Origin of the sequence: Antrihabitans stalactiti (assembly GCF_012932915.1) — a bacterium.
GTDB classification, from domain to species: Bacteria; Actinomycetota; Actinomycetes; order Mycobacteriales; family Mycobacteriaceae; genus Antrihabitans; species Antrihabitans stalactiti.
The window spans coordinates 112,058-169,211 of record NZ_VCQU01000013.1 but is presented as its reverse complement, the minus strand read 5'-3'; the positions used below and the strand labels follow the sequence as shown (position 1 = coordinate 169,211).

General features: G+C 63.8%; 55 protein-coding genes, 1 tRNA gene and 2 pseudogenes (2 of these 58 cut by a window edge). 19 read left to right on the top strand and 39 right to left on the bottom strand.

The genetic code is table 11. The features are described 5' to 3' along the window. From atpD to argS, 22 genes and pseudogenes are all read right to left on the bottom strand, one after another. Positions 1–267, bottom strand: the start of a protein-coding gene (gene atpD, locus FGL95_RS28745; protein ID WP_169593839.1) for a F0F1 ATP synthase subunit beta. It extends 1,179 nt beyond the left edge of the window; only the first 267 of its 1,446 coding nucleotides appear in the window; its start codon is at positions 265–267; the stop codon falls past the left edge of the window. Then, positions 268–1,191 carry a F0F1 ATP synthase subunit gamma gene (locus tag FGL95_RS28740; protein ID WP_169593838.1) on the bottom strand — a complete coding sequence of 308 codons (924 nt, stop codon included), beginning with the start codon at positions 1,189–1,191 and terminating at the stop codon, positions 268–270. Positions 1,192–1,205: 14 nt separating this feature from the next. Then, positions 1,206–2,861: a F0F1 ATP synthase subunit alpha gene (atpA, locus tag FGL95_RS28735; protein WP_169593835.1), complete on the bottom strand. Its 1,656-nt coding sequence runs from the start codon at positions 2,859–2,861 to the stop codon at positions 1,206–1,208. A 69-nt stretch (positions 2,862–2,930) separates the two neighbouring features. Further along, a pseudogene (locus tag FGL95_RS28730) lies at positions 2,931–4,246 on the bottom strand (F0F1 ATP synthase subunit B/delta). 6 nt (positions 4,247–4,252) lie between these two features. Next, on the bottom strand, positions 4,253–4,732 hold the full coding sequence (locus FGL95_RS28725) for a F0F1 ATP synthase subunit B (RefSeq protein WP_169593833.1): 480 nt from the start codon (positions 4,730–4,732) through the stop codon (positions 4,253–4,255). Between the two features lie 9 nt (positions 4,733–4,741). Beyond that, complete coding sequence (locus FGL95_RS28720; protein ID WP_169593831.1) at positions 4,742–4,996, bottom strand: F0F1 ATP synthase subunit C; 255 nt, start codon at positions 4,994–4,996, stop codon at positions 4,742–4,744. Between the two features lie 65 nt (positions 4,997–5,061). Continuing rightward, positions 5,062–5,811 (bottom strand): F0F1 ATP synthase subunit A, encoded by a 750-nt coding sequence (gene atpB / locus FGL95_RS28715; protein WP_169593829.1) that lies wholly within the window; start codon positions 5,809–5,811, stop codon positions 5,062–5,064. Next, the gene (locus FGL95_RS28710; RefSeq protein ID WP_240963366.1) at positions 5,808–6,251 is read right to left on the bottom strand and encodes a hypothetical protein; all 444 of its coding nucleotides are present in this window, start codon (positions 6,249–6,251) and stop codon (positions 5,808–5,810) included. The genes atpB and FGL95_RS28710 overlap by 4 nt, the downstream gene beginning before the upstream one ends. A gap of 11 nt (positions 6,252–6,262) precedes the next feature. After that, complete coding sequence (locus FGL95_RS28705; protein WP_169593827.1) at positions 6,263–6,469, bottom strand: AtpZ/AtpI family protein; 207 nt, start codon at positions 6,467–6,469, stop codon at positions 6,263–6,265. 223 nt (positions 6,470–6,692) lie between these two features. Then, positions 6,693–7,787 carry a glycosyltransferase family 4 protein gene (locus FGL95_RS28700; RefSeq protein WP_240963381.1) on the bottom strand — a complete coding sequence of 365 codons (1,095 nt, stop codon included), beginning with the start codon at positions 7,785–7,787 and terminating at the stop codon, positions 6,693–6,695. An 83-nt stretch (positions 7,788–7,870) separates the two neighbouring features. Beyond that, entirely contained in the window at positions 7,871–9,169 is a 1,299-nt protein-coding gene (locus FGL95_RS28695) for a serine hydroxymethyltransferase (RefSeq protein WP_169593823.1), read from the bottom strand. Beyond that, positions 9,166–9,828 carry an L-threonylcarbamoyladenylate synthase gene (locus tag FGL95_RS28690; protein WP_169593821.1) on the bottom strand — a complete coding sequence of 221 codons (663 nt, stop codon included), beginning with the start codon at positions 9,826–9,828 and terminating at the stop codon, positions 9,166–9,168. The genes FGL95_RS28695 and FGL95_RS28690 overlap by 4 nt, the downstream gene beginning before the upstream one ends. Continuing rightward, on the bottom strand, positions 9,825–10,709 hold the full coding sequence (gene prmC / locus FGL95_RS28685; RefSeq protein WP_169593819.1) for a peptide chain release factor N(5)-glutamine methyltransferase: 885 nt from the start codon (positions 10,707–10,709) through the stop codon (positions 9,825–9,827). The genes FGL95_RS28690 and prmC overlap by 4 nt, the downstream gene beginning before the upstream one ends. A 25-nt stretch (positions 10,710–10,734) precedes the next feature. Next, a complete protein-coding gene (gene prfA, locus FGL95_RS28680; RefSeq protein WP_169593817.1) occupies positions 10,735–11,814 on the bottom strand; it encodes a peptide chain release factor 1 in 1,080 nt (359 codons plus the stop codon). 78 nt (positions 11,815–11,892) lie between these two features. Beyond that, complete coding sequence (gene rpmE, locus FGL95_RS28675; protein WP_169593815.1) at positions 11,893–12,132, bottom strand: 50S ribosomal protein L31; 240 nt, start codon at positions 12,130–12,132, stop codon at positions 11,893–11,895. Between the two features lie 204 nt (positions 12,133–12,336). Beyond that, positions 12,337–13,593 (bottom strand): DUF7373 family lipoprotein, encoded by a 1,257-nt coding sequence (locus FGL95_RS28670; protein ID WP_169593813.1) that lies wholly within the window; start codon positions 13,591–13,593, stop codon positions 12,337–12,339. Between the two features lie 74 nt (positions 13,594–13,667). Continuing rightward, complete coding sequence (gene rho / locus FGL95_RS28665; RefSeq protein ID WP_169593811.1) at positions 13,668–15,884, bottom strand: transcription termination factor Rho; 2,217 nt, start codon at positions 15,882–15,884, stop codon at positions 13,668–13,670. A gap of 279 nt (positions 15,885–16,163) precedes the next feature. Beyond that, positions 16,164–17,096: a homoserine kinase gene (gene thrB / locus FGL95_RS28660; RefSeq protein WP_169593809.1), complete on the bottom strand. Its 933-nt coding sequence runs from the start codon at positions 17,094–17,096 to the stop codon at positions 16,164–16,166. A 23-nt stretch (positions 17,097–17,119) separates the two neighbouring features. Further along, a complete protein-coding gene (gene thrC, locus FGL95_RS28655; protein WP_169593807.1) occupies positions 17,120–18,205 on the bottom strand; it encodes a threonine synthase in 1,086 nt (361 codons plus the stop codon). Next, complete coding sequence (locus FGL95_RS28650; RefSeq protein WP_338080074.1) at positions 18,202–19,521, bottom strand: homoserine dehydrogenase; 1,320 nt, start codon at positions 19,519–19,521, stop codon at positions 18,202–18,204. Before FGL95_RS28650 ends, thrC begins: the two co-directional genes overlap by 4 nt. Before the next feature lie 5 nt (positions 19,522–19,526). Next, positions 19,527–20,948 (bottom strand): diaminopimelate decarboxylase, encoded by a 1,422-nt coding sequence (lysA, locus tag FGL95_RS28645; RefSeq protein WP_169593805.1) that lies wholly within the window; start codon positions 20,946–20,948, stop codon positions 19,527–19,529. 78 nt (positions 20,949–21,026) lie between these two features. Then, entirely contained in the window at positions 21,027–22,679 is a 1,653-nt protein-coding gene (gene argS, locus FGL95_RS28640; RefSeq protein ID WP_169593803.1) for an arginine--tRNA ligase, read from the bottom strand. A gap of 181 nt (positions 22,680–22,860) precedes the next feature. Between argS and FGL95_RS28635 the strand changes: the two genes are divergently transcribed. From FGL95_RS28635 to FGL95_RS28610, 6 genes are all read left to right on the top strand, one after another. Next, a complete protein-coding gene (locus FGL95_RS28635; protein ID WP_169593801.1) occupies positions 22,861–23,796 on the top strand; it encodes a DUF3105 domain-containing protein in 936 nt (311 codons plus the stop codon). Beyond that, positions 23,789–24,514, top strand: coding sequence for a DUF305 domain-containing protein (locus FGL95_RS28630; protein ID WP_169593799.1), 726 nt, complete (start codon positions 23,789–23,791; stop codon positions 24,512–24,514). The genes FGL95_RS28635 and FGL95_RS28630 overlap by 8 nt, the downstream gene beginning before the upstream one ends. A gap of 84 nt (positions 24,515–24,598) precedes the next feature. Continuing rightward, positions 24,599–24,671 (top strand) — tRNA-Arg (locus tag FGL95_RS28625). A gap of 83 nt (positions 24,672–24,754) precedes the next feature. Beyond that, positions 24,755–25,912 carry a DUF7373 family lipoprotein gene (locus FGL95_RS28620; RefSeq protein WP_169593797.1) on the top strand — a complete coding sequence of 386 codons (1,158 nt, stop codon included), beginning with the start codon at positions 24,755–24,757 and terminating at the stop codon, positions 25,910–25,912. 37 nt (positions 25,913–25,949) lie between these two features. Continuing rightward, positions 25,950–27,203, top strand: coding sequence for a DUF7373 family lipoprotein (locus FGL95_RS28615; protein ID WP_169593794.1), 1,254 nt, complete (start codon positions 25,950–25,952; stop codon positions 27,201–27,203). Between the two features lie 31 nt (positions 27,204–27,234). Continuing rightward, positions 27,235–28,836 (top strand): protein kinase domain-containing protein, encoded by a 1,602-nt coding sequence (locus FGL95_RS28610; RefSeq protein ID WP_169593792.1) that lies wholly within the window; start codon positions 27,235–27,237, stop codon positions 28,834–28,836. A 3-nt stretch (positions 28,837–28,839) separates the two neighbouring features. On the opposite strand, the gene FGL95_RS28605 is transcribed toward FGL95_RS28610, so the two are convergent. The 4 genes from FGL95_RS28605 to FGL95_RS32560 are packed head-to-tail and all read right to left on the bottom strand — an operon-like array spanning position 28,840 to position 31,881. Beyond that, entirely contained in the window at positions 28,840–29,919 is a 1,080-nt protein-coding gene (locus FGL95_RS28605; protein ID WP_169593790.1) for a sulfate/molybdate ABC transporter ATP-binding protein, read from the bottom strand. Next, positions 29,916–30,722 carry an ABC transporter permease gene (locus FGL95_RS28600; protein ID WP_169593788.1) on the bottom strand — a complete coding sequence of 269 codons (807 nt, stop codon included), beginning with the start codon at positions 30,720–30,722 and terminating at the stop codon, positions 29,916–29,918. Before FGL95_RS28600 ends, FGL95_RS28605 begins: the two co-directional genes overlap by 4 nt. Next, positions 30,719–31,477 (bottom strand): molybdate ABC transporter substrate-binding protein, encoded by a 759-nt coding sequence (gene modA, locus FGL95_RS28595; RefSeq protein ID WP_169593547.1) that lies wholly within the window; start codon positions 31,475–31,477, stop codon positions 30,719–30,721. The genes FGL95_RS28600 and modA overlap by 4 nt, the downstream gene beginning before the upstream one ends. Next, the gene (locus FGL95_RS32560; RefSeq protein WP_169593785.1) at positions 31,474–31,881 is read right to left on the bottom strand and encodes a TOBE domain-containing protein; all 408 of its coding nucleotides are present in this window, start codon (positions 31,879–31,881) and stop codon (positions 31,474–31,476) included. The genes modA and FGL95_RS32560 overlap by 4 nt, the downstream gene beginning before the upstream one ends. A gap of 124 nt (positions 31,882–32,005) precedes the next feature. On the opposite strand from FGL95_RS32560, the gene FGL95_RS28585 reads away from it, so the two are divergent. Beyond that, positions 32,006–32,728 (top strand): haloacid dehalogenase type II, encoded by a 723-nt coding sequence (locus tag FGL95_RS28585; protein WP_338080070.1) that lies wholly within the window; start codon positions 32,006–32,008, stop codon positions 32,726–32,728. Here FGL95_RS28585 and FGL95_RS28580 read toward each other — a convergent pair. The 4 genes and pseudogenes from FGL95_RS28580 to FGL95_RS28565 form a co-directional block, all read right to left on the bottom strand. Further along, positions 32,711–33,442: pseudogene (locus tag FGL95_RS28580) on the bottom strand (3'(2'),5'-bisphosphate nucleotidase CysQ); the annotation flags it as partial. The gene FGL95_RS28585 and the pseudogene FGL95_RS28580 sit on opposite strands and share 18 nt — an antisense overlap. After that, positions 33,439–35,286 carry an adenylyl-sulfate kinase gene (gene cysC, locus FGL95_RS28575; protein ID WP_169593779.1) on the bottom strand — a complete coding sequence of 616 codons (1,848 nt, stop codon included), beginning with the start codon at positions 35,284–35,286 and terminating at the stop codon, positions 33,439–33,441. The pseudogene FGL95_RS28580 and the gene cysC, both read right to left, overlap by 4 nt. Next, positions 35,286–36,197 carry a sulfate adenylyltransferase subunit CysD gene (gene cysD, locus FGL95_RS28570; RefSeq protein WP_169593777.1) on the bottom strand — a complete coding sequence of 304 codons (912 nt, stop codon included), beginning with the start codon at positions 36,195–36,197 and terminating at the stop codon, positions 35,286–35,288. Before cysD ends, cysC begins: the two co-directional genes overlap by 1 nt. Further along, positions 36,194–37,135 carry a helix-turn-helix domain-containing protein gene (locus FGL95_RS28565; protein WP_169593775.1) on the bottom strand — a complete coding sequence of 314 codons (942 nt, stop codon included), beginning with the start codon at positions 37,133–37,135 and terminating at the stop codon, positions 36,194–36,196. The genes cysD and FGL95_RS28565 overlap by 4 nt, the downstream gene beginning before the upstream one ends. A gap of 84 nt (positions 37,136–37,219) precedes the next feature. Between FGL95_RS28565 and FGL95_RS28560 the strand changes: the two genes are divergently transcribed. The 4 genes from FGL95_RS28560 to FGL95_RS28545 all read left to right on the top strand — a co-directional run bounded on the left by FGL95_RS28560 (position 37,220) and on the right by FGL95_RS28545 (position 40,452). Continuing rightward, positions 37,220–38,389 (top strand): hypothetical protein, encoded by a 1,170-nt coding sequence (locus FGL95_RS28560; protein WP_169593773.1) that lies wholly within the window; start codon positions 37,220–37,222, stop codon positions 38,387–38,389. A gap of 3 nt (positions 38,390–38,392) precedes the next feature. After that, a complete protein-coding gene (locus FGL95_RS28555) occupies positions 38,393–39,526 on the top strand; it encodes a sulfotransferase family protein (protein ID WP_169593770.1) in 1,134 nt (377 codons plus the stop codon). A gap of 96 nt (positions 39,527–39,622) precedes the next feature. Continuing rightward, entirely contained in the window at positions 39,623–39,997 is a 375-nt protein-coding gene (locus FGL95_RS28550) for a cupin domain-containing protein (RefSeq protein ID WP_169593769.1), read from the top strand. Next, positions 39,994–40,452, top strand: coding sequence for a MarR family transcriptional regulator (locus FGL95_RS28545; protein WP_169593767.1), 459 nt, complete (start codon positions 39,994–39,996; stop codon positions 40,450–40,452). The genes FGL95_RS28550 and FGL95_RS28545 overlap by 4 nt, the downstream gene beginning before the upstream one ends. On the opposite strand, the gene FGL95_RS28540 is transcribed toward FGL95_RS28545, so the two are convergent. The 4 genes from FGL95_RS28540 to FGL95_RS28525 form a co-directional block, all read right to left on the bottom strand. Beyond that, complete coding sequence (locus FGL95_RS28540) at positions 40,449–41,513, bottom strand: ABC transporter ATP-binding protein (protein WP_169593765.1); 1,065 nt, start codon at positions 41,511–41,513, stop codon at positions 40,449–40,451. The genes FGL95_RS28545 and FGL95_RS28540 overlap by 4 nt on opposite strands. After that, entirely contained in the window at positions 41,510–43,063 is a 1,554-nt protein-coding gene (locus FGL95_RS28535; protein WP_169593763.1) for an ABC transporter permease subunit, read from the bottom strand. Before FGL95_RS28535 ends, FGL95_RS28540 begins: the two co-directional genes overlap by 4 nt. A 2-nt stretch (positions 43,064–43,065) precedes the next feature. After that, positions 43,066–44,088 (bottom strand): iron ABC transporter substrate-binding protein, encoded by a 1,023-nt coding sequence (locus FGL95_RS28530; RefSeq protein ID WP_169593761.1) that lies wholly within the window; start codon positions 44,086–44,088, stop codon positions 43,066–43,068. Between the two features lie 126 nt (positions 44,089–44,214). Further along, positions 44,215–45,615, bottom strand: coding sequence for a metallophosphoesterase family protein (locus FGL95_RS28525; RefSeq protein WP_169593759.1), 1,401 nt, complete (start codon positions 45,613–45,615; stop codon positions 44,215–44,217). A 57-nt stretch (positions 45,616–45,672) separates the two neighbouring features. Between FGL95_RS28525 and FGL95_RS28520 the strand changes: the two genes are divergently transcribed. The 6 genes from FGL95_RS28520 (at position 45,673) to FGL95_RS28495 (ending at position 51,129) form a co-directional block, all read left to right on the top strand. Then, positions 45,673–46,125: a hypothetical protein gene (locus FGL95_RS28520; protein WP_169593757.1), complete on the top strand. Its 453-nt coding sequence runs from the start codon at positions 45,673–45,675 to the stop codon at positions 46,123–46,125. A gap of 70 nt (positions 46,126–46,195) precedes the next feature. Next, positions 46,196–47,341, top strand: coding sequence for a protein kinase domain-containing protein (locus FGL95_RS28515; RefSeq protein WP_169593755.1), 1,146 nt, complete (start codon positions 46,196–46,198; stop codon positions 47,339–47,341). A gap of 88 nt (positions 47,342–47,429) precedes the next feature. Beyond that, a complete protein-coding gene (locus FGL95_RS28510) occupies positions 47,430–48,416 on the top strand; it encodes a hypothetical protein (RefSeq protein WP_169593753.1) in 987 nt (328 codons plus the stop codon). Next, the gene (locus FGL95_RS28505) at positions 48,416–49,411 is read left to right on the top strand and encodes a hypothetical protein (protein WP_169593751.1); all 996 of its coding nucleotides are present in this window, start codon (positions 48,416–48,418) and stop codon (positions 49,409–49,411) included. The genes FGL95_RS28510 and FGL95_RS28505 overlap by 1 nt, the downstream gene beginning before the upstream one ends. Further along, positions 49,408–50,214, top strand: a complete 807-nt coding sequence (locus FGL95_RS28500; protein WP_169593749.1) for a hypothetical protein — start codon at positions 49,408–49,410, stop codon at positions 50,212–50,214. The genes FGL95_RS28505 and FGL95_RS28500 overlap by 4 nt, the downstream gene beginning before the upstream one ends. 15 nt (positions 50,215–50,229) lie before the next feature. Further along, positions 50,230–51,129, top strand: a complete 900-nt coding sequence (locus FGL95_RS28495) for a hypothetical protein (protein ID WP_169593747.1) — start codon at positions 50,230–50,232, stop codon at positions 51,127–51,129. 58 nt (positions 51,130–51,187) lie between these two features. Here the strand turns inward: FGL95_RS28495 and FGL95_RS28490 are convergent, their stop codons facing one another. Further along, entirely contained in the window at positions 51,188–51,622 is a 435-nt protein-coding gene (locus FGL95_RS28490; RefSeq protein ID WP_169593745.1) for a nitroreductase/quinone reductase family protein, read from the bottom strand. A gap of 39 nt (positions 51,623–51,661) precedes the next feature. Further along, positions 51,662–52,156 (bottom strand): MarR family winged helix-turn-helix transcriptional regulator, encoded by a 495-nt coding sequence (locus FGL95_RS28485; protein WP_169593743.1) that lies wholly within the window; start codon positions 52,154–52,156, stop codon positions 51,662–51,664. A gap of 49 nt (positions 52,157–52,205) precedes the next feature. Between FGL95_RS28485 and FGL95_RS28480 the strand changes: the two genes are divergently transcribed. Both FGL95_RS28480 and FGL95_RS28475 read left to right on the top strand, forming a co-directional pair. Continuing rightward, on the top strand, positions 52,206–52,601 hold the full coding sequence (locus tag FGL95_RS28480) for a nuclear transport factor 2 family protein (RefSeq protein ID WP_169593741.1): 396 nt from the start codon (positions 52,206–52,208) through the stop codon (positions 52,599–52,601). A gap of 146 nt (positions 52,602–52,747) precedes the next feature. After that, on the top strand, positions 52,748–53,206 hold the full coding sequence (locus FGL95_RS28475; protein ID WP_169593739.1) for a hypothetical protein: 459 nt from the start codon (positions 52,748–52,750) through the stop codon (positions 53,204–53,206). On the opposite strand, the gene FGL95_RS28470 is transcribed toward FGL95_RS28475, so the two are convergent. The 3 genes in view from FGL95_RS28470 to FGL95_RS28460 are tightly spaced (at most 36 nt apart) and all read right to left on the bottom strand, a layout consistent with a single transcriptional unit that may run on beyond the window. Continuing rightward, positions 53,203–54,087 (bottom strand): LLM class flavin-dependent oxidoreductase, encoded by an 885-nt coding sequence (locus FGL95_RS28470; protein ID WP_169593737.1) that lies wholly within the window; start codon positions 54,085–54,087, stop codon positions 53,203–53,205. The genes FGL95_RS28475 and FGL95_RS28470 overlap by 4 nt on opposite strands. 14 nt (positions 54,088–54,101) lie before the next feature. Further along, positions 54,102–55,457 (bottom strand): bifunctional lysylphosphatidylglycerol flippase/synthetase MprF, encoded by a 1,356-nt coding sequence (locus FGL95_RS28465; RefSeq protein ID WP_169593735.1) that lies wholly within the window; start codon positions 55,455–55,457, stop codon positions 54,102–54,104. Positions 55,458–55,493: 36 nt separating this feature from the next. After that, positions 55,494–57,154, bottom strand: the 3' portion of a protein-coding gene (locus FGL95_RS28460; protein ID WP_169593733.1) for a putative bifunctional diguanylate cyclase/phosphodiesterase. Its footprint extends 448 nt past the window's final position; the window shows 1,661 of its 2,109 coding nt (coding positions 449–2,109); the start codon falls outside the window, past its right edge; the stop codon is at positions 55,494–55,496.

Sequence of the window (57,154 nt, the reverse complement as noted above, 5' to 3'; positions counted from 1 at the left end):
ACCGGTGTCGGTGACCTCTGTGCCACGAACCAAGCCATCGGTCGGCTGCATGGAAATCGTGCGGACCAAGTTGTCGCCGAGGTGCTGAGCAACCTCGAGCGTCAGAGTCTTGGCCATTTCGGGGAATTCGATATCGGCGTGCAGAGCGCTGAACAGCTCCGGAACGGAGCCACGCGGGAACTCGACGTCGACGACCGGGCCAGTCACCCGGACGACGCGACCGGCAGCGGCGCCAGCGTCTTTCTTATCGGTTACGGCGGCAGTCATCTAGTCGTCACTTCCTGTTGCGGCAAGCGCGTCAACGCCACCGACGATTTCACTGATTTCTTGGGTGATCTGAGCCTGGCGAGCACGGTTGGCCTGCAACGTCAGCGCCTTGATCAGGTCGTCCGCGTTGTCCGTCGCTGCCTTCATTGCGCGGCGACGAGCGGCCGACTCCGACGCTGACGATTCGAGCAGCGCCGCATACACGCGGGTTGCGAGGTACCGCGGGAGCAGCGTCTCGAACAGCTCTTGTGCTTCTGGCTCGAACTCGAACTCGGTGCGCTTCGGTTCGTCGGTGTACTCGACGACCAACGGCGCGATCCGGCGAGCCGTTGCCGACTGCGACAGCATGGACTTGAACTCGGTCGAGACGACGTGCAGCTCGTCCACGCCCAGGACCTCTTCGGGCAGCGGATCCTCGTAAGGAACGTCGGTTCCTTCGAGGAACGCCGCTACGAGCACCTGGGCAATTTCGCGAGCATCCTCGTACTTTGGCTGCTCGGAAATTCCGGTCCACGACCTCGTCACTTCACGCTGCCGGAACTTGTAGAAGTTCAGGGCCTTGCGCCCGATCGTGTAGACGACCGGCTCCTTGCCCTCCGAACGCAGAGTCTCGAACAGCTCTTCGGCCTTGCGGATCACGTTGGCGTTGTATCCGCCACACAGACCGCGGTCCGAGGAAACCACCAAAACTCCCGCGCGACGGACGTTTTCACGCTCGACGAGCAACGGATGGTCGAGCGTGGACTCGTCCGCCAGCGTCGTCAGCATGTTGGTCATCTCGTCTGAATACGGCCGAGCCGCCAAGACGCGTGCTTGTGCCTTGGAGATTCGCGATGTCGCGATGAGCTCCTGCGCCTTGGTGATCTTCTTGATCGACCCCGCCGACTTGATCCTTCGGCGCAGGACACGTATTTGTGCGCCCATTTACGATCGCACCCTTACTTGTTGTCCGGAGCGGGCTTGTGGACCGTGACCTTCTCGGTCTCTTCAGCCTCGGGAGCTTCGTCAGCCGGCTCGTCCTTGGAGTCCTCGACAACGACCGAGCTACCGTCGCTGGCCGAGAAGCTCTTCTTGAACTCGTTGATCGCGTCCGCGAGCGCCTCGGCGGCGTCGTCGGACAGCTTCTTCGATTCACGGATCTCGGTCAGGATGTTCTCGTGGCGCGAGCGAACGTGCTCGAGAACTTCCTTCTCGAAGCGGATGACATCGCCGACCGGCACCGAGTCGAGGTGACCCTTCGTGCCGAGGAAGATCGCCACGACCTGGTCTTCGACCGGGTACGGGGTGTACTGCGGCTGCTTGAGCAGCTCGACGAGGCGAGCACCGCGGGCAAGCTGGGCCTTCGACGTCGCGTCGAGATCCGAGGCGAATGCGGCGAATGCTTCGAGTTCGCGGTACTGCGACAGCTCGAGGCGCAGCGAACCGGCAACCTCTTTCATCGCCTTGATCTGCGCAGCGCCACCGACGCGGGAGACCGAGACACCGACGTTGATCGCCGGGCGGACACCCTGGTTGAACAGGTCGGTCTCGAGGAAGCACTGACCGTCGGTGATCGAGATGACGTTGGTCGGGATGAACGCCGAGATGTCGTTGGCCTTCGTCTCGATGATCGGCAGACCGGTCATCGAACCACCGCCGAGCGCGTCGGACAGCTTTGCGCAACGCTCGAGGAGACGGGAGTGCAAGTAGAAGACGTCACCGGGGTACGCCTCGCGGCCCGGCGGGCGGCGCAGCAGCAGCGAGATGGCGCGGTAGGCCTCTGCCTGCTTGCTCAGGTCGTCGAAGATGATCAGAACGTGCTTACCCGCGTACATCCAGTGCTGGCCGATGGCCGAACCGGTGTAGGGCGCGAGCCACTTGAAGCCGGCCGAGTCTGACGCCGGAGCCGCGACGATCGTCGTGTACTCCAGTGCGCCTGCATCTTCCAGTCCCTGCCGGACTGCGGCGATCGTCGAACCCTTCTGACCGATCGCGACGTAGACGCAGCGCACCTGCTGGTTCGGGTCGCCCGACTCCCAGGCCTGCTTCTGGTTGATGATCGTGTCGACGCAGACGGCGGTCTTGCCCGTCTTACGGTCGCCGATGATCAGCTGACGCTGACCGCGGCCGATCGGCGTCTGCGAGTCGATTGCCTTGATGCCGGTCTGCAGCGGCTCGCTGACGCCCTGGCGGTCGACGACCGACGGTGCCTGCAGCTCGAGTGCGCGACGGGTTTCGGGCTCGATGTCGCCGAGGCCGTCGATCGGGTGACCGAGCGGGTCGATGACGCGACCGAGGAAGTTGTCGCCGACGGGGACCGAGAGAACCGTGCCGGTCCGCTTGACCTGCTGGCCTTCCTGGATGTGCTGGTAGTCACCGAGGATGACCGCACCGATGCTGCCCTCGTCGAGGTTCAGCGCGACACCGAGAATGCCACCCGGGAATTCGAGCAATTCTTGGGTCATTGCCGATGGCAGGCCCTCGACGTGCGCAATTCCATCGCCCGTGTCGGATACGACACCGATTTCCTCACGCGACGTGTCGGACGAGAAGGTGGCGACGTACTTTTCGACCGCGCCCTGAATCTCTTCCGGTGAGATTGTCAACTCCGCCATGGCTATCTTTTCCCTGTTCTTGAATAAGCTCTAGCTCGAATGGATTTCGGCTCGTGTAATTTCGTGCGGCTAATCTGGAAGCTGGCTGGCAGCGCCCGCAAGTCGGGACGCGATGGTTCCGTCCACAACCTCGTCGCCGACCGTGATCCGGAGACCACCGAGGACATCGGGATCGATGTCCAGCTGGACCGACATGTTGCGGTCGTAGATCCGCGACAGCACAGCCTCCAGCCGCTCGAGCTGTGCATCGCTCAGCGCGCTCGCTGCCGTGACATGAGCGACCGATTCACCGCGTCGGGCCGCTGCAAGCTCGGCGAGCTGCGGCACGACCTCCTCGATGTTCCGCCCGTGCACCAGTTGGACCGCCTGGCGGAGCAAGCGCTCCGTGTACTGCGATGCCTTGCCTGCGAGGACGTCGTCGAGCAGCTGCACGCGGCCGGCGGCCGGTGCGCTCGAGGTGCCGAGCAACGTCGCAAGCTTCGGGTTGGCATCGAGCGTGCGCCCGAAGCGAAACAGCTCGTCTTCGAGATTGTCGAGCTGACCTGCGCGCTCCGCGTCGACCACCACTGCGAGATTTGCGAAACGCTCTAGCGCATCTGTGAGGTCCCGAGACTTCGACCAGCGCTGCGCGGCTGCAGTACGCACGATGTCGAGCGCCTCCGCGCCGATCTTGCCTGAGAAGAGCGATTCGACGAGCGCGACCTTGGGCGCCTCGTCTTCGGCGTTCCCAGCAATGTGCTTGCGCAGCACTACTTCCGATACCAACAGGTCCGCGACGGCGGCCAGATTGTCAGCGAAATCAAGGAGCTTCGAGTCATCGAGCCCGCCGACGATGTCGTCGAACTTGCTCTGCACTGCTTGCAGCGAGTCCCGACTTGCAGCATGCATTACGAAACTCCCTTCTTGTTGCCAACCATGGCTTCCAGCTCATCGAGCAAACGATCGACACTTTGTTCACGCGCACCCGGCTGTGCCAGATGTCCGCGAACCTTCTCGCCGGCTTCTGCAACCGCGGCAGAACCGAGGTCGTGCTTGAGATGCCGGATCAATTGCTGCCGCTGCAGAGCGATCTGCTCGGCACCGTGCTGCTTGATCCGCTCGACCTCTGCGTCCGCCTGCTCGCGCAGTTGCGCCGCAATCCGCTGAGCGTCGGCGCGAGCATCCTCACGGATACGCGCGGCCTCGTTGCGTGCCTCCGCGACTGCCTCGGCATGGGCCTTTTCGGCTTTGGCCAGCTTGGCGGCAGCCTGCTCGCTTTCGCTGATCTGCGTGTTCACCTCGGCTTGCCGCTTCGCCATCGCTTCACGCACCGGCGGTGCAACGTACTTCACGATCACATAGACGATGACCGCGAAGCCGACAAGCTGTCCGAGAAACAGTCCCACTGCTATCTACCCTCGCCCTGGTTGGTTGGCGAACGACTCTCCGAGAACGCGATTCGTGAGCGTCTCCGAGAGACTGCCGATGCTGGGGCGCAAGGCACCAGCAACCTGGTCGGCCTGAGCGCTCAGCTCCTGGTCCGCCTTCGCCTGGATCGCGTCGGACTCCGCCTTGGCCGTCTTTCGCATTTCGTCGAGAACCTTCTGGCCGTCGCCGCGAGCTTCCTCGCGGATCTTGGCAGCCTCGGTGCGCGCATTCAGCAGCTCACTGCGGTACTTCGCATCTGCATCCGCAAATGCGCGCGCCGCACGGTGGTTGTCGTCTGCCGTCTTCGCCACGAGGTCTGCGCGTGCTTGCAGGACCTCACGGATCGGCGGAACGACGAACTTCCAAATGACACCGAGCACGATCAAGAAGATCGCGAGTTCGACGAAGAAGGTGCCGTTAGGGACAAGGAAGTTGTCCCCTTCAGCGAGATTCTTGCTGTCCATAATCCGGTGCTAACTGGCGCCGGGAGTTGCGAATACGAGGAATGCCATGAAGGCCAGGTTGATGAAGTACATACCCTCGACCAGACCGACCGTGATGAAGAACGGGGTCATGAGTCGCGGCTGTGCCTCGGGCTGACGGGCGATGCCCGCGATGAGCTGGCCACCGGCCAGGCCGTCACCGATACCAGCGCCGATTGCGCCACCGGCCAACATGATGCCGCCGCCGATGAACGCGCCAGCCAGGAGTTGTGGATCCGCTGCCATTTTCCTTCACTTCCTTTTTCTTTTTTTCGAGCCAGAGTTATCTGATGTGGACGGGATCGTGTGGATCAGTGGTGTTCGTCTTCCAGCTCCATTGCCTGACCGAAGTAGAGAATGGTCAACAATGCGAAGATGAATGCCTGGATCAACCCGATGAACAGGTCGAAGAGCTTCCATACTGCGTTCGGCGCCCACAATATGTACGGCGGGATGAGCGCGATCATCGCGACCATGATTCCGCCGGCGAACAGGTTGCCGAAAAGTCGGAGCGAGAGCGAGATCGGCTTTGCGATCTCCTCGACGATGTTCAACGGCGCCATCGCCACGATATGACCCTTGGCCAGCTGCTTCAGGTGAGTGAAGAAGCCACGCCGTGCGACGCCGGCCGCGTGATAGAAGAAGAAGACGAACAATGCGAGCGCGAAAACGTAATTGATGTCTGCCGCAGGCGGCTTGAGCAATTCGCGGACGCCGTCTTCGGTCTTGTACTGAACCGGAAGAATTGAAAGCCAGTTCGACACGAGGATGAATGTGAACAGTGCGACTGCAAGGGGAAGGGCGAACGGCGCGATCTTCATGCCGATTGCGCTTTCGACCTGGCCGCGCATCTGAATCGTCACTGTTTCGAAGAACAGCTGGACACTATTCGGTGCACCGGAGGTCACTTTTGCCCGCAAGTAGAACGCGAGGCCGATGACGATCAATGCAGCGACGGAGGTCGCGAGAATCGTGTCGAGATTGAAAGTCATTCCAAGGAACTCTGCCTTGGTATGGTGGCCGACCTCTACTTTGGTTTCGGCGAGAACTTGGTCAGTCATGATTGCTGGCGAAGTCCCTTCAGTGCAGGCACAGTGGTTGTCAGTATCAGAACTACTTGGGATATGGCCAGACCGACGAAGACGCCGATACCGTCAGGCCGCAGCAGGAAACCTATCATGAGCGCGAAAGCGGTGATCACGAGCAGCCTGGAGGCCGAAGACATCGCCATCTGCTGTTTGCTCGGATGCACCTGCGCGGTAACTCGAAGAACCGCGCCCTTCACGAGCCACATATTGAGAAGGCCGAGCGCGAGCCCGACGCAGATGAGCAAGCCCATCACAAGATGATCGAGGACTCCCGAAACCATCAGAGCGATGATGCCGGCAACGATGGAGATGATCCCCGGCAGCCGCAGATTGATCGGATTCCCGGGAACCGTGACTCCCCCATCGCTACCTTCGTCCGGTAGCGGAGTGGGACTTGTTGGCGCCATCGCCATCTGCCTCTTCCTCAATCCTTCGAGAACGCTCGAAACTGCACGAACATCGAAACTGCCGCGCATACAATCCCTACGGCCAGCCCGACCAGAACGAAGATCGGCGAGGTATGCAGACTCGCGTCGAGTACGAACCCGAGCACCAGCCCTGCAACCACAGATCCCGTGATGGTGGCGCCGAGACCGATAAGCTGTCGCGTGCTGGGTGGCTCGCTCGCCATCGCTTGAGACCTAACCGCCTGTGGGCTAACCGTCTTGGAATTGCGCGCTGATGTCGATCACGTGCAACTCCTTTTCGGTCGAATCGTAAGCCCGTGTGCCCGCAAGGGGACCACTCGGACGAACAGCGGAAACCGTACCACAGGCATTTGGCCGTTCAACCTGTCCACGACACAGTGTAGTAGATGGACGTCCTAGCTGTCGAGTCCGCCCAAAACGGACATGTCAGCCAGGCTGGTCATCATGCTGCCGCAAGGACGGCACAGCCGTCACGACCAGGGCAAATACCAGTCCGCCTGCGACGAGCAACACAACAATTCGCCGGTCGATGAGCGACGGACCGACTGCACCGAACGCGAGCACGCCAACCCATAAGTAGATGAGCAGAACCACCCGGCGATGGCTGTGGCCGATCTGCAAGAGCCGGTGATGGAGGTGCATCTTGTCCGGGCTGAACGGGCTGACTCCGGCTCGGGTTCGCCGCACAATTGCGAGCAGTAGATCGAGGATCGGAATGAACATCACCGCGCCGACCAAGAGCAGCGGAGTCAACAGGCCGAGGACATCCTTGATGCCGTATGCGTTGCGGCCGATCTTGCCGGAGGCGCTTGTCGAAATCGTCGCCAACATCAGGCCGATCAGCATCGACCCGGAATCCCCCATGAAGATGCGGGCCGGCTGGAAGTTGTGCGGCAGAAAGCCTAGGCACGCTCCGGCGAGGGCGGCCGCCAACAACGCCGGTGGGTAGACGCTGACATCACCGCCCTGCTCACGAAGCAATCCGACGGAGTACACGCAGATCGCCAACGCCGCGATCAGGCCCATTCCAGCGGCGAGGCCGTCGAGTCCATCGACGAAGTTCATCGCATTGACCATCACAACGGTGACCGCGATGGTCACCAGACCTGCTTGCAGCGGGTCGAGCGTGATGGTGCCCCCACCGAACGGGAAATAGATCACCCACCAGCTCACACCCAAGAGCACGAGGATGCCCGCCGCCGTGACCTGGCCGACGAATTTCGTCAGCGCATCGAGCCCCCAGCGGTCGTCGATGACGCCGACCAGCACGATCACCGCGCCGGAGACGAGAGCGGCCGGAATGTCTCGGGCACCGTATTCGAATCCGCGGGCCAAAGCCGGCAGTTGCTGGGCGAACAACAATGCAGCGACCATTCCGGCGAAGATTCCGACGCCACCCATCCGCGGAATCGGCGTCTTGTGCACGTCACGGTCTCGTGGCACCGCGACTGCACCGAACTTGGTCGCCAGCAACCGCACTCCGCCGGTGGCGAAGAACGTCACGACCGCAGCGGTCAACATCACCAGCAACAGCTCGCGAAGCGGAACCCCCGCTCCCCTGGTGGCTTGCGCTAGCACCAATGCGGCGGAGTCGGCGGAGGCACTCACGATGCAGACTCGACCCCGCGTGGGTAGGCAGGCTTGGCCGACACGAGATCTGTCACATCCGCCTGCACGGACGCCAGCTCACGCTGACCAGCTTCGGTTGCGCTGTCGGCCCGGACCGCGCGGGCGACGAGCCCACCGACGCGCTCCATGTCGGCACCGTCGAAGCCTTGAGTCGTCAGCGCTGCCGAGCCGACACGGATGCCCGACGCAACCATGGGGGGTGCTGGATCGTAGGGAATAGCGTTCTTGTTCAAGGTGATCCGGGCAGCATCGCAGCGCCGCTCGGCGTCGGCTCCCGTTACTCCAACCGCGCGAAGATCGATCAAAGCGAGATGGGTGTCTGTGCCACCCGATACTGCTCGCATGCCGTGGGCTTCCAGCGACTTCGCAAGCGTCGCGGCGTTTGCTGTGACGTTCGAGGCATAGACCTGGTACGCGGGCGTCGCAGCTTCCTTGAACGCGACCGCCTTACCTGCGATGGAATGCATGAGCGGCCCGCCCTGGCTGAACGGGAAGATCGCCTTGTCGATCGCGCGAGCATGCTCGGCGCGGCACAGCAACATGCCACCGCGCGGTCCGCGCAACACCTTGTGCGTCGTCGCGGAAACGACGTCGGCATAAGGCACCGGCGACGGAATCGCCTTGCCCGCAACCAAGCCGATGAAATGCGCGGCGTCGACCCACAGAATGGCGTCGACCTCGTCGGCAATCGAGCGGAAAGCGGCGAAATCAATCAGCCGCGGATAGGCGGTGGCACCGGCGACGATGATCTTGGGTCGCGTCGCGAGCGCCAGATCGCGGACCTCGTCGTAATCGATCAGTTCGGTCCGCTTATCGACGTGATAGGGCGTCGGCGTGAACCATTTACCCGAGAAGCTGACGCGCGAGCCGTGGGTGAGGTGCCCGCCGTGGGGCAAGCTCATGGCGAGAATCGGGTCTCCCGGCTGCGCGAACGCGGCGTAGACGGCGAGATTCGCACTGGCACCGGAGTGCGGCTGCACGTTCGCATGCTCGGCGCCGAACAGCGCCTTCGCCCGCTCGATGGCCAGATTTTCGGCCTTGTCGACCTCAGCGCAACCCCCGTAGTACCGGTGACCTGGGTAGCCCTCCGCGTACTTGTTGCTCAGCGTCGAGCCGAGTGTCGCCAAAACCGCAGGGCTGGTCAGATTCTCGCTGGCAATCAGCTGCAGCCCCGAACGCTGGCGGTCCAGTTCGGCGAGGACTATCGATGCAATCTCGGGATCGGTCTGCTCGAGTTCGGCAAAGTCCGGTCCCCAGAACCTCGGCTCGTTCACTGCTTCTTTCCTTCCAGTGTTTCCACAGGCATACCGAGGACGTCGGCGATATCCGCCGTTGCCACTGCGCCTTCACGCAGTATGCGCGGTTGATCGCCAGTGAGATCGACGATCGTCGACGCGACCGGATCCACCGACTCGCCACCGTCGAGATAGACACCCACAGCTTCACCGAATTGCTCACGCGCTTCGTCGACCGTGCGCGCAGGCGGCGATCCCGACACGTTCGCGCTCGACACCGCCAGCGGACCGATTTCGCGCAGCAGGTCCAGCGCAACGGGATGCAACGGCATCCGGAGCATGACCGTCCCTCGGGTGTCCCCCAGATCCCAGGCAAGTGAAGGAGCCTGCTGGACAACCAAACTCAACCCACCTGGCCAGAACGCACGGATCAGTTCGCGCGCCTGCGGGCGGACCGACAACACCAGACCATCGATCGTGTTCCACGAGCCGACAAGGACTGGAACCGGCATGTCGCGACCGCGGTGTTTCGCACGTAGCAGCGCGTTCACCGCAGAGCTGTCGAACGCGTCGGCGGCAATTCCGTACAACGTGTCGGTCGGCAGCACGACGAGCCGGCCGCCTTTGAGCATCCGCGTCGCCGCATCCAGTCCGGCTGCGCGGGACGCGGGATCCCCTGTGTCATAGACGGTACTCACGCTTCGATCCTTCCCGACCGTGCCGCGACAACGAAGCGCGGCTTACCGGCAAGATCGAAATGCTCGGCGATGTCGACGAAGTCTCCGTGCTCGGCGAGCAACGCCGCAGTCTTCGTCCCCGCCGAATCGTCGTGCTCGATCGCCACGCCCCCGCCCGCCCGCAACCAACGAGCAATGTTCGGAATCATCGGCGTGATCACGTCCATACCTTCGGGACCGGCGAAAAGCGCGAGATGGGGATCGTGCTCGGCAACTTCGGGGTCGAGGACGACGCCGGTCGGGATGTAGGGCGGATTCGCGACGACGACATCGACTGTCCCATCGAGCGCAGTGCACAGCGCGGGGTCCGTCACATCGCCCGCCACGACGATGATCGGCGTGTCACCCTCGCGGGCACGCAACGTGGCGTTGCGCTCGGTCCAGACGAGCGCACGCGGATCGATCTCCACGGCATGGACGGTCGCATCCGGACGTGCATGCGCAATTGCGAGCGCGAGTGCACCCGAACCGGTGCACAGGTCGAGCACGACCGGGGCCCGTCGGACGCACGATTCGAGGAACGCAAGTGCCCACGCGAGCAGCAACTCGGTCTCCGGACGTGGCACGAAGACGCCAGGTCCGACCTCGACGTCAATGTCTCCCATCGCCGACAAGCCGGTGATGTACTGCAACGGAATATGTTTGGCGCGCTGATCGACCATCTTGCGATATGCCTCCAGCACTGCGGGTTCGACGAGAGGCACCAACCCGAGTCGCGTCCGCTCGACGCCGATCAACGAAGCAGCAAGCTCCTCGGCGTCGTATCGAGGACTGTGCACGCCCGCGGCAGCGAGTTGCCCGACCGCTTCGAGCAGGGCGGGACGAAGTGGTTGACGACTCACGAGGTACAGCCTGCCATGCGAGCCGTCAGTCGACCGCGAGCCTCGCCTCTCGGTCGGCCTGGCGGAGCGCGTCGAGCAGGGCATCCAACTCGCCGTCGAGCACCGCGTCGAGATTGTGCGCCTTGAAGCCGATGCGGTGATCGGTGATGCGGTTCTCCGGGAAGTTGTACGTGCGGATCCGTTCCGAACGGTCGACGGTCCGTACCTGGCTCGCTCGCCCAGCGGAGGCTTCTGCGTCAGCCTGTTCCTCAGCGAGCGCCTGCAGCCGGGCCGCAAGCACGATCATGGCGCGCGCTTTGTTCTGCAGCTGCGACCGCTCGTTCTGGCAGGTGACGACGATGCCGGTCGGCAGATGCGTGATGCGCACGGCCGAGTCGGTCGTGTTCACGCCCTGACCACCCTTGCCCGACGATCGATAGACGTCGATGCGCAGATCGGTCTCGTCGATCTCTACCTCTTCGACCTCGTCCGGCTCGGGGTAGATCAGTACGCCCGCGGCAGAGGTGTGCACACGACCCTGCGATTCCGTCACCGGCACCCGTTGAACCCGGTGCACGCCACCTTCGAACTTCAGCCGCGACCACACCCCGTCGCGGTCCGCGTTCTTGGTTTTGATCGAGAGGGTGGCCTCTTTGTATCCGCCCAGGTCGGAGATGTTCGCGTCGAGAATCTCGACACGCCAGCCGCGCCGCTCCGCGTAACGGACGTACATCCGGGCAAGGTCGGCTGCGAACAGAGCCGATTCCTCGCCGCCTTCGCCGGATTTGACCTCCAGCACGACGTCGTCGGCATCGTGCGGATCGCGCGGTGCCAGCAGGTCGGTCAGCGTCTGGTCCAGCGTCTCGACCGCAGCCTCCAGCTCGGGGATCTCGGCGGCGAAGCTGCTGTCGTCAGCCGCAAGCTCTTTCGCGGCCTCGAGGTCGTCGCGCGCGGCCTGGAGCTTGGCGTGCGCAGACATGACGGGCGCAAGTTCTGCGAAGCGCTTGCCTACTCGGCGCGCGGCGCCAGGATTGTTGTGGAGCGCCGGATCGGCGAGCTGCAGTTCCAAGCTGGCATGCTCGGCGAGGATGTCGTCGATCGCCGACGCGCGAGTGTTGTCAGTCATGATTCGCTTCCTTCTCGGCGTACAAAAAAGCCGACGCCCGGCCTGTAAACAGCAACAGGACGGGCGTCGGCGAGGAAGCTAAGCGTTTTCGGACTTCTTGGCGCCCTTTTCGGCGCGCTTGCCGTAGCGAGCCTCGAAGCGTGCGACGCGACCACCGGTGTCGAGAATCTTCTGCTTGCCGGTGTAGAACGGGTGGCACTGCGAGCAGACCTCGACGTGGATCTGGCCCGACTCCTTGGTGCTGTGCGTTTCGAACGTGTTCCCACAACCGCACACGACCGTGGTCGCGACGTAGTTGGGGTGAATTCCTGCCTTCATGGTGTCCTCTCACATTGGTCGCCGGGTCGCCCTCGCCATTCGAGGACGTGAACCGGAACCGGACTTCGACCGCTCAGTATGCCAGAACGCTCGACGAACCTATAACTCGTCGGTAGCTCCCTTTGTTCCACACCGCATCAATGTGACATTCAATCGATCCAACGAAGTGGAAGCGCCATTCATGCCGTAGTCCGAGGAACCATGTCACTGGCTATTCGCGAGGAGGGCGTACTGCGCGGCGGCCTTGTGGCGGACGTCGGCTTCGTCGTCGCTGATGACGGTACCGACGTAGTTGCGGTAGATCACGCTGCAACGGAAGACGGCGGTGTTCTGGTATTCGAAGCACTTGGCGCTGGGCACGCCAGTGGGTCCGTCGATGTCGCTTTTGTTGTCAGGGTCGTCGCCGAAGTTGTTGTCGACGAGTTGCTTGGCGGCAGCTTCGTCACGGACCTTGTAGAGGAACGTCCCGACATCGACCGCGGCCCAATATTCGAGCCCGACGGCGTCGAAGAGCTTGGTCGCCTTCTCTTTGTCTGTCGACGAGTGCAGGCCGCCGATGCCGGTGTAGACGATGCCGACTTCGCGGCTTACGTTGCCGGATTCGATGATTGCGCTGCCCGGATCCTCGAATTCGACGGCCGGATACGGCCAGAGTTCAGGCTTGTATGGCAGCGTCCGGCGCAGCAACCCGGTCGCGTCCAGCGGCAGGCTCGAGATCTTGTCGGCAGGCGTCGGCTTGAACGAGTCCAGCAGCGGAATTTGAGCATCGAACGTCTTGGTCACGAGGTCGATCAGCGCCGACTTGTCGGGGCTCGTGTGCTCGGCGTACACGCTGATCACCCAAACCCCGTGGGAGATAGTCGATCCCAACGTCGGGACGTTCGGACGCCAATGGCTGTGCGCGTCCGAGTACTTGGGGATGTCGACACGCACGTTCTCGGGCGAGATGCCGAAATCTGCAGCGTCGATGCCTTCTGCGGCGCGCTTTGCAGAGGCCTCGTCGGGAAAGCGCAGCAAGTTGATCGTGATCGCTCGCGCGTCGCCGACCTTCGGCTTACCTTCGTCCGGGAACTTCTCCGATCGACCACCGACCGCGTAGCCGACGATGAAGCCCTCTTTCTCGAGGACGGGCAGCGTGACGTCGGCGAGGGTCCCCGTCGCCGACTTGGCATCGGGCCGCGGCTCCGCACCGGACCACCAGCGCAACGCCGGATCGATCTTGTACGGACTCGCAACCGCATCCGCAGTGTGGACCGCTTCGATGATTCGCCCGTACGTTTCGCGATTGTTCTCGGGCACCGGCAACGGATGGGTTCCGTAGCTGCCGACATCGAGGGTCCGGACGTCGATCTCCGCCGGCTTCGCCTCGCCTTGTTTCGTCGAACCACAGCCAGCAAGAACACTGCCTGCGACGCACACCGCGAGCAACGCGGACCCAGTGCGATCCCACCCAGATCTCATGGGAACGACGCTACTAGAACCCCACGGTTGTGAGTCTTTTCGGAGCCTATGGACTCCGAAAAGACTCACAACGGTCAGTCGTCTGCAGAGCCAGGCGCGTTCTTCGACACCTGCATGAGGAATTCGAGGTTGTTGCGCGACTTCTTGAGTCGGTCGATCAGCAGATCGATCGCCTGGTGGGAGTCGAGCCCGGACAACACGCGACGCAGCTTGTGCAGCACCGCTGCCTCGTCCGGGTTGAGCAGCAGCTCGTCCTTGCGGGTGCCGGACGGATTGACGTCGACCGCGGGGAACACGCGGCGTTCGGCGATCTTGCGGTCCAGCTTGAGCTCGGCGTTACCGGTGCCCTTGAACTCTTCGAAGATCACGGTGTCACCGGTCGAACCGGTCTCGACCATTGCGGTTGCGATGATCGTGAGCGACCCACCGTTTTCGATGTTGCGCGCGGCACCGAGGAAACGCTTCGGCGGGTAGAGCGCGGTCGAATCGACACCACCGGACAGGATTCGGCCCGAAGCGGGTGACGAGTTGTTGTATGCACGGCCGAGGCGGGTGATCGAGTCGAGCAGGACGACAACGTCCTTACCCATCTCGACGAGGCGCTTCGCGCGCTCGATCGCCAACTCGGCGACCGAGGTGTGGTCTGCCGGCGGACGGTCGAACGTGGACGAGATGACCTCGCCCTTGACCGAACGCTGCATGTCGGTGACCTCTTCAGGACGCTCGTCGACCAGGACGACCATGAGGTAGACCTCAGGGTTGTTGATCGCGATGGCATTGGCCATGTCCTGCAGGATCGTCGTCTTACCTGCCTTGGGCGGGCTGACGATCAGGGCTCGCTGGCCCTTACCGATCGGCATGATGAGGTCGATAACCCTCGTGGTGAGGATGTTCTGCTTGGTTTCGAGGCGCAGACGCTGATTCGGGTACAGCGGTGTGAGCTTCTGGAAGTCGGGGCGACGGCGCGCAGCCTCGACCTCGCCGCCGTTGACCGTGTCCAGCCGCACCAGCGGGTCGAACTTCTGCCGCTGGTTGTTCTGCTCACCCTCACGGGGTGCGCGAACGGCACCTGTCAACGCGTCGCCGCGGCGCAGTCCGTTCTTGCGCACCAAGTTCATCGAGACATAGACGTCGTTCGGACCGGCAAGGTAACCGGACGTCCGCACGAAGGCGTAGTTGTCCAGCACGTCGAGGATGCCCGCGACCGGCTGGAGCACGTCGTCTTCACGGATCTCGGGCTCGCGACCCTCGGGAACGCCGTTGCCGCCGACCGCATCGCCGCGATCGCGTCCGCGACGGCGCTCACGGAACCGGCGCCCACGACGCCCGCGGCCGTCACCATCGTCATCGGCATCGTTGCGGTTGTCGCGCGGACCGTTGCCCTGCTGATTGCCCTGGTTGTTCTGATTGCGATTGTTCTGGTTGCGGTCGCCGCCCTGGTTACGGTCGCCGCCCTGGTTACGGTCGCCACCCTGGTTGCGGTCGCCGCCACCCTGGTTACGGTCGCCACCCTGATTACGGTCGCCACCCTGGTTACGGTCGCCACCCTGATTGCGGTCGCCCTGATTGCGACGGCCGCCCTGGCCACCCTGCGAATCCTGGTTGCGGTCGTTGTTCTGCTCGCCGCGACGATTCTGGTCGTCGTTACGCGGTTGCTCGTTGCCCTCTGGCTGGGCCGCTCCGCCTTGTTCCGGCGAACCCGCTTGCCTGGATGAGCCGCGACGTTGGCGGTTACGGCCGCCTTGCTGGTCGGATCGATCAGCGCTTGCGTCGTCGGCAGTGTCCGACGGAGCAGCCGTCTCAGTAGCCGCTGGCTCGGTTACACGCGCGTCGACCGCGGGCTCGGCTGCAGCCGGCTCGGGAGCAGCTTCGCGCTGCGGTGCACTCGTCTGAGCAGCGGCTTTCGGAGCCTCGGCCTTGGGCGCCTCTGATTTCGGAGCCTCGGTTTTCGGCGCCTCTGATTTCGGAGCCTCTGATTTCGGAGCCTCGGATTTCGGAGCCTCGGTTTTCGGAGCCTCAGCCTTTGGCGCTGCGGGGGCCTGCTTGTCTTTGATTGCACCGATCAGGTCGCCCTTGCGCATGCCGGAGGTGCCCCGGATGCCGAGTTCGCTGGCCAACGCACGAAGTTGAGGTAAGAGCATTCCGGCCAATCCGCCGCCGCGCGGCCCGTCGGCCGGTTTGTCGGCCGCGGTAGAAGTATTCGAAGTTTGTGAAGAATCGCTCGCCTGGCTGACCGGGGAATCGGTCGCAGAATCGACAACAGGCGAATCGAACAGGTCCGTATCGGTCACGGAGGTCCTTTCCTTCCCTCGCTCGCTGAGCGAATTCGAGGGTTCGTCCCGCAGCCCAGCGCATGTGCTGGACTCGGATATGTGCCGTACGTGCGGGTACTTTGTGCGAAAGGACCATTCCGGTGGCGCACTCGGTGTTCTGAGTAAGCGCCGAAATTCTGGAGTGATTGCCCTGGTTAAGCACCGGCGTCTGAAGCGCACGATGTACGGACAGTGCCAAGGATAACCCCCAACCCCAACGTCGGCAACAACTGGCCCGGCGTGTTCGGCCAGGCAGCGTCACACGACGCTGACGCCGTCGGACAGATCGAGGTCGAGGACCGAGAGGCCTTCGCTTTCCGCTTCCGCCCGCAACGATTCCGGAATCGGCGCAGTTGTCAGAGCCAGAACCGTCGGACCAGCTCCTGAGACCGCCGCCGCAATTCCTTCTGCTCGAAGACGCGCGATCCAACGCGTTGTCAGCGGCAATGCGGGTGCACGCTGATTTTGGTGAAGCAGATCGGCGGTCGCGGGAAGCAACAAATCCGGGCGCTTGGTCAATGCGACCACCGCAAGTGCCGCGCGGCTGACGTTGAACGCGGCATCACGGTGCGGAACCGTCTCCGGCAACAACCCCCGCGTATGCGCGGTGGAACTGCGTTCGGACGGAACGAGCACGACAGCCCGAATGTCGCCATGCACATCGAGCCGGACCGCGCGGTAGACCCGCTCGGCGACGTTCGTGCAGTCGCCGTCGATCCACGACACGACTGCCCCGCCAAGCACGCTCGCAGCGGCGTTGTCGGGATGGCCTTCGAACTCGGCTGCCAACTGCACGAGCTGTTCGTCGCTCAGCGCGAGATTCGGATCGAGCTTCTTGGCGAGGCCGTTCGCCGCGGCAAGCCCACCGACGACCGCCGAAGCGGACGAACCGAGTCCGCGCGAGTGCGGAATTACGTTACGGCACAACACATCCAAGCCATCAGCCCACACGCCCGCCGACTCGAGGCCGCGCTCGACCGCCCGGACCACCAGATGCGACGGACCCCACGGCACGTCGTCGGCACCCTCACCTTCCACCCGAATAGTTAGGCCGGATTGGGTGGTCGTCACAGTGATCTCGTCACAGAGGTCCAGCGCCAAACCGAGGGTGTCGAATCCGGGACCGAGATTCGCACTCGACGCTGGCACACGAGCCGTCACGCGTAGCCCGATCGGAAGGGTCTGGGTCATCTCGCTCAAAGCCCGGTCGTCGTTCAGTCGAGCTCGAGTGCGGATGCCACAGCCGCGGGATCCACCGGAATCGGTTGCACTGCAGGCATTCCGAGCAACGCGGTGTCTGGATCCTTGAGCCCGTTACCGGTCACCGTGCACACGACGGTCAGGCCAGCGTCGAGCCAGCCTTCCTTGCGCGCAGCGAGCAATCCCGCAACGCTTGCAGCCGACGCGGGCTCGACGAAGACGCCCTCGGTTGCCGCGATGAGGCGGTACGCCTCCAGCAGTTCCTCGTCGGTCGCGGCCCGAAATGCGCCGCCCGACTCGTCTTTTGCCGCCATGGCTCCATGCCACGACGCCGGCGAGCCGATTCGGATCGCGGTGGCGATCGTTTCCGGATTCTTGACCGGTGCGCCGTGCACCAATGGTGCAGCGCCCGCGGCTTGAACACCGAGCATGCGAGGACGGACCGAGGTGATGCCATCGGCGAAGTACTCGCTGTAGCCGCGCCAGTAGGCAGTGATGTTGCCCGCGTTGCCGACCGGGAGGGCATGAACATCGGGCGCCTTGCCGAGCGCGTCGCAGATCTCGAAGGCCGCGGTCTTCTGACCTTCGATGCGCGCCGGGTTGACCGAGTTCACGAGCCCGATCTGCGGGTACTCGGCGGTGGTTTTCCGCGCGAGCTCGAGGCAGTCGTCGAAGTTGCCCTCGACCTGAATGATCCGCGCACCGTGCATGACTGCCTGGGCGAGCTTGCCCATGGCGATCTTGCCCTGTGGAATCAGGACCGCGCAGGTCATCTTCGCCTTGGCCGCGTACGCCGCTGCGGATGCCGAGGTGTTTCCCGTCGACGCGCACAACACGGCACGCTGGCCGCGAGCCTTGGCGTCGGTGATTGCCATCGTCATGCCGCGGTCTTTGAACGAACCTGTGGGGTTGAGCCCTTCGACCTTCAAATGCACGTCGCAGCCGGTGATCTCCGACAGGTGCGCGGCAGGCAGCAGCGGGGTACCGCCTTCACGCAACGTGACCGGCTCCCAGTCTGGACCGATCGCCAGACGATCGCGGTAGGCCTCGATCAGTCCCGGCCACGGGGTGTGAATCGCTTGCAAGCGAGGAGTGCTCATTCTGCTGTGCCTTCCAGTCTGAGAACGCTTTTGACCACGACCTCGAAGTCCAATTCCGACAGTGCGGCAACGGTTTCCGCGAGCGCTGACTCCGTCGCTCGGTGCGTGACGACCACCAGTCGGGCACCGTCACCGGCACCTTCCTGACGCACCGCAGAGATGCTGACCTCGCGTCGCGAGAATTCCGCTGCAACCCCGGCGAGGACGCCCGGACGGTCGGCTACCTGCATATTGACGTGGTAGCGGGTGGGCGTGTCGCCGATCGGCGCGATCGGCAGCATCGCGTAGGTCGACTCGCCCGGACCGCGTCCGCCGTAGAACTTGTTGCGAGCGGCCATGACGAGGTCGCCCATGACGGCCGACGCGGTCGGCGCACCGCCTGCACCCTGTCCGTAGAACATCAGGCGCCCAGCTGCATCGGCCTCGACGACCACGGCGTTGAACGCACCGTTCACCGAGGCGAGCGGATGCGTCAGCGGCACGAGTGCCGGGTAGACGCGGACCGAGATGGATTCCTTGCCGTCGGAGTCGACGACGCGCTCGCAGAGTGCAAGCAGCTTGACCGTGCAGCCCACAGCAGACGCGGTCTCCATGTCTTCCGCCGTGACCTTCGAGATGCCCTCGCGGTACACGTCCGCCGCGGTCACCCTGGTGTGGAAGGCCAAAGACGCAAGGATCGCCGCTTTGGCCGCGGCGTCGTAGCCTTCGACGTCGGCAGTCGGGTCCGCCTCGGCGTAGCCGAGTCGACCGGCTTCCTTCAGTGATACGTCGTAATCGGCGCCGGTCTCTGCCATCGCCGAGAGAATGAAGTTCGTCGTGCCGTTGACGATGCCGACCACGCGATTCACTCGATCACCGGCAAGCGACTGCATCAGCGGCCGTACAACCGGAATCGCGCCCGCCACCGCAGCTTCGAAGTACAGGTCCGCGCGGTTACGTTCGGCGGCTTCGGCAATCTCACCGGTGTAGTCGGCCAGCAGCGCCTTGTTCGCCGTCACGACGGACTTGCCGGAGTTGAGTGCTGCCAAGATCAGCGACTTGGGCTGGTCGATTCCGCCGATGACCTCGACGACGATATCGACGTCGTCGCGCGCGACGAGGGCCGCCGCGTCGGTCGTCAGCAGTTCTTGCGGGACTCCGCGGTCGATGTCGGCGCGGCGCACCGCGATGCCGCGAAGCACCACCGGCGCTCCCACGCGTTGCCGCAGGTCGTCGGCATGATCGCGCAGAATCCGCACCACCTCGGTGCCGACATTGCCCATACCTAATACCGCGACACCGATCGGGTCATCGCCATTTCGCGCTCGAATCGGCACGCTCGTCACTCCCTCACCTCCAGGCTGAGCAGGTCTTGCACAGTCTCCCTGCGAAGAATCAAACGCGACTGTCCGTCGCGCACCGATACGACCGCCGGACGCGGCAGCAAGTTGTATCTACTCGACATCGAGTAGCAGTAGGCACCGGTCGCCGCGACTGCGAGCAGGTCGCCCGGGCCGACATCGGCAGGCAACCACGTGTCGCGGATGACGACATCACCACTCTCGCAATGCTTTCCGACGACCCGCGCTACGACAGGTTCCGCGGAACTGTCGCGGCTCACCAATCTGGCGTCGTATTCGGCTTGGTAGAGCGAGGTCCGGATGTTGTCGCTCATTCCACCGTCGACGCTGACGTAGCGGCGGCGCGTATTCGCCCCGAGCGCAACGTCTTTGATGGTGCCGACCTCGTACAGCGTCACAGTGCCCGGACCCGCGATCGCACGGCCAGGCTCTACTGCGAGGGTGGGTTTCGGCAAGCCTACGAGCCGGGACTCGGCCTCGACGATCTGCCACAGCTTGCTGGCGAGCTCGTCCATCGGCGGCGGGTCGTCGCTCGGGATGTACGAAATACCAAGTCCGCCACCAAGATCGACAATCGAGATCTGAGCGGTCTTGTCGACGCCGAACTCCTTGACGACATCGTGCAGCAGCCCGATCACCCGGCGCGCAGCGAGCTCGAAGCCGTCGACGTCGAATATCTGGGAGCCGATGTGGCTGTGCAACCCGACGAGGCGGAGATTGTCGGTCTCGAACACCCGGCGGACTGCGGCGAGCGCCGCTCCCCCGGCCAAGGAGAAGCCGAACTTCTGGTCTTCGTGCGCGGTCGAAATGAATTCGTGCGTATGCGCTTCGACGCCGACCGTGACGCGAACGAGCACGTCCTGAACGATGCCGGCTGCGCCGGCGATCTCGTCGAGGCGGTCGATCTCGATCATCGAGTCGAGCACGATGTGACCGACACCGGCACTCACGCCGGCTTCGAGTTCCGCAACCGATTTGTTGTTGCCGTGCATGGCAATTCGCTCGGCCGGAAAGCCACCGTGCAATGCGACCGCAAGCTCGCCACCCGAACACACGTCGAGCGCCAGCCCCTCGTCGGCAACCCACCGCGCGATCTCGCTACACAGAAAAGCTTTGGACGCGTAGTGAATCCGGGCTTCGGGTCCGAATGCGGACTTGATATCCCTGCAACGCGAACGGAAGTCGTCCTCGTCGATCACGAACAACGGTGTGCCGTACTGCGCAGCGAGATCTTTCACCGAAACCCCGGCGAGAGTGACGACGCCGTCGGCACCGCGCTTCGCACCGCGCGGGTATACGTGCGCGGGCAGCGCCGTCATCTCGCCCGCAGCCGTCGGCCGCTCTGGAAGGTTGGGAGCATGGGCCTCTTCGGCGTGCCGCGGCCCCGCCGGATGTGCGCTCACACGCCCACCTCGATGCGCTCGGCGGCCGCGCTCGCGCAGCGGCTGCGTCTTTTGGCTCGCTCGCTCACTGGTGTGTCCTCACATTTGCTCCGGTGCACTGACGCCGAGCAAGGTCAGCCCGTTGGCCAACACCTGACGCGTCGCGCCGCACAGCGCCAAGCGCGCGGTGTGCAGTTGATTCGGCGCTTCGTCGCCGATGGGCAGGATCCGGCATGCGCCGTAGAACCGGTGATACGCGCCGGCAAGCTCTTCCAGGTACCGCGCAATACGATGCGGCTCACGAAGATTCGCAGCACTGGCCACCACTCGCGGGTACTCGCCGATCGTCCGGATGAGTTCTCCTTCATGCTCGGAATCGAGCAACGAGAAGTCCGGATTCGCTGACTGCACTCCGAGATCGGCAGCATTGCGCTCCACCGATCGGAGGCGAGCATGCGCGTACTGCACGTAGAGGACCGGGTTTTCGTCGTTCTGCTTGGTCCAGAGTGCGAGGTCGATGTCGATGCTCGTGTTCACCGACGACCGAACGAGCGCGTAGCGCGCGGCGTCGACCCCGATCGCCTCGACGAGATCGTCGAGCGTGATCACGGTGCCCGCGCGCTTGCTCATCTTCACCGCAACACCGTCGCGAACCAGATTGACCATCTGGCCGATCAGCACTTCGACCGTTGCGGGATCGTCGCCGAGAGCGGCAGCGATCGCCTTCAGCCTGCCGATGTAGCCGTGGTGGTCGGCGCCGAGCATGTAGATGCAGAGGTTGTGGCCCCGTGCGCGCTTGTCGATGAAGTAGGCGATGTCGCCGGCGACGTATGCCGAGGTGCCGTCGCTCTTGATGACGACGCGGTCCTTGTCGTCACCGAAATCGGTAGTACGCAGCCACCACGCGCCGTCTGCCTCGAAGAGGCTGCCCGATTCCTTCAACTGCGCGACCGCACGGTCCACAGCGCCTGACGAGAACATCGTGGTTTCGCTGGTGTAGACGTCGAAATCGGTGCCGAATTCGTGCAGCGTCGACTTGATGTGCGCGAACATCAGCTCCACACCGGTCGCGCGGAACGTCTCGCGCTGCTGATCGGCGGGCAGGCTCAAGACATCTGGATGTTTCGCCACCACTGCTGCTGCAATGTCGGCGATGTAGGCGCCCGCGTAGCCGTTCTCCGGTGTCGGCGCTCCGGTCGCGGCGGCAATAAGCGAATCGGCAAACCGATCGATCTGCGCGCCGTGATCGTTGAAGTAGTACTCACGCGTCACAGTGGCGCCCTGAGCTGCGAGGATGCGGCCCAGCGCATCGCCTACCGCTGCCCAGCGGGTGCCGCCGAGGTGAATGGGTCCGGTCGGATTCGCCGACACGAATTCAAGGTTGATCTTCGACGCGGCCAACGCCGTCGAGGAGCCGTATGCAGCACCCGCAGCGAGCACGGCTTCGAGAATTGCGCCCTGCGCCGATGCGTCCAACCGGATGTTGAGAAAGCCAGGCCCGGCGACATCGGCAGTGGCAATGCCGTCGGTGGCGACGAGGGCGGCAGCCAGCCAACCAGCCAGATCGCGTGGGTTCACGCCCGCTGCCTTGCCGATTCGCATCGCGACATTCGTCGAATAATCGCCGTGTTCGGGGTTGCGCGGGCGTTCGACCGTGAGTTCGGCCGGGAGCACAGACGGATCGAGTCCGCGCTCGGCTAGCACCTTCGCGGTGGTTCCACGAAGGAGTTCGGCAAGGTCGGCTGGAGTCACAGGTGTTTATCCTATGGTCTGCGGAGACGTGCGCCTTCACCGGACCGACAGGGCTCGGCGGGGAGCAGTCGGCCGGTGTCACCGTAGAGTGGTTGGAGCCTGCGTGCTCGAGGGCCGCGGCGCTCACCAGTACGTAAAGCGTAATCAAAGAAGTCAACTCGGCGAAAGAAGCAGTCCAGCGATGCCCAGCGGTTCGGAGAGTCGCAGCCCACAGTCGAAGACTGGGGCCAAGTCAGCCAAGGCGATCAGCGCCGCCACCAAGAAAAAGAAGGGTGGCGCCGCGGTCCGCGGCAAGGGCCTACCGAAGCCACGGCAGATTCCGTGGATGACGGTCGGCGCGGTTGTCGTAATTCTGGCGCTCGTCGGACTGCTCGCCTGGAACCTCGTTCCCAAGTACATCGAGCGACGCGACGCCGAGCGCTTCACGCCGACCGAGAGCAATCACGATCCGTCGACCGGTATCGACGGCGTTGCGGTGGTGACGTACCCCGCAGGCCAGCACGTCAAGGCGAACCAGCGGGTGGCGTACGACAAGAACCCACCGTTCGGTGGACCGCACGACGAGGTCTGGGCTACCTGCACCGGCGTCGTGTATTCGAAGGCCATCCGCAACGAGAACGCAGTGCACGCCCTCGAACACGGCTCGGTCTGGATTGCATACAACCCGGACAAGGTCAGCGGCGATGCGCTCGACGAGCTGAAGTCGCGCGTCGACGGCAAGCCGTACATGTTGATGTCGCCCTACCCCGGTCTCGACAGCCCGATCTCGCTGCAGGCATGGGGTCACCAACTCAAGCTCGACAACGCCGACGACCGCCGGATTCCGCAGTTCATCTCCGCGCTGCGTGGCAACTCGTTCAACGCGCCGGAGCCGAACGGCAGCTGCTCGGTGATTCCGGGCTCGTTCGATCCGGACAACCCGCCTGCGTTCGACCCGAACCCGCCAGGCCCGGATGCGGTGCAGATGGACGGCAAGGGCGCGACCCCTGCCACCGACGAATCCGCTCCGCAGATCCCGCAGATCCCGCAGTTGCCGCCGACGGCTGAGAACCCGCCCGCGGCTCCGCCCGCCGAGAACCCGCCCGCGCCTGCTCCTGCGCCGGTGCCGAATGGCTGATCAAGAACCGGACTCGACGACGGCGTCCAGCGAGCCGGCGCCGGCAAAACGGAGCCAACGGGTTGCGCTGACCGTGCTCGGCGTGGTCGCTGCTCTCCTGCTCGGCTTCGCTGTCGGCGTCCTCGCCCGCTTTCCGTTCGACGACTCGACCGATACTCCGGCGGCAGACTCCGTCGACGTCGGCTTCTGCCAAGACATGAGCGTCCATCACGATCAAGCGGTCGAGATGTCGGCGATCGCATTGACGCGCTCGACCGACACCGCGGTGCAGACGCTGGCCTACGACATCTTGACCACGCAGCAGAATCAGATCGGCCAGATGCGCGGCTGGCTGACCCTATGGGAGCGACCGCTCTACGCCGACGACGGCTACATGAAGTGGATGGGCGACGACGCGCACGGCAGCGGCCACGACATGAGTGGCATGAGCGACTCGATGTCGGGCAAAGGTATGTCGACGATGCCCGGAATGGCGAGCCAGCAGGACCTCACCAACCTGCGTCAAGCGCAAGGTCCGGCGTTGGACGTGCTGTTTCTCCAGCTGATGCTTCGCCACCACCAAGGCGGAAAACCCATGGCCGAGTATGCAGCCGAGCACGCCAGCTTGTCGGTCGTCCGGAACTTGGCGCAATCGATGGTCAAGACGCAGGACAAGGAATCCGAGCAGATGATCTCGCTGCTCGCCGCTCGCAACGCGCAACCGTTGCCGCTGAACTAGCTCGCACTGACTCGCTTTGGCCGCTCACGCGCGATGAGTTAGGGTTACACCCGCACCAATCGGCCCACCGACTTAGTCGGTGTGGCCCCCGTAGCTCAGGGGATAGAGCGTCTGCCTCCGGAGCAGAAGGCCGCAGGTTCGAATCCTGCCGGGGGCACATTCGTCAGAAGTGAGCAATTCCTCTCGGTTTCCGGGAGGAATTGCCCGTTTTCTGGGGGCACGTATGAGGGGGCACATGCGATGCGTTCGTTCGTGATTTCGCTGATCGTAGCCACGATGGTCGCCACCGTCGGTGCATCGCTGACGGGCTGTTCGGGCTCCACAGCAGGGCACGCAAAGTCGCAGGAAGTCGATCTCGCGTCCCTCGACGTCGGGAACTACGAAACGACTCCCCCGGACGGCGGCCTCGGTAATTCAGGCTCCGACGAGGTGGGCCGGCTTCTCGACGCACAGCGCCTCGCCAATTTCGTCGTCGACCCTGTCGAGGTCGACGACGCGCTGCGCCGCGGCGTCTCGCCGACGTATGTGATCAGAAACGCACCCTCGCTCGCGATCGACGGCGGCGTCTTCACCGCGAAAGCCGCAACTCCTGCCGTGAAATACAGCATGCGATACGGGTTCGCGGCGAGCCGCGCGACCGAGAGAAACGATCGGGTGATGACGATTGCAGTCTTCGTGTTCTCGACCTCGGACGACGCGAAAGGTGCCGCGGACGAGTTCGCCGCAGCCGAGCAAGCTTCGGACACCAGCGCCAAGCCCGTTCCATTGTCGACGTATCCCGATGCCCGCGCGGTCGCGTCCGATGCGCGCATCGCGGTGTATTACCCCAAAGATCGACTCCTCTACTACCAGTCCTACAAGGGGTCGGATCTCGTGAAAACCGCGGAATTGACACTGGCCGAACAACTTCCGCTGCTCGCGGAATTCACGCCGACCGACTGGTCCAAGACCGAGGCAATCCCCCGCGACCGCGAAGGCATGCTGGCCCGAACGCTACGAGCCGACGAACCGAGCTCCAACGAGGACGCCGTGCTCGACCTCGCAGGCATCGAGCACTTTCTCATTCATCCGAAGGAGATCAAGGCTGCGCTCGAACGCGCAGGCGTCGACCTCGCCGCAGTCTCGGAGACTCGGGTGTATCGCGCAAAGGACGCGGCCGCAGCACAAAAGTTCCAGCATGAACTCGCCGACGCCTACCCAACTGAGCTGCGCGAGATCGATCCCCCACCCGGACTTGCGACTGCGCAATGTTTCGAGAACACCGACGACACTCTCAACGACCGGTTCGCCTGCTTCGGCAGCCGCGGCCGTTATGCGTTCTCGCTCGGGTCGGGGCAACGCAACGACGCATACCAGCAGGCCGCTGCGCAGTACGCACTGCTGGTCAACAGCGAGTAGTAGATTCGATTTCGTATTGGGGAATGGGGAGGACACGATGAACAGCTTTGGTGGATCACGTCTGCGCAGGGCGGCCGCAGTGGTGCTCAGTTGCGCTCTGGCTGTGACGGTGGCGGGCTGCACGATCGAGGGGTCTGCAAAGCCGATAGACCCGAACGCAGCCATTGACGTCAACGCGCTCGATTCCGGCAACTACAAGACGAAGCCCCCGAACGAGGGGCTTGGGACCGTCAAGAGTGACAGTCAAGGCAAATTGTGGGAGGCGAAGCGCCTCGCCAATTACGTGATCAATCCAGTACAGGTGGATGACTCGCTGACCCGGTTCGTACAGCCGACGTTCCCGATTCGCGACGCTGCGGCGTTGTCGAACGGCTTCGGTGCCGTCTTCACGAAGGCAACCGGCGCACCGGCATTCAAATACAACATGGACTTCGGTTTCATCGCGGGACGAGCTTCGGAGACGAGCACGACCGATAACAAGAATTCTTCCTCACTGCTCATCGGCGTCTTCGTCTTTCCCGACGACGCCGCGGCCAAAGGTGCGGCAGACGAGTTCCTCGCCGCCCACAAAGCCCCCGATCCACTGATCGACCCCAATAAGGTGCCGGACACCAAGCCCGTCTCGCTGCCCGACTATCCCGACGCACGCGCCCTCTACACCGAGGACAACACCGACAAAAAGCCCGTCATCTCGGTGTTCTACCCGAAGGGCAGGTACGTGATCTACCAGTGGGTCGAGGGTCGTAAAGCCCTTCCCGACCTGGTGACGACTGCGCAGACCACGCTGTCGAAGGAGCTTCCACTCTTGGATCAGTTCAAGCCGACTCCGAACGACAAACTGAAGGACATCCCGCTCGATACCGACAACATGCTGGTCCGGACGCTGCCCGCAGACGAACCGGACAGCCATCAGTCGGCTGTGTACGACCAGCGGGGCGGAATCCACTTCCAGACCAATTCGAAGATTGCGGAGGACAACTTCGCAAAGGCCGGCGTCGATCGCGTGTCCCCCGGCGCGGCGTCGGTGTATCGCGCCAAGGACGACCAGAGCGCGCAGCAATTGCTCGGGCTGTTCTACGACGAATTGAAGTCCGCCTACAAGCCGATCGCCAGTCCGGACGGCCTTCCCGCCGTTCGCTGCTACAAGCTCTCCGATACCAAACAGGCTTACGCGCAGTTCTGGTGCCTGGGTTCACGAGGTCGCTACGCATTCGAGGTCACGTCCTCGCAGATGAACGATGTTTATCAGAAGGCCGCGGCAGAGATAAAGATCCTGGTGAACAACGAATGACTCGCGAGAGTGCACAAAGGGGGATGACGCGGTGGCGTTGAAGCCCGGATCGATCATCGGCGGCTATCGGATCGAGCGCGTTCTCGGTGCGGGCGGGATGGGAACGGTCTATCTCGCTCAGCATCCGACCCTGCCGAGGAAAGACGCGCTCAAAGTCCTTTCCAGCGAGCTATCGCAGGACCGCGAGTTCGTTGGACGGTTCGAGCGGGAGGCCAATCTCGCTGCGGCGCTGGATCATCCGAATATCGTGTCGGTGTACAACCGTGGGCGCGAAGACGACAACCTGTGGATCTCGATGCAGTACATCGATGGCACCGACGCTGCCGAGGAGGTCAAACTGGGTCCCGCGACGATGACCCCGCAGCGCGCATTGCGGATCGTCAGCGAAGTCGGCAAGGGTCTGGATTTCGCCCACCGACGAGGACTGCTGCACCGTGACGTCAAGCCCGCGAACTTCTTGCTGTCGCGATCGAACGACCCGGAAGACGAAGAGCGTGTGCTGCTCACGGACTTCGGTGTCGCGAAGTCGACCGAAGACACGGCGAACCTCACGACGACGGGCAGCTTCCTCGCGACCATCGCCTACGCGCCGCCGGAGCAGTTGTCCGGCCTGCAACTCGATCATCGTGCCGATATCTACAGCCTGGCGTGCTCGCTGTACGTGATGCTGACCGGCGAGAATCCGTATCCCTCGTCGATGCCAGCCATCGTGATGTCTGCACATCTGCACAGTCCGCCGCCAAGGCCCAGTCTGACGCGGCCCGGCTTGCCGCCCGCGATCGACGAGGTCATTGCCGTTGCGATGTCGAAGGATCCGAGCGAGCGGTTCAATTCGTGCCGCGACCTCGTCAACGCGGCAGCCAGTGTGCTCGGCAACGCACCGGGCGGCATGCCGTTTGCCGCTTCGGGCGGTCAAGGTCCGAATACGAGTGGTCCGCGGACGCGTATCACCGGACCGACCCCGATCACTGGACCGAACACCGGTCCGCGCATGATCGGCCCGCCGACGCACCTCACCGGCTCGGCGCCGTTCCCCGGCTCGCACAATCCGACGGTCCGCACCGCACCGACAAAAATGCGGAAATGGGGCGTGATCGCTGCTGCAGCCGCGTTGGTGGTCGCCGTCGTCCTCGGCTTCACCTTGTGGAACTCGGGCTCGTCGGACAAAACCCCGAGCGGTCCGGCCGCACTGGCTGACGTGAAGGCGGCCCACCCCGCCTTTGCCGGCAAGGTGATCGTCGCACTGGACTTCTCCGACACCAGGCTCGCCGTGGACCTCGACGGGTCGAAACAGGCAGATTTCTTCCGCGGAATCGGTTTCGTCTACAACACCAAGTACCAGGTGAAGAGTGGGGAATCGTCACCGCGCACGATCAGCGAAAGCGACGTCTATTCGATCGAGGGCTCGTTTTCGAGTGACAACCCGACCGACGTGGTGATCGTCTTCCGCTCCGACAAGGAGGCCGGTGGTGGCGGCCTGCGTGGTCTGCCAAGCTCGATCACGTACCTGAAGGCGCCGGTCGTCGTCATCGACGACAAGGAAGCCGTGGCTGCTTACCAGAATTGGACCGACGACTCGCAGGCCGTCATGATCTCGAAGGTGGTCCCGGCGATCGCGAAACTGGTCAAGTAAGGACTAGCCCCGGATCGGATAGATGGCGGTCTCGGTCGCCTTGACCACGAACTGCACAACCCTGCCAGGCGCGAGATCCAAGTCAGCGGCAGCCGCAGCCGTCACGTCTGCCATCAGCGCGGCGTGGTGTCCATCGTCCTCGCCACGGATACGGACCAGGTCACCGCGGTTCTCGATCTCGGCAACGGTGACCGTGAAATGGTTGCGAGGGCTCCCGTTGGGCAGCTCCGCGTAGACCGCGACCGAGCGCGGTCCGAACACCGCGACCGCTCGCTCACCGGGCTTGCACGCCTCGTCGCTCGAACCGTAGACCGTCTCCCCCGATTCTGTGTGCAGCACACCATCGGCGACGATCTCGCCGCTGCGCAGGTTGATTCCGGCGACGCGCGCAGCGAACGCACTGGTCGGCCGCGAAAGCACTTGGCGCACTTCGCCTTCTTCGACGACGCGGCCACCGTCCAGCACGACCACCCGATCGGCGAGTGCTAAGGCATCGAGCGAATCGTGGGTGACGAGGACGGCCGTTCGCCCCGGACCGCGCAGCACTCGCCGCAGCAAACTTCGAATGGCAGGCGCGGCAGTCACATCGAGGGCCGCGAGCGGTTCGTCGAGCAGCAGCAACTGCGGTTCGGCGGCGAGCGCACGGGCGATGGCAACGCGTTGCGCCTGTCCCCCACTGAGCTGGGCAGGCTTGCGGTCGGCGAGGTCAGCCGCATCGACGGCGTCCAGCCACTTCTTGGCCGTCGCAGCTGCGTGCCGACGAGTGGCGCCCGCGCTGCGCGGGGCAAAAGCCACGTTGTGCGCCACTGTGAGGTGCGGAAACAGCAGCGGTCGCTGCGCGAGCAGCGCCACACCTCGCTTATGCGGCGCGACAGCGACTTTCAGCTCGGTCGCCGTGAGCGTCCGATCGCCCAGTTCGACGACGCCACGGTCCGGTCGTGTGAGCCCGGCGATGACTGACAGCAGCGTAGATTTGCCTGCTCCGTTCGGTCCCAGGATCGCCGTCACGGTGCCGGACGGAACGTTTACCTCGACGTCCAGGTCACGGTCGGCGACAGTTGCGCGTACGAAAAGCCCTGTCATAGCGCGCCTTCGGAACCGCGACCACGGACAGCCACCACGATGACGACGGCAACGACGATCAGGACGAGTGAAAGCGCAACCGCGGCATCAGGATCGGACTCACGCTGCAGATAGATCTCGAGTGGAAGCGTTCGGGTGACACCTTGCAGACTGCCCGCGAAGGTCAGCGTCGCGCCGAATTCGCCCAGCGCCCTGGCGAACGCGAGGACCGCGCCCGAAGCGAGACCGGGCAGAACCAGGGGCAACGTTACGCGGCGTAGCACGGTCGTCGGTCGGGCTCCGAGGGTCGCCGCGACGGCTTCGTATCGTTGCCCCGCGGTCCGGAGCGCACCTTCGAGGCTCACGACGAGAAAGGGCAGTGCCACGAAGGTTTGGGCGAGCACGACAGCCGTCGTCGAGAAGGCGATCTTGATTCCGAGCAATTCGAGTTGCTCGCCGAGCAGTCCTTTGCGGCCGAACGTGTAGAGCAGCGCGATGCCGCCCACGACCGGCGGCAGCACCAAGGGCAGAACGATCAGCGAGCGTAGCGCTCGTAGGCCACGAAAATTGCTGCGCGCCAGAACTACTGCCATCGGCACACCGAAAAGCACACAGAGCGCGGTGCTGGCCGAGGCGGTCTCGAGACTCAATTTCAGTGCAGCGAGCGAGGATTCGGAGGTGATCAGTCCGATGAAGTTGCCCCACTGCACGGTGGCGAGCATCGCGAACAGCGGCAGGACGACGAACAGTCCACCGACGATGGCCGGGATGAAGATCCACGACGGCAGCCCGACCCGCGGGCTGGATTGCCGTCGAGTCGTCATGGGGTGCCGAACCCAGCCTTGCGCAGCACGTCTTGGCCCTTCTGACCGGTGACCAGCGCTACGAATTTCTGTGCCAGCGTGGCGTTGTGGGAATCCTTCAGTGTCGCGATCGGGTACGTGTTGACGGCCTTCGCGGACTCCGGAAACGCAACCGCCGTGACTTTGTCACCTGCACCAGCGGCATCGGTCACGTAGACGAGCCCCGCATCGGCCTGGCCCGAGGTGACCTTGTTGAGTACGTCGGTCACCGACGATTCCTCACTCACCGGCTCGAGTTCGGTACCGGTCGCCTCCTCGACTTTCTTGGCAGCCGATCCACAGGGCACCTGCGGCGCGCAGACGACTACTTGGGTGCCCTCTTTCGCGAGGTCCGCGAACGACGTTATGTGCTTGGGATTGCCGGGGGCGGTGACGATCGTCAAGGTGTTGGTCGCGAAGTCGACCGGATTCTCGGCCTCGCCCGCGTCGGTGACCTTCTTCATGTTTACGGTGTCTGCGGAGGCGAACACGTCAGCCGGCGCGCCTTGGATGATCTGCGCCGCCAGATCGGACGAGCCAAGGAAGCTGAACGTGACGTCCGCCCCCTTGTTCTCCGCCTTCAACTGCTCACCGAGTTCGGTGAAGGTCTTTTTCAGCGACGCCGCCGCGAACACTGTGATCGAACCCGGCGAGTCCGTATTGGCTTCGTCGTCGGATGAACAGCCGGTCACGAGCGCCAGCGAGACTGCCGCTGCCACAGCCAAATACCGTCTCACGATCGTCCTCCTGGAGTTTCGACGATCACCGTCGTCGCTTTGACGACGGCAACCGCAAGGCTCCCGGGTTCGAGTTTCAGTTCGCGGACAGCTTCTGAGCTCATCAACGAGACGACCGTGAACGGTCCGCATTGCAGTTCCACTTGGGCCATCACCGTGTCGGCGACGACCTTGGTGACAAGTCCGACGAAACGATTGCGCGCCGAACTGCCGACGCCGAGTGGATCCTCCGGTGCCGGAGCCGCATTGGACCGAGCAAAGGCCGCAAGCACGTCGCCTGCGATCACCTTGCGTCCGGCATCGTCAGAGCTCGCATCGAGGCTGCCGCTGTCGACCCACCGTCGGACCGTGTCGTCACTCACACCGAGCAGCGCGGCGGCTTCTCGGATTCGAAAGGTGTGCACCGCGCGATCTTATCCGCAACTGCGGACCAAACAAGCCATGGCACCCGCATCTGCGGTCGTGAGTCTTTTTGGAGTCTATAGACTCCAAAAGGACTCACGAGGGTGGTGGGGCAGTATTGGCGATGTGATTCGAGGCCTGAAAGCTCTGCTGTTCGACGTCCAAGGCACCGCGACCGATTTCCACACCACAGTCCGGACCGCGGCCGAGCGAATCGGCGCGGACCGCTACCCCGACGTCGACTGGTCGGCTTTCGTAAATCGCTGGCGCGCTGCGTACTTCGATGCGCTGACGGCGGCCCCCAAGAATCCTGAGCGGTGGACGACGGTGGCGTCGGTCTATCGTCGATCGCTCGATGCACTGGTCGACGAATTCGACCTGCACGAGTTGACGGTGCCCGAGCGCGACGACCTCGCCCTGGCCTGGCAGCGCTTGGCGCCGTGGCCCGACGCCGTCGAGGGTTTGACCTGCCTACGTTCGCGGTTCACGATCGCGACACTGTCGAATGCCGACGTCTGTGCCGTCGTGGGATTGTCGAAGCTGGGCGGCCTGCCATGGGATGCGATCTTCACCGCCGAGATGGCGCGAACCTTCAAGCCGGACCCAGCCATCTACGGCATGGCCGCGACCTACCTGGGCCTGGAACCCGGCGAGATCATGATGGTCGCCAGTCATAAGTACGACATCCGGGCAGCCGCACAGTTGGGCTTTCGTACGGCGTTTGTGGCACGACCGCTGGAGTTCGGTAGCGGCGGCGACGTCGATACCGCCTACGACGACGAATTCGACATCAACGCAGCTGATTTCGTCGACTTAGCCGACCAGTTGGGGCAGGATCCGATCGGCTAGGTCTGGTCGGCAGATCAACAGGTCCGGCAGGTAGGGGTGCGACTCGTTGTATTGCAGCTCGCTTCCGTCGATTCGCGAGCAGTGCAAACCCGCGGCAAGAGCAACGCCGACCGGTGCCGCCGAATCCCACTCCCACTGACCACCTGCATGGACATAGGCCTCGGCCTCGCCGCGCAGGACCGCCATCGCCTTGGCGCCTGCTGAGCCCATCGGACGAATTTCTGCGCCGAGTGCGGCCTCCAAAGCACCGGTGAAACTCGGTGGACGGCTGTCGCTGACCAGGATTCGCAGCCTGGAGCCAGCGGCGGGCGGCGGTGCGCCGACCTCGTCGGTCGCATACACCGCGCCGAGCGCGGGCTGCGCGACCGCTGCGGCGGCGATCCCGCTCCCCCGGGTCCACAGTGCGACGTGCACGGCCCAATCGGCGCGGTCCGGCAGACCGTACTCGCGGGAGCCGTCGAGCGGGTCGATGATCCACACGCGGTCCGCAGTCAGCCGAGCCTTGTCGTCCGCCGATTCCTCCGACAACACGGCGTCGTCTGGGCGCTCAGCCGCGAGTCGATCGAGCAACAAGACGTTCGACGCGTTGTCGCCTTTGCGCCCGAGCTCGCGACCGTCGATGGTCCCGGCTTCGGCGTCACGCAACAGCAGCAGCAATTCGCCTGCCTCGGCGGCAAGTTCGGCTGCGAGGCGAGCATCTGAGACGACAGTCATAGGTTCAAGAATTCCATAATGCGAATCGCGTGGTCGGTCGGACCGCCGTCGCTGGGCCGAAGCACCAACTCGGGGCGGCGCGGCGCCTCATAGGGTTCATCGACGCCGGTGAACCCACGGATCTCTCCCGCGCGCGCTTTGGCGTACATGCCCTTGGGATCGCGCTGTTCACACAGCTCGATCGGAGTGTCGATGAACACCTCGACGAATTCGATTCCGGCAGCTTCGTGTTGGGCGCGAATGCGGTCGCGGTCCTGCGCATACGGACTGATCAGGCAGGCAACCGCGATCGTTCCCGCGTCGGCGAAGAGCTGCGCGACCGCGCCGACCCGGCGGACGTTCTCGGCACGGTCCGCACGGTCGAAGGTGAGGTCGGAGTTCAAGCTGGTCCGCAGATTGTCACCGTCCAACCGATATGCCGGGTGACCTGCCGCGACGAGTAGCCTTTCCAGTTCGACTGCCACGGTGGACTTTCCGCTGGCAGACAGCCCGGTCAGCCAGACTGTCGCACCGCGCGTGGCGCGCTCCTCTCGCTTGACCGCACCGGTGTGCCACACCACCTTCGACGCCGACAAGGTCGGTCCCAGGATCATTCCCGCAGCCACCGTGTTGTTGGTCGACTCGTCGACCAGCACGAAGCTGCCGGTCACGCGGTTTCTGCGGTACGGATCGAACAGCAGCGGCTGCTGTGTTCGCAGTTGAATGCGGCCGAGTTCGTTGAGCGACAACGATTCTGCAGACTCGTCGCGATGCAAGGTGTTGACGTCGAGGCGATAGTCCAGACGCGCGATCTGACCTCGCACTGCCCGCGTCGTGTGCAGGACCGTGTACTTCGCGTCTTTCGACAGCGTCGCCGAATCGGCGAACCAACACACCATCGCGTCGATTTCACGACCCACCAGCGGCCGATTGTTGGGACGGCACAGCACATCTCCCCGGCCGACATCGACGTTGCGTTCCAACTCCATACACACCGCCGATGGCGCGAACGCCTCCTCGACGACCGTGCCGCCCGGACCCCAGATCGCTTTCACTTTCGTGGTGAAACCCGACGGCAGCGCAATCACATCGTCGCCGGGCTTGAACACTCCACTCGCGACAGTCCCCGCGTATCCGCGAAAGTCGTGCAGCACAGCGTCGCTCTGCTGCTGCGGCCGGATCACATACTGCACAGGGAACCGCGCATCGATCAGGTTGCGGTCCGACGAGATGTGCACGTGCTCCATGAGATGCAGCAACGGCGCGCCGTCGTACCACGGCATGTGGCTGCTGCGGTCGACGATGTTGTCGCCGAGCAGCGCGCTGACCGGCACGAACGTCAGATCGTGCACATCCAGCTTCATCGCGAACTGCCGGAATTCCTCCCGGATCTCGTCGAAGCGTTCCTGCGACCAGTCGACGAGGTCCATCTTGTTCACGCACAGCACGAGGTGCGGGATGCCGAGAAGGCTGGCGATGAACGAATGGCGGCGGGTCTGCTCCAGCACGCCCTTTCGCGCGTCGATCAGGATCAACGCCAGGTCAGCGGTCGATGCGCCGGTGACCATGTTGCGGGTGTACTGCTCGTGGCCCGGGGTGTCCGCGATGATGAATTTTCTTCTCGGCGTTGCGAAATAGCGATGTGCGACGTCGATCGTGATGCCCTGTTCGCGCTCGGCGCGCAGCCCGTCGGTCAGCAAGGCGAGGTTGGTATGTTCTTCGCCTCGTTCACGGCTCGACCGTTCGACGGCTTCCATCTGGTCTTCGAACGCGGACTTGGAGTCGTACAGCAACCGTCCGATCAACGTCGACTTTCCGTCGTCGACGCTACCTGCAGTCGCTACTCGCAGCAGCTGAGTCGCCATCAGAAGTAGCCCTCCTTCTTGCGATCTTCCATGCCTGCCTCCGAGATTCGATCGTCTGCACGGGTGGCGCCACGTTCGGTGACGCGGCTGGCAGCAACTTCGGCGACGACCGCAGCCGTCGTAGTCGCCGTAGATTCGACGCAGCCCGTGCAGGTCGCATCCCCGACCGTGCGGAATCGGACCATCGCATCGTGCGGCACGTCGTCGGGCAGCAGCGTCAGGAACCGGGTGTGCGCCAGCAACATTCCGTCGCGCGGCACGACCATCCTGCGGTGCGCGTAGTAAATCGACGGCAGTTCGATCTGCTCTTCGTGGATGTACTGCCAGATGTCGAGTTCGGTCCAGTTCGACAGCGGGAACACGCGGATGTGCTCGCCCTTGCGATGGCGACCGTTGTACAGGCTCCACAGTTCGGGTCGCTGCGCGCGTGGATCCCAGGCACCGAACTCGTCACGGAAACTGAACACGCGCTCCTTCGCCCGGGCCTTCTCCTCGTCGCGGCGCGCTCCGCCGAAGACCGCGTCGAAGCCGTTGTCGCTGATACCGCGGAGCAATGCGGTGGTCTGCAAGCGATTTCGGCTCGCCCGCGCACCGGATTCCTCGGTCACGCGTCCTGCGTCGATGTCGTCCTGCACGCTGGAGACGACCAAGCGCAGACCGCGCTGCGCCACGACCCGATCGCGAAACTCGAGCACCTCGTCGAAGTTGTGCCCGGTGTCGATGTGCATCACCGCGAACGGGATCGCCGCCGGCCAGAACGCCTTCGCGGCGAGATGCAGCATGACGACCGAATCCTTGCCGCCGGAGAAGAGCAGCACGGGGTGCTCGAACTGCGCTGCGACCTCGCGAAAGATGTGGACCGATTCGGCTTCCAGCGCCCGCAGGTCCGACAGCTCGTAGACGACGCTCATCGCACGATCCCCCGGACCGGCGGAGGCTTGCGACCACCGGCAGCGGCGGTGATCTCGTCCGCGGTCTCGACCAGTGCGCGTCCGCGACGCGTGATCTCGCGCTGATCGATGGACGATCCGACGTAGAGGGTCAGTACCAGCGCCTGCTTGCCGTCCGCGTCGTATGTCGGTGCTGCGATAAGGCTGACCGGGTGGGAGCCATCGTCGTCGCCTTCCAGATACACCCGCTCGCCGAGGCTACTCACCATCTCTCCCAACACTTCTCGCAATTCTGGCGGCAGGTCGCGTGCATCGACGCCTGCCATGGCGTTGTGGAGTCGACGGCCCATATCGGTGAGCGTCTCCACGAGATAGCCCGTACTTCGGCAGTGGTCGACCACTCTGCGCAGTCGCGACCGGTCGAGGCGGGTCGGTAGCGCAGGCTCTCGCGCGAGCCACGATTCGAGCGCATCGTCGCCATTCCACAGCACGTACATCAGGCCGACGGGCGGCGCGAACGGGTACACCTGCCCGACCTTCGCGGTCGGCACCATGCCGTCCGGCGCGGTCAGTTCGAGGATGGTGATGCGATCCGCGATCACCGCGGACGCGGTACAGGTCGTGACGAACCGATCGCTGAGTTGCTCGAGATGGCGCCGCGGAATCGGACCGGTCGCCAGCCCCTCCTGGGCGGCCCGACCTGCGGTGATCAGCGCCGGACCGAGCCCGTACGACTTCGCGACGGCGTCACGCGTGAGGTAGTCCGCGTCCACCAAGGCGGTCACGATGCCCAGGCAGGTCGGCTTGCTTATGTCGAGTTCGCGAGCCAGTTCCGACAGTCCGTAGCGGCGGTCGCGGTGGTCGACGAGAAAGTCGAGCACTTGCACGACGCGTTCGGTCGGCGGCGACCGCCTCGCCGCGCCGTCGGACGTCGCGAGGGCTTCTTCAGAACCCGGCATTGACCACTCCTTAGAACACGTTCTAGTCTCGCTACAGAAAGTTGTACCACGTCGGTACATATTTGGACCAGAGCCGAGGAGCATATGAGTCCGACCGAATCCCTCACCGCAGCCATCGCCGAAGCCGAGAAGCTGATCGAGGCGGCGCCGCACATTCGCACCGAACAGGACTTGCTGGAGGGCTACCAATATCTGGCAGGCGGGATTCTCGCGACGTTGCATCAGGCGTGGGCAACCGAGAAGGGGCACCCGACCTTCATCAGCGGCACCGGGCCGTTCACCAAGATGGGCCTCGACAATCCCGACACCCTGTACTTCGGCGCGCGGATCAGCGACGACGCCGAGTACGTCGTCACCGGTCGGCGCGGCACCACCGCGGACCTCAGTTTCCAGATTCTCAACGGCAGCTACACCGCCACTACAGTTCCCGGCAGCGTCACCGCGTTCGACGACCGCGCGTTCACCATCGCACCCGACGGAACGTTCGAGATCACGTTCGGTCCCGAGCCGGCGGGCGACCGACGCGACTACTTCACACTCCCACCGGGATCGGTCCAACTCGTGGTCCGCGAGGTCTACAGCGATTGGAGCCAGACGCGCGGCACGATCGCGATCGCCCAGTCGAATGCGCGGGGATCGGCCCCTGCCGCGCTCACGCCCGACTCCGTCGACAGGCGGTTCGCGCGCGCCGGAAAGGGATTGGTCGCGCGGGTCCAGACCTGGTTGCAGTTTCCCGAGTGGTTCTACCTGAAGTTGCCGGTCAATACGATGACCGAACCCCGTTTGACGCCAGGAGGTTTGGCGACTCAGTATTCCTCGGCGGGGCATTACGAACTCCGCGACGACCAAGCCCTCGTCATCACCGTGCCGAAAGCCGATGTCCCCTATCAAGGTTTTCAGCTCGGCAGCATGTGGTACATCTCGCTCGACTACATCAACCACCAAACGTCGTTGAATGCCAACCAGTCTCAGGTCGATCCGGACGGCAATATCAGGATCGTCGTGTCCGAGCGCAATCCGGGCGTCACCAACTGGATCGAAACGGTCGGGCACGCACGGGGTTACGTGCAATTCCGCTGGCAACGGGTCGACCGTGAGCTCACACCCGCCGACGGACCAACCGTCGAGGTCGTCGACTTCGACTCCGTCGCAGCCGCATTGCCCTACTTCGAACAGAACACGATCGCGGCGGACGACTTCCGTCGACGCATCGCCGAACGTCAGTCGGCGATCGCCAACCGGATGCTGGGGTGAGGTATGACCGACCGCGATAACGTCGGCACGATCGAGGATTTGCACGCATCGGCGACGAAGATCACCGGGCTGACCGACTTCGGCAACCCCTCCTACCTCGAAGGGTTGACGGTCCTGCTGGAGTCGTATGAACGCGACGCACAGCTGACTCCGTTGGGCCGCAAGGTCGCTCGGTCGTTTCTCCGCGGCGCACTGGTTGCACGGTCGCTCAGCGAAGTGGGATTTGCGCAGCATCCGGAGTCGGCGGCCGTCCGTATAGAGCGGCCGATCTTCGTAACCGGGCTGCCCAGGACAGGCACTACCGCACTGCACCGGCTGCTCACTGCCGACCCGTCGCATCAAGGGCTCGAGATGTGGCTGACCGAATTTCCCCAACCGCGACCACCGCGCGACAGCTGGAACGACAATCCGGTGTTTCGGCGGCTCGACGACGCCTTCACTCGCCATCACATCGACAACCCGGAATTCATGGGCGTGCACTACATGTCGGCATCGGAGGTGGAGGAATGCTGGCAGTTGCTTCGCCAATCGGCGAAATCGATCTCGTACGAATGCCTCGCGTATCTACCGACCTACTCGGCCTGGCTCGCCGGGCAGAGCTGGACCGATGCGTACGCGCGACACAAGCAGAATTTGCAGCTCATCGGACTCGGAGACCGTGATCGCCGGTGGGTGCTGAAGAACCCCAGCCACCTCTTCGCGCTCGACGCATTGATGGAGGTCTACCCAGACGCGCTCGTCATCCAGACGCATCGCGCGACCGAGACCGCGATGGCCTCGGCATGCAGCCTCGCAGCCCACGCGACCGCAGGCTGGTCCGACCACTTCACCGGTGACGTGATCGGTCGTAGCCAGCTCGACCTGTGGAGCCGCGGTCTGCATTCGTTCACCGAAGCCCGAAAGCGTTATCCCGCTGAGCAATTCATCGATGTTGAATACCGCGACTTCGTCCAGGACCCACAGGGGACCGTGTCATCGATCTACTCGCACTTCGATTTGCCGCTTACCGACTCCGCATCATCGGCGATGGCAGAAATGCACGCAGAAAGTCGGTCCGGCGGGCGGAAGCCTGCGCACCAATACACCCTCGACGACTTCGGCCTCACGTCCGCCGACATCACCCGCGCCTTCGCATGAATGCGTCATTCAACCGGTCAGATCGAGTGAAATCGACATTGATGCCATCGCCTTCGAGTGATATGGTCAACTAAGTTGACTACTTACGGAGGAACAATGCCGGTCATTCCCGCACCGCAACAACACACCCACGAGCTGAACGGAACTCGCTTCACGTCACTCGCGACACCGAGCCGAGGGTCGACCGACACCAGCGTCTGGCAGGTCGAGATCGCACCGGGGACACCCGCAACGCCGCATCGGCTGACGCGGGAGGAAGTCTTCGTTGTCCTGTCGGGCCAGGCGTCGGTCTACCTCGACGGCGCGACGTCCATAGCGCAGGCCGGCGATGCAATCGCCGTGCCATCACAGGTGGACTTCTCGATCACCGCGGCTGGTGCCGAACCGCTGCGGGCGCTGTGCTGCTTGCCCGTCGGCGGACAGGGCATCCTCACCGACGGCGAGCCCTTCACGCCACCATGGGCGCTGTGACCGACGAATCGCCACCCTTGGCTCGATTGTTCGCGATTGCGTTCCGCACGCTGATCGACGGACTGCACGAACGATTGGCCGCGCGCGGATGGCACGACGTCAAGCCGACGTTCGGCTTCGTCCTGCTCGCCGCGCGCGAGGCGGGCATTCAGTCTTCGGAAGTCGCGGCGCTCCTGGGTATTTCGAAGCAGGCCGCATCGAAGATCGTCGACGCGATGGTCGAGGCAGACTACGTCTCGCGCAGTCCGCACCCTGACGATCAACGCGCAAAGATCGTCACGCTCACCGTTCGCGGTGCGCAGCTGCTCGACGACGTGGAGCAGATCTACGCCGAACTCGAGAGCGAGTGGGCAACCATCGTCGGCGGTGCACAGATAGAGGGCATGCGCGAGAACCTGGTGACGGTGCTGCTCGCAACGCACGGTGGGCGTTTGCCGCAGGTCCGCGCGACCTAAGGGGTCTTCGCGAACGCGACTCCCGAGCCCAGGACGTCGATTCGGACTTTGGTGTCGACCGGCGGGGCCGAGACGCTCGCTTGCCTGACCATGATCGGCGACTTCTCGCCTGCGAGGTCGATTTCGAGCAGCACGTCCGAGCCCAGGAACTCCGCCGACGACACCGTGCCGATGCCGACTCCGTGAGCATCGGCATCCGACACCACATCGGCGACGAGCTGCTCGGGTCGCAACATCAAGGTGCCATTCGGGCCGACACCGGTCGCTCGCACCGGAATTCGGCCGAGCACACAGTTCGCAACCCCGTCGTCGATCTGCGCGTCCAGAAGCACGCAATCACCGAGGAATGCCGCAGTGAACAAGTCCGTGGGCTCGCAGTAGATCCGCTCGGGAGTGTCGACCTGGGTGAACATGCCCTCCCGCATCACAGCCACCTGGCCGGCGAAGGACAACGCCTCCTCCTGGTCGTGTGTCACCAACACACTTGTCACTCCGGCCTCGCGCAGCGTCGTCGCGACAGCCCGCCGCGTCGCCGCGCGCAAGCCCGCGTCCAAGGCGCTGAAGGGTTCGTCGAGCAACATCACGTCAGGCTGGCGTGCGAGCGCCCGAGCGAGAGCGATTCGTTGCTGTTGTCCACCGGACAGCTCGTGTGGACGCCGCCCTGCATACGACGAATCGAGAGCGACCATCTCCAGCAGCCTGTTCACCTGCGCAATGATTGCTTTGCGCCGCAGGAACATTCCACTCTTGATTCCATAGGCGATGTTCTGCGCGACCGACAGATGCGGAAACAGCGCACCATCCTGAGCGACGTACCCGACCTTGCGGCGGTGCGGCGGGACGGCGTTGCGAGATGTTGCAACCAGCTGACCTGCGATCGACACCGACCCCGCATCGGGCAGTTCGAAACCGGCAATCAAACGTAGCAACGTCGTCTTGCCGCAGCCCGACGATCCCACGACCGCGGTCGTCGTCGCTTCCGCGACATCGAGGCTGACATTGTCGAGTACACGAGCAGATCCGAACGACTTGGAAACCCCGGCGACGACGAGTGCGCTCATGCTGCTGCCAACTTCCGGGACTGGGTGAACAGCACATAGGTCACCGGGAGGGTCAGCACGATCATGATCAGCGCGTACGGTGCGGCGCCCGCAAAGTCGAGACCGTAGCTGAACGACCAGAAAGCGGTCGACAAGGTCTGCGTACCGGTCGGCGCGAGCAACAGCGTTGCAGTGAGCTCCGTTGTCACAGCCACGAATACGAGCGCTGCCCCAGCAGCAGCCGAGGGTGCCATGAGCCGCGCGGTCACCCGCACGAAGGTCGCAACACCAGCCTTACCGAGGGACCGTGACGCCTCCTCCAGACCGATCGGCACCTGCGCCAGCCCGGACCGCAAACTCACCAGCGCCTGCGGCAAGAACATGAGGACGTACGCCGTCACGACCATGACCACCGTTTGATAGAGCGGTCGTGCGTAATGGATGGTCACGGTCGCCAAAGCTAGCGCGGTCACAATTCCCGGCAATGAGGCGGTGATGTAGTTCGCGCCCTCGACGGTCCGAGCGAACACGCTCGACGACCGGACCGCGACCCATGCGACGGGGAACGCCAGCAGTGTGGTGATGGCCGCCCCGGCGACTGCAAAACCGAGAGTCTGCCCTAAAGCGGCGGAGAAGGCCGGGACATCCCAGACGGCCGATCCGCCGATCCGCAGCCAGCGCGCGATGGTCCAGAGCGGGACCCCGAGCGCGAGAACGGCAACGCCCAGCAGACCGAGCAGCACCGGAACAGTGCTCAGGCGCAGGTGAATTCGAACGGGTGGACGCGCCGCACCGGAGCCGACGCGGTAGTACCGCGCCCTCCCGCGGCCCGACGCTTCGGCGATCAGCAGCACCAGACAACACAAGACCAGCACGTTCGCCAGCATGCTGCCCGCAGACCCGTTGTAAGTCGATTGGTACTGCTCGAAGATCGCGACGGTGAAGGTATCGAAACGGAGCATCTGAAATGCACCGTATTCGGCGAGCAAGTGCAGCCCGATGAGCAGGCCGCCACCCAGCATCGCCAGCCGCAACTGCGGAAGCACGACGCGAAGGAACACCCCGAGCGCCGACGAACCCAGTGCCCGCGCCGATTCTTCGACGGCGGGATCGAGACGCCGCATCGTCGCCGCGGCGGGGAGGTAGACGAGTGGGAAGTACGAGAGCGTCGCGACCAACACTCCCGACCACAGTCCGTGCAGTGACGGAATCGTCGAAATCCAGGCGTAGCTGTTTACGAACGCAGGCACGGCGAGGGGCGCCGCGAACAGCGGGCCCCAGAACGCCGCGCCAGGAAGGTCGGTCCGCTCGATCGCCCACGCCAGGCCCACGCCGAGCGCGACACACAGTGGAACCGTCACAACAACCAGGCCGACGGTATTGAGCAGCAGCTCACCGACTCTCGGCCGGAAAATGAGGTCGACTGCGTTCGACCAACCTGTCGTGACCAACGACGACAGGACATAGCCGAACGGAACCAAGAGGGCCACAATCGCGAGAAGGACTGCTGCCGAAACCACCAGCAGGCCGGGCCTGCCGACGGTACGAAACGTTCCCGAGATTGCGGCCACGGCTAGAGGAGACCAGCCTCGGTCATCAGATCGGTCACCTTCTTGCTGTTGAGCTTCGAGGGGTCGACCAAGGGAGCTTGTAAGTCCGCGAGCGGGACCAACTTCGGATTGGCGGCGACGCCACTGGCAACCGGGTACTCGTACGACGTTCCGTTTTTCAGCACCTCTTGCCCGGCCTTGCCGGTGATGAACTTCAGGAACTGCTGCGCTTTCTCCTGCTTGCCGCTGGACTTCAGCACGCCGCCACCGGACACGCTGACGAACGCACCAGGGTCACCGTTCTTGAAGTAGTGCAGCGCGGTGTTGTTGCTGTTCTCGCCTGTCTTCGCCTGGTCGCCGAACCAGTAGTAGTGGTACATGATGCCGCCGGGGATCTCCCCCGCGTTCGCGGCCATCATCGTCGCGATGTTGTTTTTGCGGATATCGGCGTTTTCCTTCATCGCCTTCAGCCAGGCGCGGGTCGCGTCCTCACCTTTGAGCTCGAGAATCGCGCTGACGATGGCCTGGAAGTCTGCACCCGACGGCGCGCCTGCCCAGCGACCCTTCCAGCTCGGATCGGCGAGGTCCATGATCGACTTCGGCAACTGGTCCGCCGACAGCTTGTCCTTGTTGTATACGAACACCGTCGAGCGACCTGCAATCCCCGTCCATTTCCCGGTCGACGGGCGGTACCCGGGAAGGACCTGATCGAGCGTTGCCTTGTCGACATCCGCGAACAGCCCCGCGTTCTCCACCAGCGCCATCGCGGGCGAATTCTCGGTGAGGAAGACGTCGGCCGGCGACTTGTCGCCCTCGGTCACGAGCAGGTTGCCAAGTTCGGTATCGCCACCTTGACGGACTGTCACCTTGATTCCGGTTTCCTTGGTGAAGGCGTCGATCCATTCCTTCGTCAGGGATTCGTGCTGAGCGTTGTAGACCAGAATCTCGTCGGGATTATCCGAACTCGACGAACAACCCACGGCGCCGCCGACCATCGCGGTCGCCGCAAGCATTGCAACGCCGAACTTTTTCCAACCTGCTCGCATTCGCGACCCTTCTTGACGCTTGAAAGCTGAGGTATGCCTAAGCAACATTACCAACACTCCAGGCCTGCGAAAATCACGGTGAAAAGTATCGATTCGACTCCGAAAAGGCGATCCTATTTGTCGTGATCAGCGGGCAGCTGCGGCCGAAAGACCCGACAAATCACGCACAACGACGTGGTTTCGATCATCGAAAGTCCCGAAGGCATAATCGCCGAAAAGCCCGTAATACTGGCCGCGAGTGCGCGCGCTCCAGCGCCGAGCAAGGTCGGTGCGGGTCTTGTAGAAGTTCACCATGTACCCGCCGTCGTAGATCCGCAGCAGGCTGTAACCACCCGGGTACTCCTTGACCGCGCCGACTTCGAGGAATTCGACCGCAACGTCGTCTCGGTCCGGTCGAGTCCGTCGGTTGCGATGCGTGTGACCGCTGTGGTGCAGGAAGACACCAGGAGCACCGGCATAGAGCTGCTGCAACTCCCCGGCTGCACCTCGCTCCAGCACGAATCCCGGACCCGCGATGTTCGTCGTCGCCGCCTCGAAGGTCACTGGGTGGTGACCGAAAACAACTGTGGGACGGTCCTTGTCGCTTCGGAACTCGTCACGAACTGCTGCCAGCTGCGACGGGTCGATCACGCCGCCCGCGGCTTCCGGTGCAGACGTGTCCACAGCGAGCATTCGCAATCCGCCGAGGTCGTAGGTCTGCAGCTCCTGCCGGGGAATGAACGCCTCCCCCCAAGAATCGCGCCCACCGTGCGGACGATCGTGGTTGCCACGGCTGACGAACCAGTCACGACCGAGCCCACCCCAGCTGTCGAGTCTGGCTCGCGCGCTATGGGATTCACTGGACCGAGCTTCGGAGGTCACGTCACCGGCGACAAGGAGATGGTCCGCGCCACGATCGCTGCGACGGAGGTCGTCGAGCATCGCGTCCAACATCGCTTCGGTGTAAGGAGGCAGCCCAGGATCCTGCGAAAAGCCCGGCGGCTGACCGCCTGCGATCAGACCGCTCACTTCCTCGCCGAAATGGACGTCGTTGCTGAGCGCGACGGTCCTGACCAGGCGCCCCGGCGGCGGCACCAAGGTCGTGAACCGACCCGCGGCCTCGGGTGCGCCGACCAGTGTCGTCGACACCATCGACGGGACCGCACGCACTCCGTAGGAGTATGCCTCGACCCGATACGCACGTCCCGGCTCCAGGCCGTGCACCTCGGCATAGTGGTACGGCGTCGGCGTCGCATCGAAGAGCGTTACCACCGGCACTGCTACTGAATCGGCCGGGCCGATGCGCAATTCGGTATCGGCGTCGATTCCCACCGGACGGCCGTAGGCGTCGACGTGATCCGGCGACACGGTCGACCAGGTCACGACCACCGAGACGTCTGTGACGGTGACGATCTCGAGGTCCGTCGCGATCATCGGTTCGGTCGCCGCGCGGCCGACACCCGCTCTGGCGAGGCCCGCCGCCGGCAGCAACACCCCTGCCGCCATCAGCCGCAGCAACCCGCGTCGTGACGGCCGGCAACACGTCATGTCCGATTTCTCCCTGTTGCCGCGGTGCGCGAATGGGTCCCCCGCTATTCTGCCGCGATGAACGCATTGACGATTGCATTGCTGGTCGTGGGCCTGATCGTGGTGATTTTGGCTATCGTCTTCGGCACACTGCGCGTAGTAGTCGGGAAGGTCCGCAAGGCGAGTGCCGAAAAAATCTCGGCGCGATTCTCACCCGAAGAAGTTGTACGCTCCGACGCGATGGCGAACTTCTTCGGCCTGGAGTCGAAGGGCGCCGCGCAGATACGAGGAAACGGCGCGTTGGCTCTGACCCCCACGGTGTTGTGGTTCTCGCGTGCGGGATCGTCGGAACCGCTGGAAATTCCGGTGACCGCTATCCGCAAGGTCGACCTCGTTTCGGCACATCTCGGCAATTCCGTCGGAAGAAAACTTCTTCATGTGACTTTCGAAACGGAGAAAGGACCGGACAGCGCCGCTTGGTGGACAAAGGATGTCGAAGGCTGGAAGGAGATTCTTCGCTCCAGCCGTTGAACGCGCACAATAACTAGACCTGGACGCTCGACTAGCACCCAGGACACGACAACAGCGAGCGAGGTGGACGGTGGACGGCACAGCATTCGGTGACTACCGCCTGCACGAATTGCTCGGCAACGGTGGCATGGGTGAGGTCTACAAGGCCTACGACACCACCGCCGAACGAATGGTCGCGCTCAAGGTTCTACCCCCGCAGTACACAGCGGACGACGAGTACCGAAACCGCTTCCTGCGAGAAGGAAAAGCGGTCGCGGGTCTGCACGAACCGCACGTCATCCCGACCCATCGAATCGGCGAGATCGACGGTCGGCTGTTCGTGGATATGGCGTTGATCGACGGCATCGACGTGCGGAAGATCCTCGCCCGGACCGGACCGATGACGCCCGAGCGCGCGGTCCATGTGATCGAGCAGGCGGCCTCGGCGCTCGATGCAGCTCACAATCAAGGTTTGGTCCATCGCGACGTGAAGCCGTCCAACTTGCTGGTGACGACGAACGACTTCACCTATCTGATCGATCTCGGCGTTGCCGGTGTCACCGACGAGCCGCTCAACCGGACCGGTCTTGCCATCGGAACCTATGCGTACATGGCACCCGAACGATTCACCGACGGACGTTCGGACGCTCGCGTCGACGTGTACGCGCTTGCGTGCGTGCTCAGCGAATGTCTCACCGGAGCGCGACCGTTCCCTGGCACCACGGTCTATCAGCAGTATCACGGGCACTTCTCGCTCACGCCGCCACGACCGAGCGACACCCATCCCGATGTTCCTGTCGGCCTCGACAATGTTGTTGCGCGCGGAATGGCCAAAGATCCTGCTGCTCGTTACAGCAGCGCAGGACAACTCGCCGAGGCGGCATACCTGGCACTGCACCGCAGTGCAGACCTCGCGTTGCCGACGCAGGGCGCATCGCACGTGCCGCCGTCGGTCGCCGGTCCCGCAGCGACAATGGTGGAAACCCACAGCGGTCCGCACCCGATCCAGGTACGCCCGGCAGCCCCGGTCGCGTCGACACCGGTTGACGTAGGACCGGTTCGAAACCGGCGCCCGGCTCTCCTTGCGCTCGCTGCCCTCGCTGTGGTGCTCGTCGCAGTCGTCATCGGCATACTCGTCTGGGGCGGCGACGACGAAGCCGAGTCAGCCCCTGCGAGCAGCACCGTTGCCACCCCGACGAGCCTGGCAGCGTCGCATTGGAGTGCTGCCGGCCTTTAATTCGCACTGAGCGGAACTCGTGACTGCGGTAGGTGCTGTGCGTTCGGATGGGTGCGATGCCATCCAGACGATCGCAAAGGACAACAAAATGGGACGGAGATGCCTCCGCTTCGGGGCAGCCGCGGCCGTCCTCGGTTTCGCGCTGATTTCACCGCCGCTCGCCAACGCCCAGCCGACGCCGCTCAACGGCTTGCTCGCGCTCGCGCCAGGAGTGTGCAGTGGTGGCTCGGTATCCGGCAGCTTCTTTCGGATGATCCTGCCGACGGGCGATGCGTCCGGGCCATATCTCCAGAACAGTGACTCGACGTGCAGCGATCAGACTGTGACGCCGCTTTCGGCTGGCAGCGACGGCGGCTTGGTCAGCGGCAGCTACCAACCGCAGCCGGCAGCAGCGTTCGACGGCTCAGGCAATGCGCGGTCTGGGCAGGTCACGACACCGGTTCGGTTCTACGGCGTCGATTTCGCCACCGCGACGAACTCGACCGACCCGCAAACGGGCTCAGGGACGTCCGTACCGCAGATCTATGCGAACGGGTCCGAACTCTCGGGTGACCTGAGCAGCCTCGGAGTGACCTGGAACAACCAGGTCTTCAACCAGGGGGCCCCGAAGCCGGGCGGTAGCTACGACGGCAAAACGAGCCCGATTCACGGAACCATCGACGGCGCAGGCAATTTCGTCATCGAGTGGACCAGTCAGATCGTCGGCGGACCGTTCAACAACTTCACCGGCCTGTGGCACCTCGCCGGGCAATACCGCGGATCCGGTCTTCCGACCGAACCCGCGGCTGCACCCGTCGCCACACCACCCGCCGCTCCCCCGACCGTCCCGGGGGCGCCCCCGGCCGAACCAGGAGTCGTAGCACCTGCGCCGGCAGAGGCCGCAGCGCCAACCCCGGCACCCGCCGCGGCACAGCCAGTCGTCGCTGGCGATCCGAACTTGGCCGCGAGAACGGTTGACCTGCCCCGAAAAGATCGGCCTCCCGTCTGGCTCGTCCCGGGGCTGCTCATCCTTGCAATCGTCGCTGTTGCCGTGTTCACCAACGCCGACCGCATTGCGCGACGACGAGGTCGGTGATGGCACTACCCGGTAGCGCGGCCATTGAATCGGCTGCGCTGCCGCCGGAGTACGTCGCAACAGCGCCGAGTCGCTCGCGCTGGCCGTTCGTTCTGATCGTCGTCGTCGGACTCGGCCTGATCCTCGGACCGCTCGTCACCGGCATGTTTCTCCGAGCCGTCCAGGGCGAGGCAATGCTCGCGTCGTTCCAACCGCTCACAACATCGTCGAGTGTCGAGCGTTATCGCGACGACCTCGCGGTGCTCGGCGACGCCCAGGCGAACGTCGTTGCGCTGCAGAACAAAGGGCAGGCGAATGGCGAGTATCGCTACGTCGACACGTTCGTGCGGGACTACCCCGGCATTCGCGCAGACATGACGACGATGCTCGACGCAATCGACGACAACCGCAGCGATTTCGAGCGCTTGACCGACCTCCCGCCCTTCGGGACGCTGCCGTGGTTGCTCGCGCTGCCCGGCGCCGGACTCGTCTGGATCGGCATCGTCGGGGCGCGCAGGGCAGTCGGTGGCCGCTCGACGCGGGTCGCCGAAGTAGGTGCAGGCGTACTGGCAGCGATTCTGATCGCCACGCCGATTGCATTGGGGCTGTTTGCACATGCTTCCGCAGCCGGGCCGGTGCTCGACGGCTTCAAGCCGATCCTCACCCACGACGAAGTACGAAAAGTCCAGGGATATTTCGTCACTCTGGTCGGTGCCGAAGGCGAAATCGACAGCCGGTTCGCCACAGACGTCCGCGCCGCCCACCCCGACGCAGACTTGCGGGCGATCGACACCTTGCACGCGCGATGGCAACCGATGACATCGGAATTCGCCAACCTGATCGGCACGATGAACGACAACATCGAGAACTTCGACGCTGTTGTTGCCCTTGACAACACGACCCGTCCGCTTGGCTTTGCCGCCTTCGCCCAGATCGGCTGGTTCTTCGTGATACCCGGTCTTGTAGTCGGAGCGGCCGTCGCGCGATCCGTTGTACGCGAAGGAGTTCGGACATGAAAATTGCGACTCGCATAGTTGCCCTGCTCGCCATCGGCACCATCGCGGTGTCCGGCTGTAGCGACAAGGACGATGCGCCTGCCAGCGGACCACAGGAGCTGGTCGGCCTGTTGCGCCTCGAACCTGGCAAAGCCGACGGAGACACGTTGAGCGGCACATGGTTTCGCATGGTGCAGCCGGGTGGAACGCCGGAGAAGGGGCCGTTCATGCCGAACGGCGACTCACCGGCGATCAACGGGACGGCGACTTTGCTCGAGCCCGGCACCGAAGGCGGTCTGCGGACCGGCGGATTCCAGAGCGAGCCGAATCCCGGTTTTGCGGACGGACATTCGCTGGCGGCGTCGATCACCAAGCCGACCAAGTTCTTCGCGGTCGAGTTCGGCATCTCGACCAATGCGGTCGATCCCCAAACCCAGCACGCGGTCGCGACGCCGAAGGTCGTCGACAACAACGGCACCCTGACCGCTGATCTGTCGGCGTGGGCCGCGTCGTGGAACAACCAGGAGTTCAACCAGGGCGCACCGAAACCACCGGAGAAGGTGGGGCCCCAAGTTGCCGGCGCCGCCCAGGTGAAGCAGGTGTGGGACTGGGTCGCTCGCCAATGGCTCAACGCCCCCAATACCGACGCCGCTACCGGTCCGTCGGCGACCGGGACCTACGACGCCAAGTCGAAGAGGTTCACCTTGCAATGGACGAGCCTGATCGTCGGTGGCCCGTTCAACGGCTTCACCGGCGTGTGGCACCTCGAGGGCACATTCGAGCCGGATTCCGCTGCCCCACAATCCCCGCCGCCAGGCAACTGAACAGGAGCCACACACATGACTACCTCAACACCAGCGCCGCGTAATCGGCTGGCGGGCGCGATCCGAGTGGTCTCGGCACTGGTTGTCATCGGCAGTGCTGTCGCCGTCACCGGCCTGACCGCCGACCGAAACGATCAGGTCGCCGTCGTCATTCCCCAAGCACAGGTGGCGAATGCTACTGCGCCTGCGGCGGCCGCCCCGGTTCCGCCGCCAGCGGTCGCTCCGACGCCTGCACCCGGCGCACCCAACTCGGCAGTGACGATCAAGCCCGGGAACACGAGTCCATCGGTTCCGCTCGCGCAAGCCAAGCCGGGCACTCCTGCGGCGCCCGGTGCACCTGCGAAGCCCGTCTCCCCCGGCACTCCGATCACGCCGGGCTCACCGGGTGAGTCGGTCCCGATCGGCACGACGCCAGGCACAGCCAGTCCGTTCGACGCAAGTCCCCTTGCGACACAGCCGCCCTGCCCGCTCGGGTGGCCCGCGGCCGAGAGGCAGGGCGGGCTTGCCTCACTGATCGGTCTGGCGCCTATGGCCGGAGCGTTCTCGTCGGAGGCGTTCGCATTGGGCTCGGTGTACCAGCCTCTACTGCAACTGGTCGGACCGGTGCTGGCCGAAATCGCGCCGGTGATCTCCCAGTACGAGCCGGTGCTGGCACCGATCATCACCAACGTTCAGGGGATCACAGCCGTTGTGCTGGAAGCGATCCTGCCCTACTACGGTCCGTACCGGGCGCAGCTGATCGCGGCGGAAGGCGAAGTTGCGAAGGTGCTGACCCCGATCCTCGACCGCGTTTACAACAGTGAAGCCGCATCGTGCTTCACGGCGTGGCAGGGCCAGATCATCAGCGCAGCCAAGGGTGGAAAGATCACCGTCGCATCGCTGGCCCGCCCTGGCACAGTCGTCGAGCTGGGCTGAATCATCAACCCTCGTGAGTCTTTTCGGAGTCTATAGACTCCGAAAAGACTCACGAGGGCTAGTTCGGCGTGAGGATCGCTATCGGGAGAACTCGGCCCGATTTCGTCGCGTAGTCGGCGAAGAAGGGCGCTTTTGCGATGACAACGTCGTTCCAAAGGTGTTCCCACTCGGCACCTTCGGTGAAGCGTGCGGTCACGCCGAACTGGTCGGCACCATTGCGGACCTGGCCGCCGCCAGCAGCGGCGAGGTTGCGTACCCACTGCGGTTCGGGCTTCATTCCGCCTGCCGACCCGACGACGATGTAGCTGTCGTCCTGCTTGAAATAGCAGATCGGTGCGGTCCGTGGCTCGCCCGTTTTTCGCCCCGGCACAGTCAACAAAATTACCGGCAGACCGGCTTTCGCCTTGCCGCCGATCTTTCCGTTCGAGCGTCGATACAACGCCGACATCATCTTGTTTCCGCTGGCCATCAGCTTTTTCCCGATCGGGTTCATGGGTCACTCCTCTCCTCGAAAGCAAACTTACGCCTGCGGTCAGCGTTCCCACTCGGGCAATTTGACGGACCGTCCAGCGATCGACGCGTTCACTCCGAGGACTTCGATGAGCGACGCGAGGAGGCCCGCCAGCCGACCCACATCCTCGGCGCCGATCGCTCGGACGAGCGCAGCGTCGAGGTCCGCGCGTGCCGAGCGTGCCGCGTCGATGCACTGACGGCCTCGTTCGGTGAGTTCGACTGTGCGGGCACGGCTGTCGCTCGGATCTGGGACTCGCGACACATAGCCGCGCTTCTCCAGATCGACGACCAACTTCGACGCACCCTGCTGCGTCATTCCGAGGGTCCGCGCAATCTCCGAGATAGTCGGTTGCCCGTCGATCAGACATTGAAAGACGTAACCGTGCGCCGGACGCACATCGTCGAAACCTGCTTTGTGCACACGGTCGGTGACGATCTCCCGTGCTGCGGCGCCGGTGAGCATCACCAGCGTCGCGATGTCCAAACCATTCGGATCGAGGTGCTCGGTCTTCATATCCCCATCGTGCCTTGACAAGGCAGATTACACAACTATGGTTGTGCATATGAGTGAACACATAGAACACGCACGAAAACTGCTGAGCGCAATCGAAACCGGTGCCGTCGGCGAGGACTTGCGCGGCTACTACCACCCAGACGCGGTCCAGGTGGAGCACCCGAGCCTCGTCTCCCCGAACGGTGGAACACGCGGACTGGACGCGATGCTCGCGGCATCGCATCGCGGGAAGGCGCTGCTGACCGAGCAGCGCTACGACGTCACGTCGGCGATGGCTTCGGAAGATGTTGTGACGCTGCAGCTTACGTGGACGGCATCGCTCGCGATACCGATGGCAAACTTGCAGCCTGGCGACCAGCTTCGGGCCCATGTCGCCATGTTCCTGAAGTACCTCGACGGCCGGGTAGTGCTACAGGAAACCTACGACTGCTACGAACCCCTCTGACCAACGCCGTCGAACCGACCAAACCGGCCGCCTGCCGGTCTGATTGATATTCTCGCGACAACGCAGAGGTCAGGGGGTGTGACGGTGCCAGAGCCAACTGGTGGCACACCGGCCGCCGGCGCGCGACGTGGCGTGAGGATCCGCAGATGGTGAAGTTGATCGTCGTGTTGCTGATGACGTTCGTTCTGTTTGCCCTTTTGTGGCGGGTCATCGCGACGCAAGGATGGAAGCTAGGCAACAAGATGCGAAAGCGTCGCGCCGCAACACTGTTCGCCGAGCAGATCGATCCAGACAGCATCCTGCTCTCGGACGAGGCCGGCTTCTTCGGATTGAACTCCTTGGCCGACAGCCAGGTGCTCGGCGTCGGAACCCTGATTCTCACCCGAACGCAGCTGTGGTTCTCGATGAAGGGGTCGGTGCATCCGCTCGAGATTTCGCTGCTCGACGTGCGCAAGACAGATATCGCCAGGCACCACCTCAACCATGTCGCACACATGCCGTTGCTGCGCGTGGAGTTCGTGACCCATTTCGGCCGAGACACCGCGGCATGGGCTGTACGCGACGCACCGTCGTGGGTCACGGCGATCGGCGATATCACCGTCTAACGGCGTCGCTGCACCAGGTCGATTGTGGCCTCGAGAACGGCGAGCTCGGGTGCAGCGGGCACGAGAATGAATTCGTCGAGGCCTGCCGCTTCGGCACCGTCCAGAGCCCGGTTCACCGCGTCGGCGTCGAAGGTCGTCATCGACGAGGCGAACGACGCGACATTGTCGCGGCCGAAGATCGCGAGGTATTCGGCCGTGAAGGCGCGCAACACAGTTGCGGGTTCGGGTACACCGACGGCGTAGAAGCAGCCGCTCACCAGTCGGGGTGCGTCACGTCCAGCGCGGTCCCAGGTGCTGCGCGCAGCATCGGCTGCCCAGGTGATCTCGGCAGGCAGACCGGCAACGCTGAAACCGATCACTCCGTCGGCCCACGCGGCCGCGCGCGCAAGCGATTTCGGTCCGAGCGCGCCCGCGAGAAGCGGCGGTCCGCCCCGTTGCACGCACTGCGGACCGATAGGGTCGGCGCCGTCGAACGGTGGCGCACCGGACCACAATGCCCGCAACGCCGCGACGCCCTCGTCCAATCGTGCGTGCCGCCGGTCGAAACCCGAATCCATTGCGCTGTAATCGTGCTCACGACCGCCGACGCCGACACCCAAGGTGACCCGGCCGCCGGAGAGGACGTCGAGCGTCGCCGTCTGCTTGGCGACCAGCGCGGCCGGATGAGCAGGCAACACAGAGAGATTGACGAAGATGCGTAGCCGTTCGGTGAGTGCCGCGGCGGCCGCAAGGGTCGTCCACATATCGGGATTGTGGAAGGTCACGCGCTCACCGCACGAGATGGAAGAGAACGGGCCTTGGTCAGCGAGCTTGCACCAGTCGATCGTTGTCGCGCGCGTGTAGCCCCGGCACATCGTTGGCAGGGCGATTCCGATATCCATCGCTTGACGGTAGGTCAGTACTCGAGGCGGTGTGGCACGAACTCGAGGGTCAACATGGCGAAAACCGCGGGCAGCAGATCACGGACGCGAACGAGCACGTATCGGCGGTCTGCAAATGCGTGGAACTTCCGCAGAAACCGGTACAGCGATTCAAGGTTGAGCAGCGGGTCGCCGACATGAACAAGAGCGCGGGCAATCCGGCTCAACCGGGTCTGTGGTTCGTCGGCGAACAACTCCGGAAAAGCGCCGAACGCCAACGAAACCCGGTTCGCACCCGTGTCCTTCGCATAGTCGATGACGTCGATGGTCATGCGCTCGTCGACGCCGTTCGGAGCGTCGAGCGTCCGCCACGGCACGTCGATACTCAGCTCACGACCGCCGGCTGAGGTTCCGTACCGCTGGAACCCGACTGCCCTGCCGTGCGAGTCGCGAGCTATCACGACGAGCATGCCCGGATGGCGTCCGTCGAGCAGGTGATCGAGGATCATCGAGAATCCACGATTCTGATGTCCTGCATGCCATTCGTCGACAATTCCCATGAGTTCGGCCCGCGTCGATTCGGAAAGCGCAGCCTCCCATTCGATGTCGGTCTTGATACCGAAGTTGTGGGTCCGGCTGACGGCTTGGCGCAAGTTTCGAAAGCGCCGTCCCTCCAGGTTGAAGTCGTCGACATCGATGACGACATCGCGCCCGATCGGCACCGCCCGGCCACCCGACTGCGCCTGCCACAGCGGCAGGCACCGCTCCCCGGCACCGAGCACTGCGACCCGCCAACCGTGATCGCGCGCGAACGCCGAGAAGTCGGCGATCAGCAGCGGAAAGTCCTGTGCTGCACCGATCGGATCGCCCGCGACGACGGCGATTCCGGCCCGCGTCCGGTAGGCAATGGCAGCGGTCTGGCCTTCGTTGAAGAAGTAGCTCTTCCACGAGTGCAGCGCGAACGGCGCGAGTGGATCGTCGATGGTCCGCGATACCAATGCCGCGACGGCACACAGCTGTTGCGGCTGGGGCTTGCTGCGCGGCGCCAACATGAAGACGAACCCTGAAGCGCCGATCAGGACGAAGCCGACGGTCTGGTAATCGGCACGATATCCGAGATCGCCGAACGCAATGAAAAGTACGGCGAAGGTCGTGTGCGCCAGCGATATCGGCCGCCGCAGGTGGAGGCCACGGGCAACGAACAAACCAGAGAGTGCTGCCGCGAACAACCAGCCTTCGGCAGTCCCTTCCCGTGCTGCGCGTATCGCCGAGTAGGCGAGCACGACGCTGATCAGCAATACGCAGAAGCTGGCGAGGGGTCGGAGTACCCCCGCCCCGGAGCCGTTGATCCCCTCGCGCAACCCGGAACGCGTCGTTACCCGGACGTGCATTAGGCAAGTTTAGCCGCCCTAACGACATTCGTCGCCTTATTTGATCATGCCGCCGTCCAGAATCAGCTGGACCGCACTGTCTCTCGACATCGGCTTGGCGAAATGCCAGCCCTGGCCGATCACACACCCGAGGCCCAGCAGTGTCCGCAGCTGTTCGTCGCTCTCGATCCCTTCCGCGACAGCGGAAACTCCGAGTGACCGCGTCATCGTCAGGAACATCGTCAGCAACGTCTTCGCTCGGTCGGTAGGTAGGTCGGCAACAAAGGTCCGGTCGATCTTGATTCCTTCGAGGATCCCCGCTCCCGAAAGCTCGCCCAAGCGAGCCATATTCGAATAGCCGACGCCGTAGTCGTCGATGAGTACGCGAATCCCAGCACCGCTGATCGCCCTGAGAACTCCCCATGTTCGCGCTGCGTTCTCCATGACGGCCGTTTCCGTCAGCTCGATCGCGACGCATCCATATGGCAGGCCGACCGCGTCAGCAGCACGAATGATTTGATCCGGTAGCCCAGGATCGCGCAGTTGCCGTGCAGCGACATTGATATTGATGGAGACGAAGTCAGCCGACGAGCCCCGACCGGCATTCCAGGCAGCGGCCGCTTCCAACGATCTGTGCAGCACCAGGTCGAACAGGTCGTCGATCAACGGCGATGACTCTGCCAAAGCAATGAACTCGTCCGGACTCACCGGACCGAGGCGCGCATCGTTCCAACGCGCCAGCGCTTCGAACCCGGCTACTTTCCCGTCCGCGAGCCGGCAGATCGGCTGGAATTCGACGTCGAGCGCTCCCGATTTGATGGCGCTACGCAGCCGAGTGGACACCTGCAGGCGTCGACCAGCCCGATCTGCGTCCGCGCGATAGAAGCGGTGCGACGCACGACCCGAGCGTTTCGCCGCGTACATCGCGCTGTCGGCGTGCGTCAGCAAGCTCGACGGACTGTCGCCATCCATAGGGGCCACCGCAATTCCGATGCTCGCCGTGATGCTGACGTCGAGTTCGGTCATTTGCTCTCCGGCATCCACCTCGATGCGCATCGGCCGCGAAATCTCGCCGAGGATCTTGTCCGCGATCGAAGATACCTCTAGGAGGTCGTCGGAATGGAGCCCGACGATCAGTTCGTCGCCACCCAAGCGGCCCAAAATTGCTGTGCTGCCCACAATTCGACGCATCCGTCCGCCGATTCGGCGCAGCACGACGTCGCCGACCAAGTGACCGTGCGAATCGTTGATGTCCTTGAAATCGTCGAGATCCACCAACAACAGCGTCAGCGGTCCGCCTGAGTCGAAGGCTGCGGCGAGTTCCTGCTCGATCTGTCCGCGACTACCCAACCCCGTGACCGCGTCCGTCTCGGCGAGCATCCGAAGTGCTTGTTCGCTGACCACCTGAGCGGTCACGTCGGTGGTGATGCCCAGACTGCCTTTCAACGCGCCACCTGCGGTGAACAGTGGACGGTATTGGGTGTCGTAGATGTGCGGGCCGATCGCAACGCGAACACGGAATTCCTCGCCCGAGAGTGCTCGCATGTTGTTCGCGTAGATATCGGGTCGATCGGCATAGACCGTGTGGATACTTTCGCCGATCAATTGACCAGGCTGAAAGCCGAGATCTTTCAGCACACCGCCTGTGGATACTCGAATGATTCCTGCGGTGTCTACTGCGAAGACGAGAACCGGCGCCGACTCGAGAATCGCAGTCA

Excerpts from the sequence above, each read along its gene's own strand:
- FGL95_RS28740 (WP_169593838.1), bottom strand. The coding sequence starts at position 1,191 with ATGGGCGCACAAATACGTGTCCTGCGCCGAAGGATCAAGTCGGCGGGG.
- atpA (WP_169593835.1), bottom strand. The coding sequence starts at position 2,861 with ATGGCGGAGTTGACAATCTCACCGGAAGAGATTCAGGGCGCGGTCGAA.
- FGL95_RS28725 (WP_169593833.1), bottom strand. The coding sequence starts at position 4,732 with ATGGACAGCAAGAATCTCGCTGAAGGGGACAACTTCCTTGTCCCTAAC.
- FGL95_RS28720 (WP_169593831.1), bottom strand. The coding sequence starts at position 4,996 with ATGGCAGCGGATCCACAACTCCTGGCTGGCGCGTTCATCGGCGGCGGC.
- atpB (WP_169593829.1), bottom strand. The coding sequence starts at position 5,811 with ATGACTGACCAAGTTCTCGCCGAAACCAAAGTAGAGGTCGGCCACCAT.
- FGL95_RS28710 (WP_240963366.1), bottom strand. The coding sequence starts at position 6,251 with ATGGCGATGGCGCCAACAAGTCCCACTCCGCTACCGGACGAAGGTAGC.
- FGL95_RS28705 (WP_169593827.1), bottom strand. The coding sequence starts at position 6,469 with ATGGCGAGCGAGCCACCCAGCACGCGACAGCTTATCGGTCTCGGCGCC.
- FGL95_RS28700 (WP_240963381.1), bottom strand. The coding sequence starts at position 7,787 with ATGTTGACCGCTGCGGTCGTGACGTTCTTCGCCACCGGCGGAGTGCGG.
- prfA (WP_169593817.1), bottom strand. The coding sequence starts at position 11,814 with ATGACTGACAACACTCGCGCGTCGGCGATCGACGACATCCTCGCCGAG.
- rpmE (WP_169593815.1), bottom strand. The coding sequence starts at position 12,132 with ATGAAGGCAGGAATTCACCCCAACTACGTCGCGACCACGGTCGTGTGC.
- FGL95_RS28670 (WP_169593813.1), bottom strand. The coding sequence starts at position 13,593 with ATGAGATCTGGGTGGGATCGCACTGGGTCCGCGTTGCTCGCGGTGTGC.
- thrB (WP_169593809.1), bottom strand. The coding sequence starts at position 17,096 with ATGACCCAGACCCTTCCGATCGGGCTACGCGTGACGGCTCGTGTGCCA.
- thrC (WP_169593807.1), bottom strand. The coding sequence starts at position 18,205 with ATGAGCACTCCTCGCTTGCAAGCGATTCACACCCCGTGGCCGGGACTG.
- FGL95_RS28635 (WP_169593801.1), top strand. The coding sequence starts at position 22,861 with ATGCCCAGCGGTTCGGAGAGTCGCAGCCCACAGTCGAAGACTGGGGCC.
- FGL95_RS28630 (WP_169593799.1), top strand. The coding sequence starts at position 23,789 with ATGGCTGATCAAGAACCGGACTCGACGACGGCGTCCAGCGAGCCGGCG.
- FGL95_RS28620 (WP_169593797.1), top strand. The coding sequence starts at position 24,755 with ATGCGTTCGTTCGTGATTTCGCTGATCGTAGCCACGATGGTCGCCACC.
- FGL95_RS28615 (WP_169593794.1), top strand. The coding sequence starts at position 25,950 with ATGAACAGCTTTGGTGGATCACGTCTGCGCAGGGCGGCCGCAGTGGTG.
- FGL95_RS28605 (WP_169593790.1), bottom strand. The coding sequence starts at position 29,919 with ATGACAGGGCTTTTCGTACGCGCAACTGTCGCCGACCGTGACCTGGAC.
- FGL95_RS28600 (WP_169593788.1), bottom strand. The coding sequence starts at position 30,722 with ATGACGACTCGACGGCAATCCAGCCCGCGGGTCGGGCTGCCGTCGTGG.
- cysC (WP_169593779.1), bottom strand. The coding sequence starts at position 35,286 with ATGGCGACTCAGCTGCTGCGAGTAGCGACTGCAGGTAGCGTCGACGAC.
- cysD (WP_169593777.1), bottom strand. The coding sequence starts at position 36,197 with ATGAGCGTCGTCTACGAGCTGTCGGACCTGCGGGCGCTGGAAGCCGAA.
- FGL95_RS28565 (WP_169593775.1), bottom strand. The coding sequence starts at position 37,135 with ATGCCGGGTTCTGAAGAAGCCCTCGCGACGTCCGACGGCGCGGCGAGG.
- FGL95_RS28560 (WP_169593773.1), top strand. The coding sequence starts at position 37,220 with ATGAGTCCGACCGAATCCCTCACCGCAGCCATCGCCGAAGCCGAGAAG.
- FGL95_RS28555 (WP_169593770.1), top strand. The coding sequence starts at position 38,393 with ATGACCGACCGCGATAACGTCGGCACGATCGAGGATTTGCACGCATCG.
- FGL95_RS28550 (WP_169593769.1), top strand. The coding sequence starts at position 39,623 with ATGCCGGTCATTCCCGCACCGCAACAACACACCCACGAGCTGAACGGA.
- FGL95_RS28540 (WP_169593765.1), bottom strand. The coding sequence starts at position 41,513 with ATGAGCGCACTCGTCGTCGCCGGGGTTTCCAAGTCGTTCGGATCTGCT.
- FGL95_RS28530 (WP_169593761.1), bottom strand. The coding sequence starts at position 44,088 with ATGCGAGCAGGTTGGAAAAAGTTCGGCGTTGCAATGCTTGCGGCGACC.
- FGL95_RS28525 (WP_169593759.1), bottom strand. The coding sequence starts at position 45,615 with ATGACGTGTTGCCGGCCGTCACGACGCGGGTTGCTGCGGCTGATGGCG.
- FGL95_RS28520 (WP_169593757.1), top strand. The coding sequence starts at position 45,673 with ATGAACGCATTGACGATTGCATTGCTGGTCGTGGGCCTGATCGTGGTG.
- FGL95_RS28510 (WP_169593753.1), top strand. The coding sequence starts at position 47,430 with ATGGGACGGAGATGCCTCCGCTTCGGGGCAGCCGCGGCCGTCCTCGGT.
- FGL95_RS28505 (WP_169593751.1), top strand. The coding sequence starts at position 48,416 with ATGGCACTACCCGGTAGCGCGGCCATTGAATCGGCTGCGCTGCCGCCG.
- FGL95_RS28500 (WP_169593749.1), top strand. The coding sequence starts at position 49,408 with ATGAAAATTGCGACTCGCATAGTTGCCCTGCTCGCCATCGGCACCATC.
- FGL95_RS28495 (WP_169593747.1), top strand. The coding sequence starts at position 50,230 with ATGACTACCTCAACACCAGCGCCGCGTAATCGGCTGGCGGGCGCGATC.
- FGL95_RS28490 (WP_169593745.1), bottom strand. The coding sequence starts at position 51,622 with ATGAACCCGATCGGGAAAAAGCTGATGGCCAGCGGAAACAAGATGATG.
- FGL95_RS28485 (WP_169593743.1), bottom strand. The coding sequence starts at position 52,156 with ATGAAGACCGAGCACCTCGATCCGAATGGTTTGGACATCGCGACGCTG.
- FGL95_RS28480 (WP_169593741.1), top strand. The coding sequence starts at position 52,206 with ATGAGTGAACACATAGAACACGCACGAAAACTGCTGAGCGCAATCGAA.
- FGL95_RS28475 (WP_169593739.1), top strand. The coding sequence starts at position 52,748 with ATGGTGAAGTTGATCGTCGTGTTGCTGATGACGTTCGTTCTGTTTGCC.
- FGL95_RS28470 (WP_169593737.1), bottom strand. The coding sequence starts at position 54,087 with ATGGATATCGGAATCGCCCTGCCAACGATGTGCCGGGGCTACACGCGC.
- FGL95_RS28465 (WP_169593735.1), bottom strand. The coding sequence starts at position 55,457 with ATGCACGTCCGGGTAACGACGCGTTCCGGGTTGCGCGAGGGGATCAAC.